Below are 56,331 nucleotides of genomic sequence, written 5' to 3'. Positions count from 1 at the left end.
CATACTGTGCATGTTCCGGCGCGCTCATCTCGCTCCGCAGCGCTGCGACCAGACCTGGAACCGGCACGCCGTTCTGCCCAGCCGCGGCAGCCAGTGCCCCAGGATCAAGAGCGACCTCCATCACGGCGCGTCCGATCGCGGCGGCGCTGTCTTCGGGGATAATGCCGACTTTGCCCTGCGCCTTCGCTAGCGCACCTTCGACCAGCAGCATGGCACGGATTTCAGCACTGTCTGAAAATAGCCGGGAGACATCTCCGGCAGGAAAAAGCGCGGCATAGAGCTGACTGTCAAAAAGAGAAGCGGCCATCAGAGATCTTTCACTATGGTTGCCATCACCGTTGCCAGTTGATCGGGCGCGGCAAAGAACGGCGAATGTGACGTGTCGAGATTTTTTATCCGATCAGTGGGCCAATCCGCCACCATTTCTGCCTGATATTCTGGCGGGATGACGCGATCTTGGGTGCATCGAATATAGGCTTTTGGTGTCGCGGCCCATTGTGGACCCAGTTTCACGGGCGTGTCTTGCGGCCTGATCGGCTGCGGTGCCAGTCGCGACAGCGCATAGTCCACCACTGACCTCGGGCAATCGTGGTATAGCAGATCCGGTGCGGCTTCGGGGTCGAAACAGTAGCTTTGCCCGTCCGCGGTTTTCAAAACCTTGCCGATGAGCGGTTGGCTTGGGCCGCGTTTGCGCATGTCGATCATCGACAGGCCATTCTGGGGGACATAGGCGCAAAGGTAAATCAATCCACGCAGCGGTGGGCCGATATCGGCTGCGGCTGAAATCGGGTAGCCGGCCCAGGAATGGCCCACAACGATAGTCTCTGATCGCGCGGCGTCGCGGACAGCGGCTACGGTTTCCTCCAAAGTGACAGCGACTGGATCGCACCACCGCGCGTTGCCGCCTATACGAGGGCCGGGAAGGTCGATGGTTCGTGCGTTGATCCCGCGTGCTTCCAGTTGAGGCAGGACGTCGCGCCAGCACCACGAACCGTGGCAGGAGCCGTGGACCAGCAGCAGATCAGTCAATATGCCCGAGCTCCCTCAGGAAGGTCACCAAACGGTCGGCAAAGATATCGGGCTGTTCGACACAGGGAAGATGTCCGGCGCGGCGGATCAGCTCGAACCTTGATCCGGGGATTAAATCCACCGTTTCGCGAACCAGATCTGCCGGCGTTGCACCATCATCCGATCCCGCGATGCCCAAGGTTGGCAGGCGCAGGCCGCTGGTTGGGGTGTAAAAATCAGTTCCGGCGATGGCCGCGCAGCAGCCGATATAGCCTTCGACCGATTGCCCAAGCAGCTGGGCGCGCCAATGGGCCAGCTCAGGGGACCTGTAGAAGGCCGGAGCAAACCAGTTCTGCATGATCGTGTCGGCGACCGCATCAAGCCCATCCTGCTTGATCGCATCAATGCGCTGTTGCCATTTGGCGGGGGTGCCAATCTTGGCCGCCGTATTCGAGAGCACCAGTCCGCGTATCAGATCCAGCCGCTTGACGGCCAGCCCCTGCGCGATCATCCCGCCGATCGATAAGCCAACAAAAATACAGTCCCTCACCCCAAGATGATCCAGCAGGCGCTCGGCATCGCGCACCAGAGCGCCCATCGAATAGGGAGCGGGCGTGGCCGACGTGCCGCCATGGCCGCGCAGGTCATAGCGAATGATGCGCAGCGACGGCGGCAATCGCGTCACCACGTCGTCCCAGACATGCAGATCGGTGCCGAGTGAATTGGCGAACACCAGCGTCGGGCCGTCAGGCGTTCCATCCAATTGATAGTTCACCCGGATGTCACCCAGATCTGCAAGCGGCATGGAACTCCTCCTGAGCTTATTCGATGCGCTTCCCTAGCCTGCGTGTTTCAGGACGTAAACCCGATCCGAGCACCGCCATGCGGCTGGATCGCGGCTCTATTCGGCAGTCTCGAGCCGCATATGGGCCATGATTTGCCCATGGTCGGAGGCCAGCTTGTTATAAGGCGCTTCGGGGTGGCTGCCATCAGTAAGGTGGTCGTTGAAGACGCTGAAATATTGCATTTCGCCGATGGCCCCTGTCCATTCGGGATCAAAATGGCGGGACATATAGATCTGATCGATGCTCTGGTGCACGCCTCCGAATGTGGTGGTGTATACCACGTCACGGAGAGATTTCTTGAGAAACAGCTTTTCCGCCGAACGCAGGCGAACGCGGTCGATCATCTCCCGGATCTGACGGTCTTCGTCCGGGTTGTAGCGATCTCCCGAGTGGCGAGCGTCATGCCGCAGCATCCAGGAGTAGTTGCGAAACGGTGTCTCGCCGCTGATGATTTCAGAGCTGACAGCATCCTCGCCATCATTGAAGTCTCCCAGGACCATGACCGGCCGGTCCTGTTCCAGCTCGTCCAGGATGGCGCGGCGCAGAACCCAGGCCTCGGCCATACGCCGCAGAGCTGCCCGCAACGCGCCCATGGCCCGCCCACTGGCATCATAAGCCGTGAGCACGGTTTCGGGCGCATAAGGCGCCCCAAGTGGTGTTATGAACTCGCCCAGTTTCGATTTCAGGTGGCAGTTGAATACGCTGATGATCTGGTTCGCGACGGGAATGCGGGCCTTCATGATCGGTCGAGACAGCCGTCGCAGCGTGTAGTAGCCCGCGTCATCCTCGCCGCCCAGGCAGGCCATCGGGATATCCAGCGGCAGCGGCAGGTCCTGAATAATCTCGACCGGTTCCACAAAACCTGTACGTGACAGAATCGCGAGACCGGGGCGACGCTTGCCCGGAGTGTCGTGGTCATTCGTATTGGCAGCATAGGCCAGCTTGGCATCGGTATAGGGCGTGTAGACGAGTTTGCGGAATATGGCCTTGCGGTGATAGCGTTTGGAGCGATCGGGCAGGGTCGCGGCGTTTACCTGTTTTCCACGCCGATCGGTTTCGGCGACCACCTCGCGCAGCGTCGCCTCATCGAAGATTTCCTGAAACCCCACGATATCGGCATCGAGCGTCAGCAGCTGATCGGCCAACCAATCGGATTTCCAAGCATATTCCTCGGGAGTGTAGCTTTGAAACCTGTAGTATTCTTGATCGGGACCGATCAGGTTCTTCACATTGAAGGAGGCGATAGTGAACTCGGTCATAGGGGCACTCCAGGGGCGAAGAGCACCGGATCGACCGGCGCGAGTGTGAAGCCTATCCGAACTTTTGTAGCGCTTCGGCAAAAATGGCGGGGTCGACATTACCACCGGTCGCAATGGCAATCGCGCTCGATCCGTTGAGGTGGTCTGCGTGAAACAATGCTGCCGCCAGCGAGACAGCACCGCCAGGCTCCAGCACGATTTTGAGCCTCGAATAGGCCAGCGCCATGGCGTGCATGGCCTCGTCTTCGCTGACAGCAATTCCGGAACCGCAGAGCCGTGACAGGATCGGGAAGGTGATTTCGCCGGGTGCAGGCGTGAGAATAGCGTCACAGAGTGAGCCGGCCGTGGTGTCATTGCGACAGATCCGCCCGGCGGCCAGTGACCTGGCAACGTCATCGAACCCCTGCGGTTCACAGGGGCGAACCCGCATTTTTGGCGCAGCGTGTTCCAGCGCCAAGGCAACCCCCGAAGTCAAACCACCACCGCCGCAGCAGACCAGAACATCCGCCTCGGTCACGTCTTGTTCAGCAGCCTGTCGGGCGATTTCCAGACCAACTGTGCCCTGACCGGCGATGACCTCGTCGTCGTCGTAGGGCTTGATCAGGGTGAGGCCGCGAGTCTCTGCCAGCTCTGCCCCAATGGCATCACGATTATCGGTGGCGCGGTTGAACAGCACCACCTCTGCGCCGAGCGCACGGGTGTTGGCGATCTTAATTCTTGGGGCGTCCTGCGGCATCAGGATCACGGCGGGTGTGCCATGGGCGGCCGCCGCTGCGGCCACACCCTGCGCATGATTGCCACTTGAATAAGCAAGCACGCCTTTCTTGCGCTGATCCTGGCTGAGCGCAGACAGCGCGGCCCAGCCCCCCCGGAACTTGAACGATCCGGTATGTTGCAGGCACTCGGCCTTGACCAGTACCCGGCGACCCGCGATGTCGTCCAGAAAGGGGGAGGAGAGCAACGGCGTTTCGCGGGCGTGGCCCCGCAGGCGCTCCGCAGCGGCACTGATTGCGGCAAAGGATGTCATTGGGCGACCTCGAGAATTCGGTGGATAAGGGCAAGCGCCTTGGGTTCGTCCAGAAACGGGACATGGCCGCGATCCGGCACTTCCATGGCGATCAGGTCCGGCAGACGGCGCTGCATGTTCTCGTAGGTCTCAGCCGTCAGAATGTCGGAGTTCGCGCCGCGGATCACGCCGCAGGGCAGACCTTCAAGTGATTGAAACAATGGCCAGAGATCCGGCGCTGGCCCCGCTGCAGCCTGCGCCAAGAGAGCTTCACGCAACCGGGCGTCATAGCGCAGCGCCAAACCCGTCCGGGTCTGCGTGTAAAAAACCTCGGCTTCTTCGCGCCAGCGTGTCATCGGCACATCGGGAAACGCTGGCGCCATATGGGTCGCAAGCGCCGAGGCGGCTTCTTCGTGGGTTTTGGCTGCCGGACGATATCCGACATAGGCCATAATCCGGGTGATCCCATCTGCCGGAATTTCTGGCCCGACATCGTTCAGGATCACACCGGCCAATCGCTCCTTGTGCAGAGCGGCCAGTGCCATCGCCACCAACCCGCCGCGCGAGGTGCCGAGCAGCGTCACGCGATCAATGCCCAGATGGTCCAGCAGCTCGATCACATCCTGCGCCTCGCGCGGGACCGAATAGCTATGGATATCGTCTGCATATTGAGACCGGCCCCGACCCCGGGCGTCCAGGGTGATCAGGCGATGGCCATGAATATGCGGCCGCAGGTAGCGAAAGTCCTGCCCGTCGCGTGTGAGCCCTGCCAGGCACAATAGGGGTGGGCGGGAAATGGCTGTTGTCTGGGGGCCGAAGTCTGGATCGTCATAGGCCAGCTCCAGCCCGTCAGAGCTGGTAAAATATGAGAGTGCGCGTGGCGTGTTCAGCACGGGTTTATCCCCCCGCCAGGTCAGGGATACTGGCCAGATTCCTCAGCACGTGATGCGGCCTCCACGGCAGGCGATCCATAGGTTCACCACTTCGGTTCACCCAAGCCGTGGTAAACCCGTATCCCGCCGCACCGGCAGCGTCCCAGCCGTTGGAGGACACGAAAAGCACTTCATCGCGCTGGCAGCCAAAGCGTTTGCCGACAAGGTCATAGACCTTCGGGTCCGGTTTAAAGACACCAACGCTTTCGACAGAGAGCACATCGTCCAGCAGGTCGCCGACCCCTGCGGATTGAACGGCTCCGTCCAGCATCTCGGGTGATCCGTTGGAGAGGATTGCGGTCTGCAGGCCCGCAGTCTTGAGGGCGCGCAGCATCTGCGGAACCTCATCATAGGCCTGAAGCTGCCAGTAGAGATCCAGCAGGCGCTTTCGCAGCTGCGGGTCACCGCTCAGGCCGGTGGCCTCCATGGCCCAATCCAACCCGTCCTGGGTGACCTGCCAGAAATCGGCATGTGAGTTTGTGATTACACGCAGCCAAGTGTATTGTAGCTGCTTCAGCCGCCAGTGGTTGGCCAGCTCTGCCCAATGGTCGATCAGATGCGGAAACTCCGGCTCACCTGCAGCTTGCCGTGCGGCCGCTGTCACATCGAACAATGTGCCATAGGCATCAAAGATACAGGTGCTGATTGCCATGGGGCCTCCGGTTCGATGTCCTGCGGTTGTCCCAGCCTAGGCGCAAACGGGGCGCAAATTCCAGCCACAATCATCTCCCGCCGCTCTGCTGACGCCCGGGCACGGTGCGACCGGGGCTGCTTCGGATCATCGGGTTTACATCACGGTGTTGTCCTATACTGTGCGCGCCTTTGTAACGTGAAAGCAACTGGAGGTCCCATGACCGAGGTAAAAAGCGGCGATACCGTACGCATCCACTACACAGGCAAGCTGACAGACGGCAGTGTCTTTGACAGCTCTGAAGGGCGCGAGCCGCTTGAGTTCACCGTCGGCTCTGGTCAGGTTATCGAGGGTATGGATGCCGGGCTGGTCGGCATGGCCGCAGGCGAGACGAAAACGCTCAACATTCCCGCGGATCAGGCCTATGGCCCCAGCCACGACGAGGCGCGGCAGAGCATTCCGCGTGAAGGGATCCCTGATGACATCCCGCTTGAGGTTGGAACACAATTGCAGATGCAGGCTCCAACGGGCGAAGTGCTGCCGGTGACCGTGGTTGAGGTGAGCGAGGCGACTGTGACCCTTGACGCCAATCATCCCCTGGCAGGCAAAGACTTGATCTTTGATATCGAGCTGGTCTCGATCAACTGATCGCATCTGAGGCGGTGCCTCTTGCGCCGCCTCGTCAAACCGGCTCTTTTGCAGCGGGATATGCCGTGGTGAAAGAGGACGGAATGACTGATATTTCTACGTCAGCCGCATTGATGGAACTCCTGGGTATATCCGTGCCGATTCTCCAGTCTCCCATGGCCGGCGTCAGCACGCCCCAGATGGCGGCGGCTGTCAGCAATGCCGGTGGGCTGGGCGCCCTGGGTATCGGAGCGGCAAGCATCGACCAGGCTGAGGAGATGCTGCGTCAAACGGTGGCACTGACTGGCCGACCCTTTAACGTCAATGTGTTCTGCCACCGGCCAGCGCTTGAGGATCCCTCCCGCGAGGCGGCCTGGCTCAGCGCCTTGGCACCGGTGTTTCACAGCTACAATACGGCGCCGCCGGAGGCGCTGCGCGAAATCTACACCAGCTTCTGCGTTGATACCGATATGCAGGAGATGCTGATTGCGCAGCGCCCGGCAGTTGTCAGCTTCCACTTCGGTTTGCCGCCGCAGGGGGTGATCTCGGCTCTGAAGTCAGCCGGCATCATCTTGCTGGCCACAGCAACCTCACTTGCCGAGGCTGCTGTGTTGGCGAGCGCCGGGATCGACGCCATTGTTGCACAGGGGTGGGAGGCCGGAGGCCATCGGGGTATCTTTGATCCGCGCGGCGCGGATCCCAGGCTTGGAACTCTTGAACTGGTCCGCGAACTGGTCACCAACCTGAACCTGCCGGTGATCGCCGCAGGCGGGTTGATGACCGGTGCCGATATTGCAAAGGCGCTGGTAGCAGGTGCCGCTGCTGCGCAGTTGGGCACCGCGTTCATCGCCTGCCCCGAGAGCAGTGCCGATGCGGGCTATCGGGCCGCCTTGCTGGCCGCGGATCCGAAAACAGAGATGACAACGGTAATTTCAGGGCGCCCGGCCCGCTGCCTGAGAAACCGTTTCACCGACCTTGCGCAGAAGCTCGATCCGACGATCATTCCTGATTACCCCATTGCCTATGATGCCGGGAAAGCCCTGAATACTGCGGCGAAGCAGGCTGGCGAGCCCGGATATGGGGCGCAATGGGCCGGGCAGGGCGCTGCCGGAGTTCGTGCTATGCCCGCGGCTGATCTCATGCAGCAGCTTCTTTCAGAACTGGCTGCGGAACAGTGATTTCAAGCGGAGACAGCAACAAGAAAGGGCATCCGCTGGGTGCCCTTGGTTCTTGTGACAGGGATTGGCAGCAGGTCAGAGATTGTCCTGCTGCGGCATGCCAAGGACATGAAAACCACCGTCGACGCGGATGATCTCGCCCGTCGTGCAGGCCCCTGCGTCGGAGGCGAGATAGACGGCTGTACCACCAACCGCTTCCAACGTGGCGTTATCGCGCAATGGGGCGTTCTGCGCCGTATGTTTAAACGTCTTGCGGGCACCACCGATGGCGGCCCCTGCCAGGGTTTTCATCGGGCCAGGGGAGATGGCGTTCACACGGATGCCTTCGGGGCCGAGATCATTGGCCAGGTAACGCGTGGCGCTTTCCAATGCCGCCTTTGCGACACCCATCACGTTGTAGTTGGGCACCACTCGGTTCGATCCCTGGTAGGTCAGGGTCAGCAACGTGCCGCCATTGGCCTTCATCAGCGGGTAGGCGCGGCGCGCCACCTCGACAAAGGAATAGGCGGAGATATCCATCGAATTCTTGAAGTTCTCGCGGCTGGTGTCGAGGAAGCGTCCGGTCAGCTCGGTCTTGTCCGAATAGGCGATGGCGTGCACCACGAAGTCGACACTGTCCCAGCGTGCCGCCAATTGCTCGAACGCGGTGTCGAGCGACGCATCATCGGTGACGTCCACATCGACCATAAAGTCGCTGCCAACGCTCTGGGCCAGCGGTTCCAACCGTTTACCAAAGGCTTCACCCTGATAGGTGAATGCCAGTTCGGCCCCCGCATCGGCCATGGCCTTGGCGATGCCCCAAGCGATCGAACGGTCGTTTGCGACCCCCATGATCAGGCCACGTTTGCCCGTCAATACTCCTGACATCCGCCGTTATCCTTTGTATTTGCTCAATACCATTGAGCCATTGGTGCCGCCAAAGCCGAAGCTGTTGGTCATTACGCTGTCAAGGCCCGCGTTTTCCACCAGCTGGGTTGCGACCTCTCCCGGCTCGATGCCCTCGGCCAGCGTGTCGACGTTGATCGACGGCGTGATGAAGTCATTGTCCAGCATCAGAAGGCAGAAGATCGCCTCCAGTGCGCCCGCCGCGCCCTGCGCATGACCGGTCATTGATTTGGTCGAAGAAATCGGCGGCACGTTGCCCGCGCCGAAAACCCGGCGGGCCGCTTCGATCTCGCCGACGTCGCCGACCGGGGTCGAGGTGCCGTGGGCGTTGATATAGTCCACCTTGCGGCCGTCCGGCAGGGATTGCAGGGCCAGACGCATGGCGCGCTCGCCGCCTTCGCCGGAGGGGGCGACCATATCGTGGCCATCGGAGGTGGCGGCAAAGCCGGTCACTTCGGCGTAGATCTTGGCACCGCGCGCCAGGGCGTGATCCAGATCCTCCAGCACGACGATACCGCCGCCACCAGAGATCACGAAACCGTCACGGTCCTGATCAAACGCGCGGGAGGCTTTCTCCGGCGTGTCGTTGTATTTGGACGACATCGCGCCCATCGCATCGAACAGGCACGACAGGGTCCAGTCCAGTTCCTCGCCACCACCGGCGAACATCACATCCTGCTTACCCATCATGATCTGCTCAGCGGCATTGCCGATACAGTGCAGCGAGGTCGAGCAGGCCGAGGTGATCGAGTAGTTGATACCTTTGATTTTGAAGGCTGTGGCCAGATTTGCCGAGATCGTGGAAGACATGCACTTGGGAACAGCAAACGGCCCGATCCGCTTCGTGGCTCCGGTTTTCAGCACGGTCTGATGGGCTGCCAGCATGGCCGATGTGGACGGCCCGCCCGAACCGGCCACCAGACCGGTCCGCTCATTCACCACTTGATCTTCGGAGAGGCCGGCATCGGCAATTGCCTGGCTCATCGCTATATGGGCATAGGCCGCGCCAGCCCCCATAAAACGCAGGGTACGCTTGTCGACATGGTCAGCAACATTCAGCTTGAGCGTTCCCGCAATTTGGCTGCGAAAGCCATGCTCGACCATTTCGGGGCTGGCCTCGATGCCAGATTTTCCTGCTTTGAGAGAGGCGAGAACCTCTTCGGCATTGTTCCCGATGGACGAGACGATGCCCAGACCGGTGACGACGACGCGACGCATGATGCGTACTCCTATTTCTTGTTCAAGGGGCGGGGAGAGCTGCGGATCAGCTCTCGGAGAGGGCCACCTTCATGTCCTTGACCTGGTAGATAACTTCACCATCGGCTTCCACGATGCCGTCGGCAACCCCCATGGTCAGGCGACGGGTCTGGATCGCTTTGGTGAAATCGATCTTATAGGTCAGCATCTTGCGGTCGGGGCGCACCATCCCAGTCAGTTTCACCTCGCCTACACCCAGCGCATAGCCGCGACCCTGCCAGCCACGCCAGCCCAGGTTGAAGCCAGTGAGCTGCCAGAGGCCGTCAAGACCCAGACATCCGGGCATGATCGGGTTGCCGGGGAAATGACAGTCAAAGAACCACAGGTCAGGCGTGATATCGAACTCGGCCGTAATGTGACCCTTGCCGTGGGCGCCGCCATCGGCCGACACATCGGTGATGCGATCCATCATCAACATGGGAGGGGCGGGCAGCTGTGCGTTGCCAGGGCCGAACAGCTCGCCTCTGGCGCATTTCAGCAAATCGTCTTTGTCAAAGCTGCTGGGGTAATCGGCCATGCTGGCGCTTCTCCTGCCTATGTTATGATCGTGTATCTGGCTCCCTGTAGCACCCGTTTCGACTCTCCTGCAAGGGTTCCGGGTGCCGAGGGCACACCAGCATTCAGCCTGTGGCCTTCAGGTTTTTCAACTGTGACAGTCTACAGATACAGATCGGAGCTACGCAAATTGAATTGAATGCAAGGACCCTTTCGGCCTATAAATGGGGCCAGCAACGCTATGCAGGACCGCTACATGACGCCAACACCAGCAGATATCGCTACCAACTGGCTGGAAACAGCCGGATTGCGCCCGACCCGTCAGCGGGTGGCGCTGGCAGAGTTGTTGGTGGGCGACGGCAAGCATCGCCATGTGACCGCCGAGAGCCTGTTTGACGCGGCAAAGGACAAGGGTGCAGCTGTTTCACTTGCGACGGTCTACAACACGTTGCGCGCCTTTTGCGATGCTGGCGTCTTGCAGGAAATCACAGTCGATGGGTCCAAAAGCTATTTTGACACCAATACGCACGACCACCCCCATTTTTACTGGGAAGACGAGGGGCGTCTGTCGGATGCGCCATCCGATCAGCTGGTGATCAAGAGCCTGCCCGCGGCGCCGCAGGGCGTTGAAATCGCGTCCGTCGACGTTGTGATCCGACTGCGCAAGGTCTGATCGTTGGAACGCCGGGCGCTGCGCTCATGTGCGTGCTAGAGTATTTCCGTAACCGTTTTCGCCAGAATCTGCTGCGCGGTCTCTATCACGCTGCCTTTTGACGGCGGGCTGTGGCTGATCAGGACCAAGGGCTCCTCTGCCGATGTGTCGCTGATGGGTATCGCGACCAGTGGCTTGCCATCGTAGGAGCGTAAATCGGGGGGCCTGCTGTAGGTGATGCCGATCCCTTCGCCATGGGCGGCCAGGCTGCGCAGCAGCTCGACCGATGCCGCCCGGTGGGCAATTCGGGGCAGCGCGCCAATGGATTTGAACAGGCCAAGCATGTGGCGCACGGACAATCCTTCTTCGGACAGAATCAGGGGCTGTTCGGCCAGATCGGCCAAGGACAGGCGGTCACGATCTGCAAGTGGGTGACCATTGGGCATCAGCGCTACGGGGCCGCGCCGCAACACCTCCTGCCGGACGAAGCTTGCATCCACGCCCAGGTCATAGCTGATCGCCAAGTCGATATTCCCGGCGGTCATCGAGGCCAGCAGCGGTTCAAAGTGATCCGTCCTGTAGCGGATGGCCACACCGGGCAAGCCGATCCGAAGGCGCTGCAGCGCTGGGGCCAACAGAAAGGGAGCCAGATCGGTAAAACATCCCAGGGTCAGCTGCTGGCCGTCGGTTTGATCTGTGCCCCGACGTTCCAGCCGCGCGGCCTGATCTAGGAGCGCTTGCGCACGGTCTGCGAAACTGCGGCCTTGTGGAGTCAGGATCATGCCGGCCCCGCGACGCCTCAGGAACAGGGGCTCCCCCAGCTGCGCCTCGATCCGGGCAAGCGCTGTGGACAACGCGGGCTGGCTGACATGCACAGCGGCAGCCGCCGCCGACAGGCTGCCGTGCTGAGCGATCGCGCAGACATATTCGTAGTGGCGTAGAGTTAGGTATAACATCAGTTTATTTTCTGCATACTAAGATATTATTTGAGCACGCCGCCCCGCCGGGTGCAACATCGGCCCGAAACGGGTGACTGCAACCAGATGCTGTCACCCGTACTCCCGATACCAAGGATTGATCGATGCCCCATCCCCTCATCACCCGAGACCATATTGACGATTTCCAACGCGATGGCGTTGTGTTGATCCGCGGTCTCTTCGTCGATCAGGTCGATATTCTGCGCGACGGCGTCGAGGCGAATATGGCGCAGCCCGGTCCCTATGCTTCCAACAATGAAAAACCCGGGCAGACCGGGCGGTTCTTTGATGACTATTGCAATTGGACCCGGATCCCTCAGTTTCAGCAGGCAATCGAACAATCGCCCGTGGCGGAGGTGGCCGCAGATCTGATGCAGTCCAAACGGGTGCAGATGTTCCACGACCACGTGCTGGTGAAAGAGCCGGGCACCTCCATGGCGACCCCCTGGCATCAGGATGGGCCTTATTATTTCGTCGAAGGGCAGCAGACCATCAGCTTCTGGTCGCCGCTCGATCCTGTCACGAACGCCTCGCTGCGATGCGTTGCAGGCTCGCACCGCTGGGAGAAGGAGGTGTTGCCAACGCGCTGGGTCTCTGAGGAGGGCTTCTTTGCTGATGAGGGGCAGTACATGCCGGTGCCGGATCCCGATGCCGAAGGCATGACAATCCTGGAGTGGGAGATGCAGCCAGGTGACGCCGTCGCCTTTAATTACCGGACGCTGCACGGCGCCCGCGCCAATACCAGCGAAACCCGTCGCCGCGCCTTTTCGTTGCGTCTGGTCGGGGAGGACGCACGCTATATTGAACGCCCTGGCCCAACCTCGCCGCCCTATCCGGGCCATGACATGGTGTCGGGTCAGACCCTCCGCGAGGATTGGTTTCCCGTTCTATTGCAGCGCTAAGCTATGACAGGGTCGCGCTGCATTGGCGCTCGGAGCCTAGAACCACTGTCCCGGCTCCATCAGGCCCAGATCAAGCAGCTGACGAGAATGCCAGTCAAAGGGCGCCGAGTTGTGCCATCGAAAACTGTCGATCTCAAAGGAGGATCCCGGGTTGCGTTTCAACGCCTTTGCGGTGCGAAAAGAGCAAATCGCGGCGGTCAGATTGTGGTGCCAGGGGCAGGCGTAGGTGTTGTACTCCGGTTCGTTGAACCGGTGATCCTCAAACAGCCGTAGTTCCGGTTTTGCACGGAACAGCGAAATCCGGTCGATCTTTCGGCTTGCTGCGGGGATATGTTCTTCATAGCGCCAGCGTATGCCGCCGTAGAAATCCAGCTGGCGATCAAGCGGATGGCCGGTCTGTGGATCAATGCGGGCCTGTGCATAGTAGCCGGATTTATCCAGATGCGCGGTTTCCAGCGATACGCCGTTTGGTGCTGCGTCCAGATCGGCGGCATAAAGATCAATGACATAGGTCAGCATGGCCGAGCGCCGCTCTTCGCCATGAAACCCCAAGAGTTCGACAACATTACGGCTCTCACAGAAGGGGTAGAACAGGTACTCTGCATTATAGCAGTAATAGAGCCAGCAACCCGGTGCGGCTCTCGCGATCACCTTGTTGATGGCCTCAATCACCGCTTCACGCGCGCTACAGTCAAAGGGCACACGGTGGATGCGCGTCTCCAGATCGTAGGGGATGTCAAAAGCGTCCGGTATAAAGGCCACAACGGTTGTAAAGCCGAGATCAAGATGGTGGCGCAGGGTGGTCGCAATCTCCACCTTATCCTCGACAAAGATCAGAGCGACGGGCCCTGCTGTCAGGATCTTGTCCCCGGCGCCAAGAAACCCTTCGAGTGATGAGTGCATCATATCTGATTGCCTGCTGTTCTCTGCCGACTTCCCTGTCTGGCGATTGCTGCTAAAGTCGGGTAATCCGCGCGCCATTGCAAGCAGAGCCGTTTCCGGCTATGCCACGCCGCTGTTGCGACCCTCCGGTGAAAAGGTTGTCCCCATGAGCGCCCCGAAGAAGCTGTTTATCAAGACCTATGGCTGTCAGATGAATGTCTATGACAGTGAACGCATGGCCGAGGCGCTGGGCGGCGAAGGTTACGTTGAAACCAAATCGCCGGATGACGCCGACATGATCCTGCTGAACACCTGCCACATCCGGGAAAAGGCGGCGGAGAAGGTCTATTCCGAACTGGGGCGCTTCAAGGGGCTGAAAGCGCAGAAGCCGGACCTGAAGATTGGCGTCGCGGGCTGCGTCGCCCAGGCCGAGGGCGAGGAGATCATGCGCCGTCAGCCGCTGGTCGATCTGGTGGTCGGCCCGCAGAGTTATCACCGGCTGCCGGAGATGGAAGCGAAGGCCCGCAAGGGGGAGAAGGTGCTGGACACCGATTTCCCCGAGGAAGACAAATTCGAGAAGCTGAAGAACCGCCCCAAAGCCAAGCGCGGCCCGACGGCGTTTCTGACCGTGCAGGAGGGCTGCGACAAGTTCTGCGCCTTCTGCGTGGTGCCCTACACCCGCGGCGCCGAAGTGTCGCGCCCGGCGGACCGCATTCTGCGCGAGGCTCAGGAATTGGTGGAGCGTGGCGTGCGCGAAATCACGCTCCTCGGCCAGAACGTGAACGCTTATCACGGTGCTGGCGCCAACGGCGACCTGACCCTGGCCCAGCTGATCTGGGAGCTGGACAAGATCGACGGGCTGGAGCGCATTCGCTTCACCACCTCGCACCCCAATGACATGCAGGACGACCTGATCGAGGCGCATGGCACCTGTGCCAAGCTGATGCCCTATCTGCACCTGCCGGTACAGGCGGGTTCCGACAAGATCCTCAAGCGGATGAACCGCGCACATACCGCCGAGAGCTATATCCGCCTTATCGAGCGGATCCGCGCCGCGCGCCCAGACATCCTGATCTCAGGCGACTTCATTGTTGGCTTCCCGGAAGAAACCGAAGAAGATTTCCAGGCCACCATGGACCTGGTGGAAGAGGTGAAATACGGCACCGCCTATTCCTTCAAATACTCCACCCGCCCCGGCACCCCGGCGGCAGAGCGTCCTCAGGTTGACCCGGCTGCGGCTGACGACCGGCTTCAGCGCCTGCAGGCCCTGCTGACCAAGCAACAGCGCGAGGTTCAGGACAGCATGGTTGGCCGCGAGGTTGGTGTTCTGTTTGAAAAGGCGGGCCGCTTCGCGGGCCAGATGGTTGGCAAATCCGATTACCTGCATGCGGTGCATGTTGCGGATTGTGATCGCGCCATCGGTGATCTTGCCCGCGTGCGGATCCTGTCCTCTGGGGCCAACTCACTGGCCGGCGCTCTGATCGATTGATCATGGGCGAGGGGCGGTCGCGCAGCCGATTGCGCCCCCAGCGCGACATGGCGTCGTGAAACTTCTGATTTCCTTAAGCAAATGATTGCAATTTGCGTTCTATACCTGCGAATATCACGGTAACGGCCCGCACAAAGCCTGCGTGGCCGCAAGAATGACGCCTGCGAATGACTGGTGTAAGGGGGATATTGGGTGTGTTGAAACCAATGAGGAAACAACTCTGCGGACTCGTGGCCACCGTTGTCGCGACTGTCGGCTTGAATGTGGGCGCTTTGCTGGCGCAGGACGCCGGTGTGATCGGTCAGAGCTATATTCCAACCATCTGGGTTGATCCCGACGGTTGCGAGCATTGGGTGATGGACGATGGCGCCGAAGGTTTCATGACACCCCATGTCACGCGAGACGGGAAACCGGTTTGCCGTCGGGGCAATATCTGCGGCGTGATGCCCAGCGATCAGTTTTTTGCCACCAACAGGCATCACATCAGCGCCGCCGGGCAACAGCGCCTGCGCGAGTTTTTCCAGTCCGCGAATGCCCGATCCTTCATCATCACGGGCCATACCGACAGTCGCGCATCAGATGAATATAACATGCGGCTGTCTCAGCGCCGTGCCGATGCGGTCGCAAAAGTCGGCCAATCGGTTGGCGCCCGCATCCTTGAGGCGCGGGGCTATGGCGAGCGTGATCCGCGCGTGCCGAACGACTCGGCCGTGAATATGGCGCAGAACCGTCGCGTCGAAATTATCTGCCTGCGCTGAGGAGCATCGTTATGTCATTCACCAGAACAGCGCTTCTTGCGTCCTTGGCGATCGGTCTGTCTGCCTGTGGCGACAAGGTCGACAAAACCGTGGATCGTGGTTTTGACAGCAAGGATCTGTCTCAGCTGAAGGCGGGGATTTGGGTTGATCCGACCGGCTGCGATCATTGGATCATTGACGACGGGGTAGAAGGTTACCTGTCGCAACGGCTGGCGCCGGATGGCCGCCCGGTCTGTTCCGGCGTCGCTCCTCCGAATACGGCGGTTGGTCCGTTCAAATCCGGGTCCAGCATCGAGGACCCGATTTGACGGAATTTCGTTACCACTGCAAACAACTGCCTATTGGCCGTCCTTTTCGGGCGGCCATTTTGTTTCAATCGCGTGAAATTGCCGACGCGTAGCTTGCGCAGGGGCGACCGGAGAGGCACACTGAAAGAGCAACGTCAAAGACAGGAGACCGGATTGGCCATTGGCACTTTGACCCCATCGCATGAGCAGGATTCCTCACATGAGGCGCTGCTCGAATTTCCTGATAACCGACTGCTGATTGATCTGTGCGGTGAATACGACCGCAATCTCGCGACGCTCGAGCAGACGCTTGGTGTTCAGATTGTCCGGCGCGGCAATCAACTCTCAGTACTGGGAGAAGAAGCCGCCCGCGATCAGGCCGCGGCGGTTCTGGCAGCGCTATATGACCGGTTGGAAACCGGCCGCAGTGTTGAGGCCGGCGATATTGATCGTGAATTGCGGATGGGACAGGAGCAGGTGGAAAATCCCGGCAGCCAGCTGGAGATGTTCCGGGGCGGCAAGGTTGAGATCAAGACGCGTAAGAAACTCGTCGAGCCACGTACCGACGCTCAGAAAGCCTATGTCCAGTCGCTGTTCGAACATGAGCTTGCCTTTGGGATCGGTCCGGCTGGCACCGGCAAAACCTATCTTGCTGTTGCTGTTGGCGTGAGCATGTTCATTACCGGGCATGTCGACAAGATCATCCTCAGCCGCCCTGCGGTGGAGGCGGGCGAGAAGCTCGGCTATCTGCCCGGCGACATGAAAGATAAGGTCGATCCTTATATGCAGCCGCTCTATGACGCGCTGAATGATTTCCTACCCGGCAAACAGTTGGCGAAGCTGCTGGAAGAAAAACAGATCGAGATCGCGCCGCTGGCCTTTATGCGGGGGCGTACGCTATCCAATGCTTTTGTTGTTCTGGATGAGGCGCAGAATGCCACCACCATGCAGATGAAGATGTTCCTGACACGTTTGGGTGAGGGATCGCGCATGGTCATCACCGGCGACCGCAGCCAAGTTGACCTGCCGCGCGGCGTGGCGTCGGGGCTGGCGGATGCGGAACGTCTGCTAAGCAAAATCCCCAAGGTGAGCTTTAACTACTTCACATCTCGTGACGTGGTGCGACATCCGCTTGTGGCGGCCATCATCGAGGCCTATGAGGCGGATGAGAAATCCGTCTGAACCAGCATTCGGTCGCTGAACGAGGGGGATGCAAATTCATATTGGGTTGGGGCCTTCATGGAAAACCACCCAAGAAACGCTCTCCCGGACCTGTCGGAACGGGCTGCCTTGGCATTGAGACTGGACTATGACTCTCGACATCTCCATTGAAGACGCTCGCTGGCAGGACATCGGCTTGTCAGCGCATGCCGAGCAGGCCGTTGATGCGGCGCTGTCGCATTTCAATCTCGATCCGGACGACTGCGAACTATCCCTGCTGGCCTGCAATGATGCGCGGATCATGGAATTGAACACTGAGTTCCGTCAGAAGGCCAAGCCGACAAATGTGCTCAGCTGGCCAGCTGAGGAACTTGCCGCCGAGGAACCGGGGGGTGACCCGCTGCGACCCGAGGCGGATTTTACCGGCGAAATACCGCTCGGCGACATTGCGATTGCCTATGAGACCTGCGCAGGCGAGGCCGAGGCCGCTGGCAAGCCATTGGCCGACCATTTGCGTCATCTGATCGTTCACGGAGTGTTGCATCTTTTGGGTTACGATCACATTCGTGACCCGGACGCCACTTTGATGGAAGGTCTTGAGGTGGAGATACTTGGCAAAATGGGTATCGATGACCCATATACATTGGATGACAGCCCCAATCACGGGCGTATCGGATAGGAACGATGGACGATATAGACGGAAGTTCTAACGCAGCGCAGGGCGCGCTGGAGAACAAGGACAGCGCTGGCGACACCGCAGCGGCTGGACAATCGACGGGGTTTCTGGGGCGTATTTTCAGCTCCTTTACTCCGACCGAAAGCGAGGAAGACGTGGATTCCGGACCGGAAACACGCCTGGCGAACCAGCCGCACGGGATGATCAATCTGCGGCGTTTGCGGGTCGAGGACGTTGCCATTCCCGCAGCGGAAATCGTGGCAATCCCGGCCTCGACTCCGAAAGATGAACTTGTTCAGGTCTTCCGCGAAAGCGGTTTTACCCGCATCCCCGTCTACGAGGGCACGCTGGATACACCCATCGGCTTTGTCCACCTCAAGGACTTTGCCCTGATGCACGGTTTTAACGGCACCGATGCCGATTTCGCGCTGGACGCTATGGTGCGTCCTTTGCTGTTTGTCCCGCCGTCCATGACGATTGGCGTTCTGCTGACAAAAATGCAGGCAGAGCGTCGCCACATGGCGTTGGTGATTGATGAATATGGCGGTGTTGATGGTTTGCTGACCATCGAAGACCTGATCGAGCAGGTTGTCGGCGAAATTGAGGACGAACATGACGCGGGCGAAGATCAGACCTGGTTCCGTGAGAAACAGGGCTGTTATGTCGCGCAGGCACGTACCCCGCTGGATGAGTTCGAGAATGAAATCGGTCGGTCGCTGACCAGTCACGATGACGTCGACGGCGAGGAGATCGATTCCCTTGGCGGTCTGGTCTTCATGCTGTCAGGACGCGTCCCTGCACGGGGTGAGGTCATCCAGCATCCCGACGGGCCTGAGTTCGAGGTTATGGACGCCGACCCGCGCCGGATCAAACGCCTGCGGGTGCGGTTGCCCGATTGTTCGGGATGATTGCTGCGGTCCGGCGGTATGTCGGGCTGCGGCCGGTCATTCTACCATTGGTCACGGCGGTTGCTGCGGGTGGTCTTCTGGCCTTCGCGCTTGCACCGTTCCATATGCTCTGGCTGGCTCCGTCCTGCCTGGGCGCAGTGGGATATCAACTGCTTCAGCTTTCGACCTCCCGGCAGGGCGCACTTTTCGGCTGGCTTCTGGGGACGGCCTATTTTTCCGTCGGCATGATCTGGATCTACGAGCCGTTTCAAATTGATGCAGAACGCTACGCCTGGATGGCGCCCTTTGCCGTCGTCGGTCTTGCCGCCGGATTGGCGCTGTTTTGGGCGCTGGCGTTCGGTCTGGCTGTTCGGCTCAGGCGCGGTGGCAACCGGATCGTCCTGCTGATTGCCGCGCTGTCGCTTGCCGAGTTTGCGCGGGCCTATGTCCTCACCGGGCTGCCCTGGGCAGCGTTCGGGCAATTCTGGATTGATACGCCTGCCGCAGGGCTGCTGCCCTGGATCGGGCCACATGGTCTAGCCTTCTTCACCCTCGTTGCGACTGTACCGCTAGGGCTGATATCGCGTCGTCCGGTCGTTGCGCTGCTGCCCATGCTGCTTGTCGGTGGGGCTATCCTGCTGATGCCGCAGCAGCCCTCTGCCATGCTGACGGGTAAGATTATTCGTCTCGTTCAGCCCAATGCGCCCCAAGACGAGAAATGGCACCCGGATCTGCGCTGGTCGTTTGTTGATCGCCAGCTGGACTATTCGCGCGCGCCAGCTCGCAGCGGACAGCCCGTCGATCTGATTGTCTGGCCTGAAACAGCCGTTCCGTTGATGCTGAATTATGCGGATGACGTGTTGAGCGAGATTGCTGATGCGGCTGGAACTACCCCAGTTCTGCTGGGCATCCAGCGCCGGGAAGAGGGCCGCTATTACAATTCAGCAATCCTACTGGATGGCGCTGGTAACGTTGGCCAGATCTACGACAAGGCGCATCTGGTTCCCTTTGGCGAGTATATTCCAGCTGGCAATCTGATGGCGCGTATTGGCGTCCATGGGTTCGCCTCTCAGGCCGGGGCAGGTTACGCATCGGGGCCGGGACCGCGGCTGTTGGATCTGCCGGTCGGCAAAGCGCTGCCACTGATCTGCTACGAAGCGGTTTTCCCACAGGATGTGAACGGGGCACCGGACCGGGCTGATCTGCTGATTCAGATCACCAATGATGCCTGGTTTGGCACCTATTCCGGTCCGTATCAGCATCTGGTCCAGGCGCGGATGCGTGCTATTGAGCAGGGGCTGCCCATGGTGCGGGTTGCCAATACCGGCATCTCGGCAATGATTGATCCACATGGCCGCGTCCTGGATGCGCTGCCTTTGGGGGAGGCCGGCTATCTGGACGCAGCGCTGCCTGCGCCGCTGCCCCCTACGCTCTATTCGCGGACCGGTGACCTGCCAGTGTTTCTCGGCTGCATCCTCCTCGGCGGGTTGGCGCTGCGACGCAGAACCACAGTTGCGCGCGGGTCATAGCTGCTTAACCTCTCGGCTTTATAGATTGACGACACACGTCTCCCCGCGTACTGCGGATCGATTACTGCCACAACGGCTTCCTGGCGTGGCAGGCTAAACCCAACGGAGCACCTTTCATGACCCGCACGAATTATACCTTCACCTCGGAATCGGTTTCCGAGGGCCATCCGGATAAGGTCTGTGACCGTATCTCGGACGCTGTTCTTGACGCCTTTCTGAGCGAAGAGCCTGAGGCCCGCGTTGCGGCCGAAACCTTTGCTACCACCAATCGCGTGGTGATCGGGGGGGAAGTGGGTTTGTCGGATCAGGACAAACTGCACGACTACATGGGCCGGATCGACGAAATCGCCCGCGCCTGTATCAAAGACATCGGCTACGAGCAGGACAAGTTTCACCACGAAACCGTCGAAATCACCAATCTGCTGCACGAGCAGTCTGCCCATATCGCACAGGGTGTTGATGCGGCCGCCGACAAGGAAGAGGGTGCCGGCGATCAAGGCATCATGTTTGGCTTTGCCACGAATGAGACCCCAGCGCTGATGCCGGCCCCGATCCAGTACAGCCATGCGATCCTGCGCCGGCTTGCGGAAGTGCGCAAGAATGGCTCCGAGCCGACGCTTGGCCCGGACGCAAAATCGCAGCTGTCGGTGGTCTATGAAAACGGCAAACCCACACGCGTCAGCTCATTGGTTCTGTCGACACAGCATCTCGATGAAACGCTGACCTCCAACGATATCCGTGCCATCGTCGAGCCTTATATCCGCGAAACCCTGCCGGATGGCTGGCTGACGGATGAGACGGTATGGCACGTCAACCCGACGGGAAAATTCGTCATCGGCGGACCGGATGGGGATGCGGGGCTGACCGGTCGCAAGATTATCGTGGACACCTACGGTGGTGCGGCGCCTCATGGCGGCGGCGCGTTTTCCGGCAAGGATCCGACCAAGGTCGACCGTTCGGCCGCCTATGCCGCGCGCTATCTGGCCAAGAACGTCGTCGCTGCGGGCCTCGCCGATAAATGTACAATCCAGTTGTCCTATGCGATCGGCGTGGCCAAGCCGCTGTCGATCTATGCGGATACCCACGGCACCGGCGATGTTGATGCGGCCCGGATCGAGGCGGCCATTGATCAGATCATGGACCTCACGCCTCGTGGCATTCGTCATCACCTCGGCTTGAACAAACCGATCTACGAGCGAACAGCGGCTTATGGGCATTTTGGCCGTGAGCCTGACACAGACGGCGGGTTCAGCTGGGAGCGCACCGATCTGGTCGACGCGCTGACAAAAGCGATCTGACGCCATTAGGCGATGAGACAAATACGACCAAGGCGGGGAAGTCCCCGCCTTTTTTTCATCCGGCCGTAGCCGCTCATAACGGCCTTGGCAAAAGACGTGGAAGATCGGGCGCTTTGCTGGCAATATAGCTGCGAACCCGGATCTACATGGAATTGCGTTTGCCCTGTCTTCGTCATGTTCTGTTATTTTCTCAACGCGCCCCTGCCAGGGCTGCGCGATGCGGCTTGCTTGGACTTGTCGCTCTGATGTCTGTCGGCCTCACCGGGCTTGGCCCCGCCATGGCCCGCGAGACGCTGCCCGCGAAGTTCAAGATAGACGGCAATACGCTGATCTATGACACCGACGCCCAGTTTGCTGACAACGGGGATGGCATATCTCAGGAGACAGCCGGTGAGATTACGGATGATGATATCGAACCCTTCCGTGAAATCCTTGATGCGAACCCGGCCATAACACGGCTGCAGCTCAATAGCGGCGGCGGCAGCGTCTACGCAGGTGAGACGATTGCCGACATCGTTCAGGGCCACGCGCTTGATACCTGGGTGGTCGGCGAATGTATCAGCGCCTGCGTCGATATCTTTCTGGCCGGTGATCGTCGCCAGATGACGCTGGGATCAAAGATCGGCTTTCATCAGCGTGATTGGGCGCCCAAAGCGGTGCAGAGCTATTATCGCCTGTGGCGCAAGGATGAGAACTGGGCGACGCCCTTTGAGTTCGGCACCTGGATCTATCGCGACACGCAGTCGGAGGTCTTTCGGCATCTGAAGTATATGATGCAGCGCGGTGTTGATCCGGCCTTTGCGATCGAAACGTTGAAGACCGAGCCCGAGGACGTCTGGTACCCGACCCGGTTGCGGCTGATGGCGGCCGGGGTGCTGCGCGAGAAGCCTTGATAGGGCCTGCCCCGAACAGCATCTATTGCCGGCTGACTTGACCCAGACGCAAGCATGGGGCAGAGGGGCGGCCAGGTTTTGAACGCGCGATAGGAAAGTCTCCCGATGTCTGATGACAGCAAACCCACCCCGGCGCCTACTGGCGACAGCCGGCCCAATGCGGTTGACAAACATCAGAGCGGTGCGCCCTGGCGGAACTTTTACGGGCGGCTCAAAGGCAAGCAGCTGAAAGACAGCCAGCAGCGCTACATCGACGAAGATCTCGCCTCACTCAGCCCGGGCGCTGTTGGCTGGGACGTGAACCCCGATCGCTCCGATCTTGATCTGGCGGCGATGTTCGGAGGGCGCGATGTCTGGCTGGAAGTTGGTTTCGGCGGCGGCGAACATCTGGTGCATCAGGCGAAGTCGAACCCGGATGTCGGGATCATCGGCGCAGAACCCTATATCAACGGTGTCGCTATGCTCTTGGGCAAGATCCGCCGCGCGGGGGTGGACAATATAAAGGTCCATCACGGCGATGCACGCGACCTGATGGATGTTCTGCCGGAACAGTCGATCTCCCGTGCCTTTTTGCTCTACCCCGACCCCTGGCCTAAGGCCCGCCATCACCGTCGCCGTTTCGTGACCCAAGAGCATCTCGAGCCGCTGGCAAAATGCCTGAAACCGGGCGCGATCTTCCGGGTGGCAACCGATATCCCCGATTATGTCCGCCAAACCATGGAAGAGGTGCCGCAGGCCGGATTCGAGTGGCTGGCAGAGGGGCCGGATGACTGGCGCGTGGCCTGGGATGACTGGATCTCGACCCGCTATGAGCAAAAGGCCCTGCGCGAAGGCCGTACGCCCCACTATATGATCTTCCGTCGCCTCTGATCTCATTCGCGCCCGCCCGACGAACACGATATTCTGCCGGGAATGGCGGCAGCGGGAAAACACGCTGGACCGAAACCGAGCGATTGGGTAGGTCCAATTGTGAACGCTAGCATTTCGAAAGGTTCCTCATGTCCGGACACGGTACGCCCATCCCGATGACCTCGCACCGCGCCGATCCGCTGACCGGCATGGCTGAGGTTCCAGGCGACAAGTCGATTTCGCATCGCTCGCTGATCCTTGGGGCGCTGGCCGTTGGCGAGACCAAGATTTCGGGCTTGCTGGAAGGTGAGGATGTCCTGGATACAGCCAAGGCGATGCAGGCGATGGGGGCGGAGGTCATCAACCATGGTGGCGGAAACTGGTCGGTGCATGGCGTCGGCGTCGGTGGTCTGGCTGAGCCGGATCAGGTGATCGACTGCGGCAACTCCGGTACGGGCGTACGCCTGATCATGGGGGTTATGGCGACCTCTCCCATCACAGTAACATTTACCGGCGATGCCAGCCTCAACAAGCGGCCTATGGCGCGGGTGACCGATCCGCTGGCCCTGTTTGGTGCGCAGTCTGTTGGCCGCTCGGGCGGACGTCTGCCGATGACGATTGTCGGTGCCGCGGATCCAACCCCCGTGCGCTACACCGTTCCGGTGCCCTCGGCGCAGGTGAAATCCGCAGTCTTGCTGGCCGGTCTGAACGCACCCGGAAAGACGGTGGTGATCGAGAAAGAGGCGACCCGCGACCACTCTGAGCGAATGCTGGCAGGCTTCGGCGCCGAAATCACTGTCGAGGATACCGATGAGGGGCGCGTTATCACGCTGACAGGACAGCCCGAATTGAAGCCGCAGGTCATTGCGGTGCCGCGTGATCCTTCCAGCGCGGCCTTCCCGGTATGTGCTGCGTTGATCACTCCCGGATCTGATGTGCTGGTCCCCGGTATCGGCCTGAACCCGACGCGGGCGGGGCTGTTCTACACGCTTCAGGATATGGGCGCGGATCTCACCTTTGAAAACATGCGCGAAGAGGGTGGGGAGCCGGTGGCCGACCTGCGCGCACGCTATTCGCCTGAAATGAAGGGGATTGATGTTCCGCCAGAACGCGCCGCCTCGATGATCGACGAATATCCGGTTCTGTCTGTGGTGGCGTCTTTTGCCACCGGCAAAACGATGATGACCGGTGTGAAGGAGCTGCGCGTTAAGGAAAGCGACAGGATCGACGCGATGGCCCGTGGCCTGCGGGCCAACGGCGTGATGGTCGAGGAGGGCGACGACTGGTGGGCGGTCTCTGGTCTCGGTCCGGAAGGTGTGCCCGGTGGCGGCACCTGCGAGAGTTTTCTCGATCACCGCATTGCAATGTCCTTCATGGTCATGGGCATGGGCGCGCAGAAACCGGTGACGGTTGACGATGGCACGCCAATTGCCACCTCCTTTCCGATTTTCACGTCCCTGATGACCGGTTTGGGGGCACGGCTAGAGACCCCGTCATGAGCTTCACGGTCGCAGTTGATGGCCCCGCTGCTGCGGGTAAGGGCACGATATCGCGGGCGGTTGCGGCTCATTTCGGCTTTGGTCACCTGGACACCGGGCTGCTCTATCGTGCCGTTGGCGCGCGGATGCTCGCAGGTGATAAGCCGATTGAGGCCGCGCTTGCGCTGCTGCCTGAGGATCTTGAGCGCCCTGAACTGCGTACGGCACAGGTGGCCCAGGCCGCCTCAAAGGTTGCTGTGATCCCTGAAGTGCGCGCGGCCCTGGTCGATTTTCAACGCGCCTTTGCCCGTCGGGCTGGGGGCGCGGTGCTGGACGGGCGGGACATCGGCACCGTGATCTGCCCGCGTGCGCAGGCAAAGCTTTTCGTGACGGCAGGCGCCGAAGTGCGCGCGCAGCGACGTTTGCAGGAGCTGATGGCTGCTGGAAACCCCACCAGCTTTGCCGAGGTGCTGGAAGATGTGAAGGCCCGCGATGCACGCGACACAAACCGTTCCGAGTCGCCTCTGAAACCTGCCAGCGATGCGGTGATCCTGGACACCAGCGCGTTGAGCATTGAGGAAGCTGTGGCGATGGCCATTGCAGCCATTGAGGCACGCCGCTAGCGGCCGTCGGCAATCCCTAATCCGCAGTTTGTAGGGCAGATCAGATAGCCATGTCACGGCGATAAGCCGCTGTTGCGTCCCATGGCAGAGCGAAACCTCGCGTGTTTTTGCTCGTTCCAGCGGTTATTGTCGGTGTGCCGGCCCGTCCTTTGCGGAGATTTATGACGGTTTCCCTTGCGCCGAAGGGGGAATCCGCATACTAAGCGCGCTGTCACTATAGAGGCGGTTAACGCACGGGCGGCATTCTGAGCAGGGTCGGGGCATACCTCGGCCCTTTGTGTTTGTCTGATCAGACCGGCATGTGCTGCGCCTCATACGGACCAATCTTCAAGACCGGCGGAGACAACCGCCCGGCCAGATAAAACCGATTTGTAAAGGAAACCTGAGACCACATGGCTCAAGACACATCGATGGAGGAATTCGAAGCCCTCCTGAACGAAAGCTTCGAAATGGACACACCCGAAGAAGGGTCTGTCGTAAAAGGCAAGGTCATCGCAATCGAAGCGGGCCAGGCCATCATCGACGTCGGCTACAAAATGGAAGGCCGCGTTGAGCTTAAAGAATTCGCAAACCCTGGCGAAGCTCCCGAAATCTCTGTTGGCGACGAAGTAGAAGTCTTCCTGCGCGCTGCTGAGAACGCCCGTGGCGAAGCAGTTATCTCCCGCGAGATGGCCCGCCGCGAAGAAGCATGGGATCGCCTGGAAAAAGCATACGCAGACGACCAGCGCGTCGAAGGTGCGATCTTCGGTCGTGTCAAAGGCGGCTTCACCGTCGATCTGGGCGGCGCAGTTGCCTTCCTGCCCGGTTCGCAGGTTGACGTGCGCCCCGTGCGCGACGCTGGCCCGCTGATGGGTCTGAAGCAGCCGTTCCAGATCCTGAAGATGGACCGTCGTCGTGGCAACATCGTTGTGTCCCGCCGTGCGATCCTCGAAGAGTCCCGCGCCGAGCAGCGCGCCGAAGTTATCGGCAACCTGTCCGAAGGCCAGGCAGTGGACGGTGTCGTCAAGAACATCACCGAATACGGTGCGTTTGTTGACCTGGGCGGCGTTGACGGCCTGCTGCACGTCACCGACATGGCATGGCGCCGTGTGAACCACCCCTCCGAGATCCTGTCGATCGGCGAAACCGTCAAGGTTCAGGTCATCAAGATCAACAAAGACACCCACCGCATCAGCCTCGGCATGAAGCAGCTGCAGGAAGATCCGTGGGATCTGGTTGGCGCCAAATACCCGCTGTCCTCCGTGCACAAGGGTCGCGTCACCAACATCACCGATTACGGTGCATTTGTTGAGCTGGAGCCGGGCGTCGAAGGTCTGGTTCACGTCTCCGAGATGTCCTGGACCAAGAAGAACGTCCACCCGGGCAAGATCGTCTCCACTTCTCAGGAAGTCGACGTCATGGTTCTGGAAATCGACGGTGCCAAGCGCCGCGTTTCCCTGGGCCTCAAGCAGACCATGCGCAACCCGTGGGAAGTCTTTGCTGAGACTCACCCCGAGGGCACCCAGGTCGAAGGCGAAGTCAAGAACATCACCGAATTCGGTCTGTTCATTGGCCTCGACGGCGACATCGACGGCATGGTTCACCTCTCCGACCTCAGCTGGGACGAGCGCGGCGAAGACGCGATTCAGAACTACCGCAAAGGCGACATGGTTTCGGCCGTTGTTTCCGAAGTGGATGTCGAGAAAGAGCGTATCTCGCTGTCGATCAAAGCCCTGGGCGGCGACAAGTTCGCAGAAGCCGTGGGCGGCGTGAAGCGCGGCTCCATCGTGACCGTGAACGTCACCGCCATCGAAGAAGGCGGCATCGAAGTGGAATACGAAGGCATGAAGTCCTTCATCCGCCGCTCCGATCTGTCGCGTGACCGTGCCGAACAGCGCCCTGAGCGCTTCTCGGTTGGTGACAAGGTTGATGTGCGCGTGACCAACGTGGACAGCAAGACCCGCCGTCTGGGCCTGTCGATCAAAGCACGCGAAATCGCGGAAGAAAAAGAAGCTGTCGAACAGTACGGCTCCTCGGATTCCGGCGCATCGCTGGGCGATATCCTCGGCGCAGCGCTGAAAACAGGCGACTGATTTCAGCAGCCAGCCTAGGCTGACGAGTATGAACGGTCCTGCCCTGTTGGGTGGGGCCGTTTCTTTTTGTCGCAGGCCAATCCTCCCTCCCGTGGCGGCAGGCGGGGGGAAAACACCGCCGGGCCTGACTGCGAATCACAAAATCTGTCCCGACCCTTGCAGATGAATCCGGCGTGCCCCATCTCTGCTTTGTGGGTGAAAGCCGCCTGAACGAGCCTAATGATAGGCAAACGCTGACTTATTTGCGGGGCAGGCCCGTATCCACTGTTCCCGGTTTGAGGTTTTGTACCTATAGTCGGTGGATAGAAACTGTGCCTAGCTTGGCTTGGGAGGGCCGAGAGATGATCCGCTCGGAATTGATCCAGAAGATTGCAGACGAAAACCCGCACCTGTATCAGCGTGATGTGGAGCGGATCGTGAATACCGTGTTCGAAGAGGTGACCGACGCAATGGCGCGCGGTGATCGTGTGGAGCTGCGGGGCTTTGGCGCCTTTTCGGTGAAACAGCGGGATGCGCGGGTTGGTCGCAATCCCCGTACCGGCGAAACGGTCCATGTTGAGGAAAAACACGTGCCGTTCTTCAAGACAGGTAAACTCTTGAGGGATCGCCTGAACGGAAAAGCCTGATGCGCTATATTCGCTATGCCTATCTTGGGGTGATTGCTATCGCCCTTATCTCTGTTTCTTTGGCGAACCGGGGGCTGGTTGAACTCAAACTGATGCCCACGGCTTTTGCCGAACTTCTGGGATATAATTTTCAGATCACGTTGCCGCTGTTTGTGGTGGTTCTGGGTGGCATTGCGGTTGGTTTGATCATCGGCTTCATCATCGAATGGCTGCGTGAACACAAACATCGCCGCGAAGCAGATCTGAAGGCTCGCGAGGCGAAGAAGCTCTCGCGCGAGGTCAATCGCCTGAAGAAGCAGAAACACGAGGGCAAGGACGAGGTCCTCGCTATTCTCGACGAAGCGAGCTGACGCCCCATGGACATTCGGGTCAAGATTTGTGGGCTGAAAACGCCGGGCGACATCGCGGCTGCGGCTGAGGCGGGCGCCGCCTATATTGGTTTCAACTTCTTTCCGAAATCCCCTCGGTCTGTTACCCCGCAGGAGGCTGCGGTACTTGCTGTTGAGGCGCCGATGGGCTTGTGCAAGGTCGCGTTGGTGGTCAATCCGGATGACGCCCTGCTGGATGAAATCACCAGTGTTGTACCATTGGACATGATTCAGTTGCACGGGCAGGAAACGCCAGAGCGGGTTGCGCAGGTCAAAGCACGCTACGGCCTGCCGGTGATGAAGGTTCTAGGAGTCTCGAATGCTGAGGATATCCAGGGGATCGAAGCCTACGAATCCGTTGCGGACCAGATTCTCGTCGATGCCAAGGCGCCGAAGGGGGCCGTTCTTCCCGGCGGCAATGGGGTCATCTTTGACTGGGGTCTGCTGGCGCGCAAGAAATACTGGCGGCGGCCCTGGATGCTGGCAGGCGGCTTGACGCCTGAGAATGTCGCCGAGGCGATCCGGGTCACCGGCGCGCGTCAGGTCGATGTGGCCTCCGGTGCAGAGAGCACGGTTGGCGTGAAGGATCCGGCCCGCATTCGTGCATTCTGTGAAGCCGCCGGTGCGCCACGCCGCTGAGCGGCACCTTGGCTCCGGCGATCCAACACCAGCGCCGCGACATTGCGCATCAGCCTCGATAATCCGCTGCACCTCTCTTTACCCGGGGCAGGCTGCGCTATACTCATATCGAGCGCCGCGAAGAAGGAAAGAACCATGGCCGAAGATCTATTCAACAGCTTCATGAACGGTCCCGACGAACAGGGACGGTTTGGTATTTTCGGGGGACGGTTTGTCAGCGAGACCCTGATGCCGCTGATCCTCAGCCTGGAAGAGGAGTATGATCGCGCCAAGGATGATCCAAGCTTCTGGGCGGAGATGGATGACCTTTGGAAGAACTATGTGGGTCGCCCCAGCCCGCTCTATTTCGCCGAGCGGCTGACGGACCATCTCGGCGGTGCTAAGGTTTATCTGAAGCGTGATGAGCTGAACCACACTGGCGCGCATAAGATCAACAATGTTCTGGGGCAGATCCTGCTCGCCCGCCGCATGGGCAAGAACCGGATCATCGCCGAGACGGGCGCCGGGCAGCATGGTGTTGCAACAGCAACGGTCTGCGCCAAGTTCGGCCTGAAATGCGTGGTCTATATGGGCGCTCATGATGTGCAGCGTCAGGCGCCCAATGTCTTCCGTATGCGGCTTCTGGGTGCTGAGGTGATCCCGGTCACCTCGGGGCGTGGAACGCTGAAAGATGCCATGAATGACGCGCTGCGCGACTGGGTGACCAACGTCCACGACACCTTTTACTGCATCGGGACGGTGGCTGGCCCACACCCCTATCCGGCGATGGTGCGCGACTTCCAGGCCGTGATCGGCAAAGAGGTCCGCTGGCAGCTCGCGGAGCAGGAGGGGGAGGGTCGCCTGCCTGACACTGTGATTGCGGCCATCGGTGGCGGATCGAACGCCATGGGCCTGTTCTACCCCTTCCTTGATGACAAATCGGTCAACATCATCGGGGTTGAGGCCGGCGGCAAGGGTGTTGACGAGAAGATGCAGCATTGCGCATCTCTAACTGGCGGTCGCCCGGGGGTGCTTCACGGCAACCGAACCTACCTGTTGCAGGACGACGACGGGCAGATCCTTGAGGGCTTTTCGATCTCTGCCGGACTGGACTACCCGGGGATCGGGCCGGAACACGCCTGGCTGAATGATATCGGCCGCGCCAACTACGTCTCCATCACCGATAAGGAGGCGCTGGAAGCGTTTCAGCTGTCCTGTGCGCTGGAGGGAATCATCCCGGCGCTTGAGCCAAGCCATGCACTGGCGCATGTGATGAAGATCGCACCGGATCTGCCAAAAGACCATATCATCGTGATGAATATGTGTGGTCGTGGCGACAAGGATATCTTTACCGTCGCCCGTCACCTCGGCTTTGACATGTCTGACACCGAAGGCCGCGACAGCGACTGAACCTGCCACAATGCGCGAATAATCAAGAAAAAGGCGCCTCGCATCGCGGGCGCCTTTATTCGTGGCTCTAGGCTCGCAGGCGGTCAGCTGCGCCTAATAGGTTTCCCCTGATGCAGCATGGTTTTTCAGCACGCTGAGCGGAACGATCTCCAAAGCACGCTTATGTGTCGCCGCAAGGTTGACCTGTGGTGCGCAACCTTCGTCAGCCGCCTGAAGGAAACGCGCGGCACAAAGGCACCAGCTGTCCCCGGCCTTCAGCCCGGCAAAGCCGAATTCGGGGCGCGGTGTGGAGAGGTCATTGCCGACGTATTTGGAATAGGCCAGAAACTCATCCGTCATCACCGCGCAGACCGTATGGCTGCCCTGATCCTGCGCGCAGGTGTTGCAATGGCCGTCACGAAAGAACCCGGTCATCGGAGCGGTGGAACAGGAGGCCAGGGCTCTCCCGAATACGTTTATGCTGTCGTCTTGGTCCATGGTCGGATCCTACAGAGATTTGGCAAGGGCCCGCAGTATTCTGACGTTTTCATCAGCGACACCGGGATCACGGAACCGCCGATCAGCGCTGGTTACCACAATCACCACCTCGCGGGCCTGATTGATATAGATATACTGCCCGTAGACCCCTCTGGCCAGAAATTCGCCCGGTACGGCATTCTTGGGGATCCACCATTGAAACCCATACCCGATACGACCGGCCTTTGTCGGCGCCGATGGCCGGGTGGAGGCGGTGATCCAGGCCTGCGGAACCACCTGCATGCCGTTGTAGCGGCCGTTCTGGGCAATCATCTGACCAAAGCGTGCATAGTCGCGCGTGGTCTGGTTGATCCCTCCCAGCACAAAGGCAACGCCCTCGCCATCTGTCAGATAATAGCCCGCCTGTTCCAGGCCGAGATGCCGCAGTATTTTCTCTGACAGAAGGTCCGGGACGGTGCGGCCCGTTGCCCCGCGGATGACCATTCCCAGCACATGGGTGTCGATGGAGACATACTGCCAGGCCTCGCCCGGGGCTCCGATTGTTTCGGTCAGGCCGGCGGCGAACTCATCCAGCGTGCCGCCAAGCGCCAGCGTGCGCCCCATACGGTTGATGTCGGAGTTATAGTCCAGATAATCCTCGTTGAACTTAACTCCGCTGGCCATATTCAACACATTGCGGATGCTGGCCCGCTCATAGGCACTGCCCTTCAGCTCGGGCGCATACTCGATGACAAGATCATCGAGCGAGCGGATCTTATCCTCCTGCAACAGAATGCCCAGCAGCGCCGAGAGGTAGCTCTTGGCCATCGACCAGGAAATCCGCAGATCACCCGGCTTGGTCCCCTGATAATAGCTTTCGTGACGAAGCTGACCGCCCTTCAGTACCAAGAGAGACGTAACCGTCCGCTCATTGATCCAGTCTTGGGCGCCGGCTGGCAGCGTCATTTCAACGCCGCGCGGCAGGGGGCTGACCGCAGTGGCGCCACGATCAAGGGGGACCGTCAGGAATGCCGCCTCCATATTTGAGAAATTAGAAACAATACGATCTGCATCAAACAGCCTGTTCACGGCCATCAGACGGCTCAGCGACTCTCGCTGCCAATAGGCAAGGGCGGCCGCGCAGATCAGTAAGGTTATGAGAAAATAGGAAAATAGCTTTAAATATCGACGCATAAAAATCCTCCTCGGGCGCGGCTGAGCCTAGCCAGCCGGAGCCTGCCCGCGCAAACAGGACGCAACGGAAACTTTGATTACTTGAACTTGTTCAGCAGCCGCTCCATGGCGGATGGCTGGGGTTGATTGCCGGTGTCAGTTCTATCGGCTTGTGAAGGCTGGGAGGGCTGCGACTTGGCCGTGTCTCCGGATTTTGCCGCTTTTCCCGAAGGTACGGCAGCTTTCTGCCCCTTTGGCGCTGGCCCGGCGCTCGAGCTGCGCGGTGGAGCCACGCGCAGGGCAACAGCATTCATGAATTTTCCGCCATCTCCCGCCGCCAAATGGGCAGCGCCGTCGGAGATACCGCGCATTAGATCATCGAGCCAGACCTCATCTGCCTTCGCGAAATCGCGTAGCACATATCCTGCAACGGCGTCCTTGTGACCCGGGTGACCGATACCGAGCCGCACGCGACCGTAATCTGCACCGATATGAGAATGGATCGAGCGCAGCCCATTATGGCCTGCATGGCCGCCGCCCTGTTTCACCCGCGCCTTCCCCGGTGCAAGGTCCAGCTCATCGTGCAGGACAATCACATCGATGGGGGCGAGTTTATAGAACCGCATAGCTTCGCCGACGGACTGACCGGAAAGGTTCATAAAGGTCTGCGGTTTCAGCAGCAGGACCTTGGTTCCGCCAAGCACACCTTCACTGATTTGGGCCTGGAACTTTGATTTCCAAGGCGAAAACCCGTGGTCGCTAGCAATCTGATCCAGCGCCATAAAGCCGATATTGTGCCGGTTGCCTGCATATTTCGCGCCGGGGTTTCCGAGGCCAACAAAAAGTTTCATGGACAATTCTACGATGTGTTTGGTGTGGGGCTCTATCTCATCAGGCTACATGGCGCGTTTGCGAACAAAAATCCAGCCCCTGACGCGATTCGACATCCGTTTGAAAGGTGGCGACCTGCCAAGACTGCCGCCCATAATCTACAAAAAAAGCGAGGCCAAAGATGGCCTCGCTTCGTCGTTCCGGACCTTTCGGTCGGAGCTTATTCTTCTGCGGCCACTTCGGCTTCGTCTTCAGACGCTTCGTTGTCAGCGGACTTCAGGCCCGACGGAGCGGAGATGTTGGCTACAACGAAATCGCGGTCGATGGTCGGCTTTGCGCCTTCCGGCAGTTTGATTGAGGAGATGGTGACGGTGTCGCCAACATTCAGACCGTCAAGATCAACAACCAGCTTCTCGGGGATGTCGCCAGCGGTCACAACCAGCTCAACCTCGGGACGGACGGCGGTCAGAACGCCGCCACGCTTGATGCCGGGGGCTTTGTCTTCGTTGATGAACTCTACGGGAACGAAGAGATTCACCTTCGAGGTGCGACGCAGACGCATCAGGTCGAAGTGTGTCGGCAGGTCCTTGACAACGTCACGCTGAACGTCGCGGCAGATCACGCGCACGTCTTCCTGGCCTTCCACTTTCAGGTTCCACAGGGTGGACTTGAAGCGGCCGGCTTTCAGTTTTTTCAGCAGTTCGTTGAAGGGGATCTGGATCGACATCGGTTCGGCATCGCCACCGAAAACAACACCAGGAACCATGCCAGCACGACGTGCTGCACGAGCGGCGCCCTTGCCCGACCCCGTACGTTCTTGGCAAACAAGATCAGGAATCTGACCAGCCATGATAATTCTCCAATTTGATAATGGGGGTGCCTCCAAGGCTGTCACCCCGCGTGAAGCCGTGCGCATAGACCGGATTGGCTGATATTGCAAGTCGCAAACCGGAAATACGGCTGTCGCCGCGCCGTATGTTACTGCCAGCGTCCGCCGAAATCTTCGGGGATCAGCAGGTTGTGACGACCCAGATTGGCGACAGATTTCTCACCGCATAGCGCCATTGTTGTATCCAGCTCCTTGTGCAGCACCTCCAGTGCCCGGGTGACGCCGGCCTGTCCCATAGCGCCGAGCCCGTAAACAAAGGCGCGCCCGATCATGGTTCCCGTCGCGCCAAGGGCAAGTGCCTTCAGGATATCCTGACCGGAGCGGATGCCGCTGTCCAAATGAACCTCGATCTGATCGCCGACAGCCTCCATGATTGCCGGAAGCATCTGAATGGAGCTCAGTGCGCCATCCAGCTGGCGGCCACCATGATTGGAGACCACGATTGCGTCGGCACCAACTTTTGCTGCCATCCTGGCATCTTCTACATCTAGAATTCCCTTCAGGATGACCTTGCCATCCCAAAGCTCGATCAGCTTGGCAATCTTGCCCCAGTCGAGCGAGGGGTCGAACTGTTCCGCTGTCCAGGCACCCAGTGACGAGGCGTCCGAAATCCCGTCCACATGGCCGACGATATTGCCGAAGTTACGCCGCTTGGCGCCCAGCATCTGCAGGCCCCAGGTCCATTTGGTCATCAGGTTGGCGATGGTCTTCGGGGTCAGCTTCGGCGGTGCGGAGAGGCCGTTTTTCAGATCCTTGTGCCGCTGGCCAAGAATTTGGAGGTCCAGCGTGATTACCAGGGCGGAGCATTTGGCGTCTTTTGCACGCCGGATCAGACGACGGACATAATCCTCATCCTTCATCGTATAAAGCTGAAACCAAAAGGGTTTTGTCGTAGCCTCGGCCACGTCCTCGATCGAGTTGATGGACATTGTCGACAGCGTGAACGGCACGCCGAAAGCCTCGGCGGCGCGGGCTGCTTTTATCTCGCCATCGGCATGTTGCATACCGGTCAGACCAACCGGCGCGAGGGCAACAGGCATCGACACTTCCTGCCCGATCATCCGGCTTGCGGTGCTGCGGCCAGCCATATCGACTGCCACCCGTTGGCGCAGTCGAATCTTTTCAAAATCGCTGGTGTTGTCGCGAAAGGTCTGCTCGGTCCAGCTGCCACTTTCTGCATAGTCATAGAACATGCGCGGGACACGCCGTTCATAGATGCATTTCAGATCGTCGATATTGGTAATGACTGGCACGGTGTCATCCTCGCCCTTGTTTGGTAATAATTTATTACCAATCCATTGGGTGAGATGCAATGCAGGATGCTCGCGCGCGGATGTGAACGGCAAAAAAGCCGCACCCGATGGGATGCGGCCTGATGATTGTTGGCGGCGATCAGCTGATTGCGATCAGGCAGCGTGTGCCCCGTCAGAGAGAGACTTTACGAAACTGAGGACCTCGGCGACGGATTTGCCTGCGCCAATCTGGCCGACGATGGCAGAGCCGACCACCGCGCCATCGGCGACGGAGGCGATGGCCTTTGATTTTTCAGGCGTATTGATGCCAAAGCCGACGATAACAGGCAGATCGGTATTGGCTTTGATCCGCGCCACTTCCGGTCCGACATTGGTCGCTTCGGCTTCGGCTGCACCTGTGATCCCGGTGATCGAGACGTAATAGACGAAACCGGAGGTGTTTTGCAGGACGCGGGGCAGGCGCTTGTCGTCGGTGGTAGGAGTGGCCAGTCGAATGAAATTCAGCCCTGCCTCCTGCGCGGGGAGGCACAATTCGCTGTCTTCTTCCGGCGGCAGGTCAACCACGATCAACCCGTCGATGCCAGCTGCCTTGGCGTCTTTGAGGAACTTATCAACGCCCCGGCTATAGATAGGGTTGTAGTATCCCATCATCACGATGGGTGTGGTGTCGTCTTCGGCGCGGAACGCACGCGCCAGCTCAAGTGTGCGCTCAAGGGTCATACCGGCTTCCAGCGCGCGCTGTCCGGCCAGCTGAATGGTCGGGCCATCGGCCATCGGATCGGTAAAGGGTAGGCCCAGTTCGATCACATCGACGCCCGCCGCGGGCAGCCCCTTTACCAGTTCAAGCGAGGTGTCGAAGTCAGGGTCACCCGCCATGACATAGGCGACAAAGGCCTTTTTGCTGGCAGCTTTCAGTTCGGCGAATTTGGCATCAATGCGGGTCATGATCGGGCCTTTTGAATGTGTCCGCTTCGGTGTGCCGAATGTTGCGGCGGAAATCAATCCCGCTCGCCTTATTGCCACGCTGCTCCTCCGCCAGGCGGGCGCCTGCCTCTAGCCCTTGAAGGGGACGTGCCAGCGTAGCAGCAGCGAATTTACCCCGGGGTTGATATCGGCTGTGGATGCGTTTGATTTATGGGTCAGCGCCAGCGACAGCGATTTGCCATTTGCGAATTCCTTGCCAAGGGCGATTGCGCTGCGAATTTCAAATGTTGAGCCCAGATCGTTGAGCCGGACACTCTCGGCGTAGGCACCGGGCATTACGCTGGTTTCAATGAACCAGCCGCGCTGGAGATGCCACGTGCCGACCGCACCTGCGCCGATGAACAGATCGCCAGTGGTTTGCACATCAAGTGCGGCACCAAAGGCTGCGTCGAAATTGCCACGCTGCCAGAACGCATCATGCTGGTATTCCACCGAGATCAATGCGCTATCCTCTGCGCCTTCACGGGAAAAGCTTGAATATCCTGCACCAAAGATCCAGTCGGCGGCAGCCGAAGGGAGGGCGCTGGCAAGCGTCAGGGCGCAGGCGAGGGGCGTCGCGGTAACGAAGGTGCGTAATGTCATTGTCAATAGTCTCGTTTTGGTCAGCCTAGCTGGAACTCAGCCGTTAAATCATAAGAATGTCCACCTTCTGGCGGGGCAAAGGGATCACATTCCGATCAAAGGAACGCGAGTGTCACCAATTGGTTGCACCTTGTTTTGAAATTTTCCATGCTCAGAACCTCCGCATCGGGACTGGGTCTTCACGGCTCTTTGCAGCAGCCTCGACCGGGGCGCTTGGCGGAGGGGGCGGGAGATGCGCGCTTGCGTCACTTCGAAATGCTGCCTAGAAGCACCTCCCAAGTGGCATCAGGAGGCCGAAATGGGCTTTAAAATGGGAATCGTGGGTCTGCCGAACGTCGGCAAGTCGACCCTGTTCAACGCATTGACGAAAACCGCATCGGCGCAGGCGGCGAACTTTCCGTTTTGCACGATCGAACCGAATGTCGGTGAAGTCGGCGTGCCCGATGCTCGGCTGGACAAGCTGGCGGCCATTGCGGGCTCTAAACAGATCATCCCGACGCGGATGACATTTGTTGATATCGCAGGCTTGGTCAAAGGCGCTTCGCAGGGCGAGGGTCTGGGCAACCAGTTTCTCGCCAACATCCGCGAAACCGATGCCATCGCCCATGTGCTGCGCTGCTTTGAAGATGGCGATGTGACCCATGTTGAAGGGCGCGTTGACCCGGTTGCCGATGCCGAGGTGATCGAGACTGAACTGATGCTGGCCGACCTAGAAAGCATTGAAAAACGCCGCGCCAATCTGGTGCGTAAGCTGAAGGGCAACGACAAGGAAGCTCAGCAGCAGGACCGCCTTCTGGCGGCGGCACAGGCGATGTTGGAAGATGGCAAACCCGCGCGCCTGGTCGAGGTCGATGCAGAGGATGCCAAGGCCTGGAAAATGCTGCAACTGCTGACAACCAAGCCAGTGCTTTATGTCTGCAACGTCGGCGAGTCGGAATCGGTCGAGGGCAACGAGCATTCGGCCAAAGTGGCGGACATGGCTGCGGCTCAGGGCAACAGCCATGTGATCATCTCGGCCCAGATCGAAGAAGAAATCAGCCAGCTGGAGCCGGAGGAAGCAGAGATGTTCCTCTCCGAAATGGGGCTTGCCGAGGCTGGTCTCGACCGGCTGATCCGTGCAGGCTACCAGCTGTTGCACCTGGAGACCTATTTCACCGTTGGCCCCAAGGAAGCACGCGCCTGGACGATCCGGTCCGGTACTGCGGCACCGCAGGCGGCGGGCGTCATCCACGGCGATTTCGAGAAAGGTTTCATCCGCGCTGAAACCATCGCCTATGACGATTTCATCGCCCATAACGGCGAACAGGGTGCCAAGGAAGCGGGCAAGATGCGCGCCGAGGGCAAAAGCTACATCGTCAAGGATGGCGATGTGCTGCACTTCCTGTTCAACACCTGATCTTTCTGCTCTCCGCGACAATATTGGTGCCCGTCTTCCAGTGAAGGCGGGCATTTTCTTGATACAGCTGTTGTCTATTCCTGAAAGTGGCAGGCTTGAGTTGCCGCTAACGGAAATGCTAAACCCGCACGATTAATTAGTCGGAAGGATAAAGATGACAAAGCTGATCATCGACACGGATCCCGGTATCGACGATGCCATGGCGATTTTCTACGCGGCCGCGGCCCCGGATATCGAGCTACTCGGGCTGACGACAATCTTTGGCAATGTGACCACCAAAACGGCCACCCGTAACGCGTTGCGTTTGCTGGAAGCTGCGGGTCTGGACCTGCCTGTCGCCCATGGCGCCGAGACCCCGCTGGTGCTGCCGCCCTTTACGCCCTCTGCCCATGTGCATGGCGCCGAAGGGTTTGGCGACATTCCGGCCAAGACGCCGAAAGGGCAGGCTCTGGAGGAGGATGCAGCTGACTTCCTGATCCGCATGGCGCGCGAGCACAAGGGTGAGCTGGTGATCTGTCCGATTGGTCCGCTGACCAATATCGCCCATGCGATTCAGCGCGACGCCGAGTTTGCAAAAAATGTGAAACGGATCGTGATCATGGGTGGCTCGCTGGAAGAGGGCGGCAATATCACCCCCCACGCCGAAGCCAACATCTATCATGACCCCCACGCGGCCGACGTCGTCTTCGGTTCCGGCGCGCAGGTCGAGATGGTCGGTCTGGATGTCACGCATCGCATTCTGTGCACCGCCGAGGATTTCTCCGCCATTGCCGCGCAATCCCCGGAGCTGGGTGGGATGTTGCAGGAAATGTCGGTCTTCTACCTGCATTTCTATGAAACCGTCGGCAAGTTTGACGGCTGCTCGCTTCATGATCCGGCCGCAGTCATTGCCTGCACGCATCCTGAGTTTTTCACGGCGCGCTCGGTTGCAATGGAGGTGTCCTGCGACGGTGAAACGTCAGGCGAAACCCGCCTCGCCACAGACAGCGACCGCAAGCCGATCGACGTCTACATGGCAGTTGACGCCGATGCGGTGAAAACTCTGTTCCTGAAGCGGCTTGCCATCCTGCCCTGAAGCGGTGCGCGACGATGGTTTCCTTCGTCCGAACAGCGTCTCACATCGCCCCGCTGCAGCACGCCTGCGGCGGGGCGATTGCTGTTTTTGTCCCCCTGGTCAAGGGCTGCAATTTTTTTGCCGAAAACAGCATTTCGCCCTTGTTCTTGGCTTGGTTGCGCTGATAGACGGGTCAGCGGAGACGTGGCCGAGTGGTCGAAGGCGCTCCCCTGCTAAGGGAGTAGGCCCGGAAGGGTCTCGTGGGTTCGAATCCCATCGTCTCCGCCATCTTCCTCAATATTGTCGTATTCTGTTTCTCTTAATGTTGGGGTGGAATAGGGTGCTCACGATGGATTTCCATCCGGCTGATGAGCCGCACATATTGGGGATCGCTCTGCCCTGAGGGCCGTGAATGTGGTCCTCTTGACCACCTTCGCTTTCGCGTCGGGCGCCGGTATCGCAGGTGCGGGCCGCGCGAAACGGTCTGGATCAGCCTGTGTCTTGGATCGAGCAGCGGGCTGCCACTATCTCGACCAAGGCGCCATGCTCCAAGCGGACAACGTCGGCAATCGCGCCGGAATCCTCTCTGTGTCCGTGAAGCAATCCGCTTACCGGTCGCGCCTCGGCTGTAAGCACATGGCCATGGATGAAAATAGTCGTTCACCGAAGCCTTCGCCAACCGACTTGGCGGCCGGTCGCCCGATATGGTTTTGCGGCGATAAGCAGGCCGAGTAACTTCATTATGGTCACCGCGCCACGCTGAGATCGGCCTCCGCTCTGCCGCCGTGTATCGGGCTCTGTCATCTAGAGGTGCTTCCGGCCTATCAAATGACGCTCGTCAACCGCCTGTATTCCCACACAAGTGTCATATTGCGACCGTGCCGATGATACTGCGGATTCTTTAGCAGGGGCCGGTAGGGGAACCGATGTCGGAAAGCAGGTCAAATACCGGGATGAGCTTTTGAAACGTCGCAGTGGTACGTTCGACGAGATCTGGCTCCGTGACAAAGGCTGTGTCGGTGATGTCGATCCATGCGGCAAACCCCTTGCGTCGCAGTGCAACCTCGTTCGGATGATCCTTATCAAAACCTTTGGGGACCCGTTTCAGGTCCGGCTCACCGATGCGGATACCTGAGGCACGCAGTTCGTCCGTCAATGCGATCAACTCGGCCCCTTTAGGACCCGCCATCGCCCTGCGGAAATTGGCGAGTGCTTCGTTGTCGTATTGAAACACGCCACAGCCCAGCGTCAGCTTCTCAGGCGAGAGACCGAAGAACCACATGGGCGGCTGCGCAGTTGTTCTTTCTGGTCTCAAGGTGACGTGGATATGAGCGTTGTAGGGCGTCTTGTCCTTGGAGAAGCGGACGTCGCGATGGATACGGAAGATCTTGCTGCTATGCGGTTGACCGGTCAGCGCACCAAGTGCGCTCTCCATGTGAGCCGCAAAGACCTTGGTGGGATCTTTGATGCAGTGTTCATATGTCGTTTTATGTGCCGTGAACCAGTCTTTGGTGTTGTTCGCCTTCAGATCGCGCAGGAATTGCAGCGCATCGGGGCTGTAGCTGTCGAATGTATTCATGATTGTCCCTCACTTTTTGGCGGGCAGGGCTGCTGCATGTGCCAGGCATTGCTGCAGCCAGCGCTTCATTGCGGGGTCCGGGCAATCGGCCTCATCTACCAGGATGAAGCCACCCAGCTTGCGCTTGCCGTGGATGACGACGCGGGCGGTCGGGTCTGCAAGGGCGGCCGCTTCGTTCTCCTTGCCGATACGGAACATAAACCGCCCGACACCATCTTTGTGCCGTCGCGCACCGCAAAGCATATTGCCGTTCAGGAAAAAACACACACCGCCCATCATCCGCTTTTCAGTGATCCCCACATGCGCGGCGAGTGCGCCGCGCATGTGTTGGCTAAGGCCTTCGTCATAAGGCATCAGGCAGCCCCAAATAGTTGCCACAGGATGGCGATGGCGAGCATGAACATCGCCAAGGTTGTCAGCGCGGCACCGACGGCGCGCCCTTTGCTATCCGCCGATGCAAGCAGGCCAAAGTAGTGGATGAGCCGCGCCAGGATGAGCACGGCACCGCATAGGGCCACCAGCCAGGCTGCGGTTCCGGCGATTTCAGCACCGGCGAGGGCCAGAAGCGCAAGCGGCACATATTCGACAAAGTTGCCATGGGCCCGGATCCGGCGCAGCAGCACATCATCGTCACCATGCAGCAGCAGGATGCCGGTTTTGGCCCGGCGCACCCCGACCGAGATCGCCATCGGGATGCTGAGAAGGACGAAAATCGCCGTTACGGCCAGCGCGATCTGTGGTGTTTGTTCCATCTGAGCGCGTCCTTAGGCCGGGTTCTGGGCATAGGTGATCACTGCAAAGCGGGCGCCCTGCGGATCTGTGAGCGTTGCCATGCGACCGACACCGGGCATATCCATGGGGGCTTGCAGGACGGTTGCGCCTTTGGCCTTTGCGGTGGTCACGCAGCTGTCCACATCGGCAACGGTAAAGAAAATCGTCCAGGTTCCGCTCTCCTCGGGCATGGGAGAAAAACCGCCAATCGCCGTTTCGCCCACCGCAATCGCCGAGTAGCTGGACCCGTCCTGCATCGGCATATTGTTGATGGTCCAGCCTAGCACCTCCTGATAAAAGGTTTTGGCCTTCTCCTGATCCGGCCCGGAGTGCCCGATCCAGCCGGCGTTTCCAATTGCTGTCATCTCAAGAATGCTCATATGTCTTCTCCCTGTTTGCCTGCCCGAATGCAGGTCTGACCCAAGGACGCATGACCACTCCCAATCCCTACACGTCGGGCAGTTCTTTTTTGCTGAGCGCGATTTTTCCTTGAACGGCGGCGCGTTCCGGTGCTGTCGGGTTGAGTGAAAGCGCTGCTTCAAACGCCTTGATGGCCGCTGGATGATTGCCGGTGTCCTGCAACAGCCGGCCTCTCATGGCATGAAACCAGCGGTATTGCGACAGATCGTCAGCCAGCGGCTCCAACGCGGCCAACGCGTAGGCTGGGCCTTCAATCCGTGCCTCCGCTGCGATGAGGTTGAGACGCACAACGGGCGAAGGCTGCAGGGCATAGAGCGCGGCGTAATGCGCAGCGATCAGTGACCAATCGGTCTCTTCTGCGGAGGGCGCGCGGGCATGGACCGCAGCAATCGCGGCCTGAATGATGTAAACCCCCCGATGATTGATCCTCTGGGCCTTTTGTAGCAGCGCCGTCGCCTCGGCGATTTGGGAGAGATCCCATCGGCTGCGGTTCTGATCCTCCAACGGGACGAGCTGGCCATCAGCATCCATGCGCGCGTCACGTCGCGAATGTTGAAACAGCAGGAGCGACAGAAGCGCCGCCTGCTCGCCCATGGCCGGGAACAGGTTTGCCAGCAGACGAGCGAGGCGGATTGCCTCTTCGCAGACTGTGAGCTTGATCTGGGTCTCACCACCAGAAGCCGACCAGCCCTCGTTGAACATCAGGTAGACCATCAGCGAGACCTCACCCAGCCGCGCGCCCCGCTCCTGCGGGCTGGGTGTTTCAAAGGCGACGGTGCCACTGGCGATTTTCTTCTTCGCGCGGGTGATCCGTTGTTCCATGGCCTTCGGTTTGATCAGGAAGCCGCGTGCAATTTCCGCAACGCTGAGCCCGGCGACGATCCGCAGCGCGATGGCAATCTGATCGCGCCGTTCCAGCTCCGGGTGGCAACAGATGAACAACAGGCGCAGGACGTCATCGCGCAGTTCATCGGGATCAGGGGGTGCCTCTGTCATGGGTTGAAACTCTGCACAGTGCCGCGCCAGGATGGCATGGTGCCGCTGGGACTTGCGCAGCGTGTCGAGCCCCGCGTTGCGGGCGGTGGCCAGCAGCCAGGCCAAAGGATCACGGGGTGCGCCGATGTCCGTCCAGACCTTGAGGGCTTTGAGACAGGCATCTGCAAAGGCGTCCTCCGCGATGTCTATATCGCGGAAGTAGCGGGTCAGCGCGGCCAGCGCCTGCGGACGCTGTCTGGTGATTGTTGCTTCTAGCCAGTCCGACACATGCCTATTCCGACGAAATCGCACCTCCAGCCCAGGCCACGGGCCGCACTTCTAGCCGAACCACCGGGGATGAGATCATCTTGGCGTGGGTTAGAGCATCGTCCAGGTTTTCAAAGTCGGCGGCGTAAAATCCCAGGAAACTCTCTTTTGTCTCGGCATAGGGCCCATCCACAATCAACGGGGGCTGATCGACCGCCGGTGCAGGGTCAAGCATCACTGCCGAGGTTGGCGGCATCAGCTTGATCGAGATGAACTCCCCTCGTTTCTTCAGCGCCTCCTGCAACGCGCCATGTCCGGCCAGCACTTCGTCCTGCCGTTCTTTGGGGAGTGTTTCAAAAAGCCCGGCTTCTCCGTAGATTGTAATTGCATAGATCATGGTTTTCTCCAGTGCACTGATCACATGCTGCAAGAACGCGCGGGCCAATGCAAATCCGACAATACCTGCGTGGATTTCTGAAAAAAGATGATTGCTGGTCGCGCGGCTGGATCGCGAACCCTTGTAATCGCCCATGACGCTGCGCTTGCGCGGCGGGTATTCTAGCAGGTCTGCGTCCTATTGGTTCTTTGCAACGCTTGAGCGTGGCATCCCCTCCCAATGCAACAGCGCAATGGAGATGAGGCATGTTGCGGGCGCACACGCATACGAGATTGGGTAATTGCCAAATGCAAAGCTGCTGCAATCTGTGTCCTCGGCTATGGTCTCTCTGAATAGGTTGTGAAGCGATCAAAAATGAACCCGTCACGACCACAGTCACACAGACCTCGTCGGAGGGTCAGTCTCCCGACACCATTTTGCCCGCTCGAATTGTCGCCGTCACTTTCAAATCCAGAAGGTTCTCTGAGGCCGCAATCGGATTGCCTGAGAGAACTGCAAGATCGGCGCATTTTCCCGGCTCTATTGATCCACGAATATCTTCCTGGAAGACCTGCCAGGCCGCGTCTATCGTTTGTGCCCGCAGGGCCGAGAGGACGCTGATTTTCTGGCTTTCCCCGAGCAGCCGCCCGCTTGATGTGGTGCGGTTGACGGCGCAATGGGCCAGATGCAGCGGCCTGGTTGGCGTTACGGAGGCGTCATTGTGCAGGGTGTAGCGGACCCCAAATCGCTCGGCCGACGCGGCGGGGGACAGGCGGCTGGCGCGCTCGGGGCCGAGAAACGTACTGTAATGGCGATCGCCCCAGAAATGGATATGGGCCGAGAAGAAGCTGACCGTGATGCCAAGCTCAGCCATACGGCCAAGCTGGTCGTCGCGCAGGGTCTGGCCGTGAATGATCGTGTGGCGGTGATCCGCGCGCGGGGTGTCGGCCAAGGCGGCGGCCACGGCATCGATGAACATGTCGGCCCCGGCATCACCGTTGCAGTGGCAATGGATCTGGTGGCCGAGGTCATGGAGTTTCCTGACTTCGCGGCGGTGTTCCTCAGCGGCCACATAGGGCATCCCGCAGGAATGTTTCGGGTCAATTGGCCGGTGATAGGGCGCAGAGAGATAGGCGGTCTGAAGCTGGAATGCCCCATCGGTAAATAGCTTGCGGGGGCCAAGGGTGAAATGCCGATTGCCGGGCCAGTCGAGAGTGTCCCAAAGCCCCGGTTCAAGCTCTCCAATGGGCAGCAGCATCAGGTCGATACCGGGATCTTTGTCTGGTCCGAGCGAGGCAAAATGCTCCAGCATTACCCGCGAGGTCCAGGCGTTCTGCGCATAGGTCACGCCATGGGCGAGGTAATCGTCGCGGCAGACCGCGAAACCCTGCCAGAATCTTTCGCGATTGATCAGGAAATCGGTATCGCCCATTTCGCCCATGGCGGACAGGCCTTCGATGAGACCTGTCAGCGCGCCGTCATCCCGGCGGCCATAGCGGCCGCCCAGTGGGTCCGGCGTATCCCGTGAGATGCCGCGCATTTCAAGGGCGGCGGAGTTCGCGACGCCATTGTGGCCCGAGGCATGAAGCACCCAGATGGGATGATCTGTGGACACGTCGTCCAGTTCAGCCCGGGTCGGCATCCGACCCTCGGCGATTGCGGTGTTGTCAAAAAGAACCCCCATGACCCATTCGCCTTTTGGGGTGTCGGCTGCCTTGGCACGCAGGCGGTGCAGCGCCGTTGCCATATCGATGCAGTCGCCACGTGGCGGTGACGCAAGATCGACACGGAAAAGCGCAATGAACCCCGGATCGGGAAAGTGCCCATGCGGGTCGATAAAGGCCGGGATAAGCGTCTGGCCCTGCAGGTCATGGAGCCGCGTGCCGTCGGGCATCTGGGCGCGCAGGACGGTTTCGTCGCCGACGGCTCGGATCAATCCGCCTTCGGTCAGCACCGCCTCGGGCTGAGAGTTTTCGGCGTCCATCGTCAGGATGGTGCCGTTGGAATAAAGCGTGGCTGTCATTGCGGGCTCGCTACGAGAGTGGCGCGAGGCAGCGCAGGCCGTGGCCTGCGGTCACCTCCCATCTGGGTGTTTGGGTGCAAATGTCCTGGGCAAAGGGGCAGCGCTCGCGGAACTCGCATCCCTTTGGCCGGTTCAGCAGACTCGGCGGTTCGCCCTTCAGCGCGATGCGTTCCAGCCGGGCGTCAGGGTCAGGTTCCGGGTTCGCGCTGAGAAGGCAGCGGGTGTAGGGATGGCGCGGGCTTTCGAATATTGCTTCGGTGGTGCCTTCTTCCACCAGCCGCCCCAGATACATGATCCCCATACGGTCGGCCACATGGCGCACGACGCTGAGGTTATGGGTGATAATCACCATGGCCAGACCCAGCCGTTCGCGCAGTTCATTGAGCAGGTTCAGCAACTCGCCCTGCACGGAGACGTCCAATCCCGCTGTCGGTTCGTCGGCCAGAATCAACCTGGGTTCCAGCGCCAGTGCGCGGGCCACCCCGACACGCCGTGCCTGACCGCCGGACAATTGATAGGGATAGCGGTCGGCAAAATGCGCAGGCAGGTTGACCATCTCCAGCAGGCGCTTCGCCTCGGCGTGCTGATCGCGGCTCTTCATGCCCTGAATCCTGTAGGGTTCCGTGATCAGACTGCCGATGGTCAGTCGCGGAGACAGGCTTCCGACCGGATCCTGAAACATCATGGCGATGTCCTTGCGCAGGGGGCGCAGCTGCCGTTCGGGCAGGCCGCGGATTTCCCTGCCGTCGAATTTGACCGAACCGGCCTGCGCCGGGGCCAGCCCGGCAATTGCGCGAATGACGGTTGTCTTGCCCGATCCGCTTTCGCCGACAAGCGCGTAGGTTTCGCCCGGGGCCACGTCAAAGCTGACGCCAGCCAGCACATTGACCTGACCGTAGCTGGTTTGAAGGTTATCAACAGACAGAAGGCTCACGCCGTCATCTCCTCATGGTTCAGCCAACAGGCAGCCAGCTGACCGTCGTCTCCCAGTCGCTCAAGTGGCGGCACGTCTGCCGCGCAGCGGGCGATTGCCTGATCGCACCGGTCGCGAAAAATGCAGCCGCCGGGCAGGTTCGCCAGATCGGGAACTTCGCCCGGAATGGTCGGCAGGACACGGGCGCGGCTCTTGATGTGGCCCGGATCACATTCGATCAGGCGGCGGGTGTAGGGATGTTTCGGGTTGTGAAAGATCTCGCGCACATCGCCGCTTTCGACGACTGCGCCCGCATACATCACCACCACCCTGTCACAGAGTTCCGCAATCACGCCCAGATGATGCGAGATGAATAGGATCGCGCAGTTCATTTCGCGCTGAAGCTCCTGCAAGCGTTCGATAATCTGTACTTCAAGAGTGGCATCCAGTGCCGTTGTGGGTTCATCGGCGATCAGCAGGTCAGGCTCGGACATCAGCGCCATGGCAATGGCGATCCGCTGGCGCATCCCGCCGGAGAATTCATGCGGGAACTGGTTCAGCCGCGCGTCGGGATCGGGAATGCCTACAGCCCCAAGCATTTTCGCGGCGGTTGCGCGTTTTGCGGCCTTGGACGCGGAGGACCGGTGCTGGATATCGACCATCTGCTGACCGACGGTCAGCACCGGGTTGTGGGTCTGCATCGGGTCCTGGAAGACGATTGAGATATCGTCGCCGCGCAGGGCGCGCATCTGACGCTCGTTGGCCTGCAACAGGTCCTGCCCCTTGAACCGCACCGCGCCCTGACGGAACCGCGTGTTCGGTGCCGTCAACCGCAGGATCGACGAGATCAGCGTCGACTTTCCGCAGCCGCTTTCGCCGACGATCCCGACGATTTCCCCTTTGCGGACGTCAAAGGTGATATCGCGCAAGGCTTTCAGGTCGCCGCGTTCGGTTTTATAATCGACGCTGAGATGGTCGATCTCCAACAAGGTTTCGGTCATCGGTTCTTTCTCAATTTCGGGTCAACCACGTCGCGCAGGGATTCGCCGAGGAAGGTGAAGCCCAGCGTTGCGATGATGATCGGCAGGCCGCCTCCGACCACCAACCACGGCGTTTGCCGGATCAGGGCATAGCCATCTTTCAACAATGCACCCCAGCTGGGTGTCGGCGGTTTTACCCCGAGACCGAGGAACGACAGACCGGCCTCAAGCGCGATCACCGTGGGGATGTCCATGGCAGCCAGAACCGCCAGGACGCCAATGATATTGGGCAGCAAATGGACACCCAGAATACGGGCCATGCTGGCCCCCATGGAGCGTTCGGCCAGTATGAACTCCGAGTTGCGCAATGTGAGCGTCTGCGTGCGCGCCACACGGCCATAGGTCGGGATCGAGGTCGCCATGACCACGAAAACCACAGTTTGCAGGCTGGGACCCACCAGCGCGACGACGGCCAGCGCGAACATCACGGTTGGGAATGACCGGATGGTGTCAAACAGAAGCATCAGCAGATTGTCGAGCCATTTTGGCCCGTAGCCCGCGATCATTCCCAGTGTCAGACCGATCGCCATGGCCCCAAAGACCGCAGGCAAGGCGACCTTCAGCGCCACCTGTCCGCCCATGATCACGCGGCTGAAGGTATCTCGGCCCAGCTGGTCGGTGCCCAGCCAATGGCTGGCCGATGGGCCTTGCATACGGTCCTGAATATTCATGGCAATCGGATCGTAGGGCACAATCCATGGCGCGAAGATGGCGCTGAACACGATGGCCCCGACGATGATCAGCCCCATCAGGCCCAGCGGGTTCCCGGCGACGCCTTTGAGAATAATGCCGAGTTCGGAGCGCGGTTTACCCATGGTCGAGGCCGTCATGTCGAGGTCCTCGCGCGCGGGTCCAGCCAGGCGTTGACAAGGTCCGCAACGGCGGTCGAGATAACGAACAGCCCCGTTGAGATGAGCACCGAGCCCATGACGATCGGGTAGTTGCGGGTGGTGATGCTATCGATCACCAATTTGCCCAGACCGGGCCGGGCAAAGACGATCTCGGCAAAAACGGCAGCACTGAGCAGAAAGCCCATCCCGACGCCGATCACGGTGACGACCGGCAGAACGGCGATCCGCAACGCGTAGACCATGACGATCCGTCGCTCGGAGAGACCAAAGGCGCGGGCGGTCCGGATGTGGTGTTCACCAAGCACTTCCAGCATCGAAGCACGTACAAGCCGCGCGATATACCCGACCCAACTCAGCCCGATTGCAAACGCGGGCAAAACCAGATGATCCAGCCGGTCCCAGAACCCGTCACCGACACCAATCGCCGGGAACCACTGGAGCTGCACGGCAAACAGCAAAAGCGACAAAAGCGCCACGACAAATGCGGGGGCCGCGACGAAACTCACCGACAGCACCGCGACGCTTCGGTCGATCAGGGTGTTGGGATGGGCCGCGGCATAGGCGCCAAGCCCGATGCCGAGGGCGGCAGACCAGAGGATCGACGCAAAGATCAGCTCAAGCGTGAAGGGAAGCTGTTGAAAGACAATCTGGGTGACCGAGCGGCCCGAAAACACGTCGGTGCCCAGATCGCCCTGCATCATGTTGCTGTAAAAGATCACCAGTTGCCGCCAAATCGGCTGATCCAGCGCCAGTTCGGCGGTGAGCCGGGCCTGAAGCTCCGGGGTCGCTCGCGGACCAAGCATGATCTGCACCGGATCGCCGGGGACTGCACGGATCATCAGGAACATGAGTGTTACCGCAACAAAGAGGATCAGCGCCGCAAGCGCAAACCGCCTCAGAGCAAAGTTGAACATCGATCGGGCCTTTCTGGGCGGGGTAATCACGTGCGGCCGCCCGAGGGCAGCCACACGCAGAGACGTAGGGAGGTTACGCCTTGCCGAAGTATCTGAGCAGCGAAAGCCCATCCGGGCGCAGGGCCGGAACAACACGCGAGGAATGCACGACCGGCGTTGCTTCATGGGTGATAAAGCGATAGGCGCCGCTTTCTTCCATCAGGTCCTGCGCTCGCTGATACATTGCAGCGCGTTCTGCATTGTCGGTTTCCGCAGATGCGGCGGCGTGGAGTTTGTCGAATTCGTCATTGCGGAAACGTTCCCAGTTCCAGATGCCTGCCTGTTCAGTGGTGAACCAGGCCGTTGCATAGGAGGGATCAGGCGCCATCGAGAAGCGGTTCAGCACCAGTTGCAGATCTTCGTTTTCGCCGCTCGCCCAGAACGCACCGGATTCCAGAACGTTGATTTCCAGCGTGATCCCGATTTGCGCCAGCATCGCCTGAATGACCTGAGCCATCGTTGTGTAGGTCGTCTTGTTCAGGATATCGAGCGTGAGGGAGACATTTGTCTCGCCGGATTCCGCAAGCAGTTCCATTGCCTTTTCAATGTTGGCCTGCGGCGCCACAAGACCCTGAGCACGGTTTCCTGCCAGACCCGGTGCGATGATGCCTGTCGACGGGTCCGCCGCGCCAAAGTAGGAGGCCTCAAGGATTGTCGGCACGTCGATCGCATGCTGGATCGCCTGCCGCAGTTTCTGGTTCTGTAGTTTCGGATGATCCAGATTCATCCCCAGCCAGACATAGAACAGCGAGGGGTTTTCGACGAGGGTCCCGCCGTTTGGAACGCCGCCACGGTAGCGCGCGACCGATCCTAGCGACACGCGGGTCAGGTCCAGCTCGCCTGCCTCGAATGCGATCTCGGCGGTGTTTTCATCGTCGATCGGGTAGACTTCAATCGTATCCCAGGCCGGTGCGTCCCCTTTCCAGTTGGGGTTTCGCTGCAACACTGTCTTCTCCTTGGGGCTCCAGCTCGCGCGCAGATAGGGGCCGCTTTCGGCGACCGGGTCGGAGCCGATCCGCCCGCCAGTGGCCTCAACCGCGGCCTTGGACACGATGTTGCCGGTGATATAGGGCAAGGCAATAGACCAGAGCGGCGCGAAGGGCTCGTTCAGCACGATGGTGCCTTCGCGCTCGCCAGTGACCTCAACATGGCTGAGCGGTCCCATATCCGGCTTGTTCGGGCTTTCGGTGGCCTCGGCCACGATCCGTTCGAAGCTGAATTTGACATCCTCGGCTGTCATCGCGCCATGGCCGTTGGTAAAGCCGATGTCATCGCGCAGGGCGAATTTGATATGGGTCGGGTCCACCTGTTCGATCATCGACGCCGCATCAAGTTGCCAGCCCCATTCGGAGCCGGGCTTGTACTGGATCAGCTTGTTGTAAATTGCGGCGTGGATCTCCTCTTCCACAACGCCGACACTATGCGCGGGATCCATGTTCGGAGCGTCGCCATAGGCGCGGACTCGCAGGACGCCATCATCCTGGGCAAAAGCGGTCCCCGCCCAGCCCATAGGCATTGCGGCGGCCGCACCAAGCGCTGTCGCGCCTTTTAGGAAGTTTCGGCGTCCTGTTGGTGCCTTCATCCATTCGATCTTCATTGTGATCTCCCCGTTGGGTTGTTCAGAGAAGCCCGCGCGGAATGGTCCGCGACCATTCTTTTGACAGGACTTCGGTTTCATCGGGCCCTTCCGTGGCCCGCAAACTGCGGTGCAGGTAGAAATGCGTCTCGTCGCAGGACATGCGCGAATGCGTGTCGATCCGAACCTGCCAGTGGTCGCGGCGGAACTCGAACCGCCAGTCGGCCACCATCTTGGCGCTGGCGGGATCATCGGGATGGATGGAATAATGCGTCGCTACATGGCTGCCGCTGATAAGGCCGTGATAGGGATCGCGCGACATGCCGAAATCGTCAAATGCGTCGAGTGTTGTCCGTCCTTCATCGTCGGTTCCATGCCGTGACGTGCTCGACGGATCACGCAGGACATCCGCAGCCAATGTCGGAAATTTGTCTGGCGGTCCGGGGTTGGCAGGCTCCGGTTCACCAGCCACGCGGCGCTGAGGCAGTGTCAACTGGCTGCCCGCGCAGTCCAGCGTGATCGTCACAGGTTTGGGCGAGGGCCAGACGATCGGCCAGTAGGATGTCGACAGCGCCAGACGGAGGCGATGCCCCGCGCGCAGCCGATGGGCACAGGCGTTCAGTTCGAACTCAACCTCGTAGCGTTCGCCCGGCACCAAAGCGTCCGGGGTTTCGTGGCTTTTGTGATGGGTCAGGTTGAAGGGCCGATAGGTGATGCGTTGCGACACGCCATCCGGCGCGACATCACAGAGCCGGGCCACCACCTGGGCAACCGGTTGATCAACACGAAACGCCAGCTTCAGACGCGGGCGTCCAACGATCTCAAGCGGCGCGTCCAGCGAAATGTCAAAGCAGGTGGAGTGCCTGTCGTCCTCGACCTGATCGCCCGGCAGCTCGTTGTCGATCCGCATCCCCGGGCAGAAATAGCCGCTGGCGGACCCGACGCTGGCAGGATTGGCAATATCGACCTCCCCGGCTTTGGCTGCTGGGCACAGCGCACCATCGCCGAGAAAATAAATGCGCTCCTGAATGGTGTTCGATGGCCAGCTTTCCTCTGACACCCACCGACCCCTGCGCGGCTTGTTCTTGCCGGACGGGTTGTCATGTTCCTGCACGAATGTTCGCAAGGCAGGCAGTGTTTCAGCCCCGTTCAACTCGCCTTTCAGCCACCGGTCGAACCATCCGATGATCTCCGAGTGGGCGTCTGCGGCCTCGATCTTTGAGATATGCGGATAGCGGTGCTCCCAGGGGCCGATCAGCGCCTTGGTCGGCGAAGTCAGGTTCTCAACCAGGGTAAGGGGCGTGTTGACATAAGCGTCCGCCCAGCCTGTGATTGCCAGAACCGGCACCTCGATCCGTGACCAGTCTTCGCAAACCGATCCGTGTTTCCAGAACTCATCGCGTGTGGGATGCGCCAGCCAGTCGGCGGCAAGATCAGGCAGCAGCTCCATCCGCGCGATCCAGTCATCGCGCCAGTCGGGCCGCAGGTCGGGGTCAGCAGGGCGAGACAGATAGGCAAACATCTGTGCTGCCCAATTGGCGTTATCGCTGAGCAGGCAGCCGCCCATGTAGTGAATGTCATCGGCATAGCGGTCAGCCGTCGAGGCCATGGTGACAACCGCCTTCAATTCCGGCGGTCGGCGATACGCAAGCTGCAAGCCGTTGAAGCCACCCCAGCTGATCCCGATCATTCCGACGTGGCCATCACACCAGTCCTGGCCTGCGATCCATTTCAGAACCTCTTCGCCATCGCAGAGCTCCTGTTCGGAATATTCATCGTCAAAACGGCCCTGGCTGTCGCCGGTCCCGGCAATGTCGACCCGCACACAGGCATAGCCATGGGCGGCAAACACCCGATGTGTGGTTTCATCACGCGCTGCGGTTCCGTCCCGCTTGCGATAGGGGAGATACTCCAGGATCGCCGGCGCAGCCCCCGGCAGAGCGGGAAGCCAGACCCGTGCCGCCAGTTTTCGCCCGTCCGGAAGAGGGATCCACTCATTCTCTAGTGTTCTGATTTCGTTTTGCACGCCGATCACCGTTTGCGACTCACAAGCGAAAATTGGAACGAAAATCAAAAACCACCTAGTAAGCGACTGTACGCAGGTTTAAGCTTTTGTAAGCATCAATGCGTCTATGTGCGAAGGACTTGTCGCATGTCGGAAAACTTTTCGCGGAACCTGCGATCCCTCTGCGCTGACTACGGCAGCATTGCGCAGGTCTGCCGCGATATCGGCTTGAACCGTCAGCAATTCAATCGATACCTCAATGGCGGTGGAATGCCCTCGGCGCACAACCTTCGGCGCATCGCCCGGCATTTCAATATCAGCGAACAGGACCTCGACTTGGATCACCCGGCCTTCTTGGGCAGGATGAACAGATTGACGGCGCCCTCCCGCAAAAGCCCGGCGCGCGTGCTGTCCAGAATTTTCGAGAACCAGGCCGGTCCGCTGCGTCGGTATCTGGGGTTCTATCACGGCCATTTCACAACGCCGACCTGGGAAGGCAAGATCATGCGCACGCTGATCTGGCTGCGTGAACAGGACGGCTATATCGTTTCGCATACCTTCGAACGTGCCTTGAGCGATGATCAAAGCATCGTTCAACGGACGAAATATACCGGGCTTGCAGCCTATAAGGGCAATCGCATCTACCTGTTGGAAAGCGCAAACAGCGAGGATGGGTTCTTGTCGGAGTCCATTCTGTTTCCTGCGCATCGCCAACAGGTCAGATATCTGAACGGGATGACAATGGGCGTCGCCACCAAACCGCGTATGGCCCCATACTCGTCGCCGACCGTCTGGAAACGGCTATCTGAAAGCACCTCGGTCCGGGACGCTCTGAAGCAAACAGGTATCTTTCGCTTCAACGACACAAGGATCGACGTAATCGTGCGCAACCAGCTGGCGGACGCGCAGGACTGAATAGGACTGCGATTTCACCGTGTCTCTTCCGGGTGAGGACCAACTGGCAGAGAGCCGCTAACCGGCTGTCACCTGTCGACGTTTTCGACACAAAAACTGCGGTTGGTTATCGGGTGAAACCTTAGTTGGCTGCCAGTTTCGCGCCCCCTGTGGCTGTGAGTCCAATCGGGTGGGGTGCCCGCCAGCCGCCTGCCTTGAAGAAGTCCAAGGCGCCCGTTGAGTTTTTGCAGTTCATTGCGTGACAGAACGGTTGCGGCTCGCGCCCCGTAGGCTTGTTCGACAGGCATCTGATCCAATTCAGGGAGTAGGGCGTATAGTTCTAGGCGAGTTACGGCCGACATCATCTTCATAGCCATCGGCCCAGGATAGAAGCTTTCGCTCGGGATATCATTGGAAATCAGCGTCGCATGTTTGTCGAGCATAAGATGGATATACGTGACGCTCTGACGACCCCGCGCAAAAGAAGCCAATGTAGTTTCTTCAGCCAGATGCTTGGCTCGCACATAGTAGGACGCATTCGTGAGCTGATCTGTCAGCAGGACGCAGTGCTGCGGCGACACCACCAGCGCACGTGCATTGCCCAGCACGCCCGGCCTGATCCGGACCGGCGTGAGGTTCTGCGGTAGAGACGCAGTTTTAACTGCGACTTCCGACAGGGCCAGCCAGCGTATCGGCATCGGGCCGTATTCAAGAGTTGTGACCAGATCGCCGGGCTTCAGCGTTTCTATCTTGGTTTCGCCGCTTGGGGTTGCGATCATCGTACCGGGCGTGAAACACGGGATGCCCATCGAATTGAGTTTCTGGGCGTTGTCCACCTGCGAACGCTGAACGCCAACCAGCGTCACCGACTCGCCGTTGACAAAGGTCAGCACCGCATCACCTGTCCCGTCGCCATTGGTGTCGCTGACGACAACATCCCAGGCATTGACCGGATTGCCATCTGCATCGACCAGATTCGAGACATCGAATTGGTCTACCGTGGTGCCATCGCCGCTGTCGGTCATGTCGAAATTCGTCACGATATCCGACCCGGCAAGATCGGACACTCCCAGGGTATCCCTGTCGCTATCGGCACCAAGGTCAATAACGTCGTCCCCGGTGCCACCCTCAATCGTGTCGGCACCGGTGCCGCCGGTGATTGTATCGGCACCCGCGCCGCCGTCGATCACGTCATTATTGTTGCCGCCGTCGAGGGAATCCGCGCCATCTCCGCCTTGAAGGGTATCCTAACCATCACCACCGGCGATATTATCGTTTCCATCGCCGCCGGTGAGGCTGTCTTTGCCCAGACCGCCGTCGATGGTGTCATCGCCCAAGCCACCGTCTATTGTGTCATCCGATAGGTTCAGGCCTGAGTCGATGATCACGTCGTTGCCGTCACCGCCCAGAATCAGATCGCTTTGGTTGCCGCCGTCAATCGTGTCCGCCCCGGCACCACCCGAGATAGTGTCGGCACCGAGTCCACCAAGAAGGCTGTCATTGCCCGCGCCACCGTCGATGGTATCCTCGCCATCGCCACCGTCGATTGTATCGTTCCCGGATCCGCCGGTCACGGTGTCGTTGCCGCCGCCTGCGATAATCTCGATCCCGCCTGCGTCGTTGGTGGCGTCCACCACATCGGCTGAATCGCCCAGGATTACGCGCTCGATTTCGGAGAAGGTGAGCGTGCTGGTGCCGTCGCTGATCGTGCCCGCGCCGGTACCGGTGAAGGTTACCGTGACCGGAACGGTGACGGCCGACAGATCAAGTGTGTCGTAATCCGTGCCGGTGGTGACCCCTTCGCCGCCGATGATCGTGTCCGCGCCAAAGTTGTCCTCGATGACAAACGTGTCAGCATCGTCGCCACCCGACAGGCTGGTCGGCGCCAGTGCCGCCGACCAGCCTGTCATTGTCAGCACCGCCTTCAAGCGTATCGTCGCCGTCGTTGCCTTCGAGCGTGTCATTGCCGCCGGTGGCAACGATGCTGTCATTGCCCGCACCGCCGACCAGGCTGTCATCGCCGTCGGAGTTCATCAACGTGTCATTGCCGGAGCCACCGATCAGGGTATCGTTGCCAAGGCCGGTTGTGAGGAAGTCGTCGCCATCACCGCCGTCGATCAGATCATCCCCGTCGCCGCCCGCAATCGTGTCGTTGCCGGAGCCGCCGGTCACGGTGTCATTGCCGGCCCCGGCGATAATCTCCATTCCGCCTGTGTCGCTGGTAATATCCACCACATCGGCTGAGGCGCCCAGGATCAGCCGCTCGATCTGCGAGAAGCTGAGCGTGCTTGTCCCGTCGCTGATCGTGCCCGCGCCGGAGCCGGTGAAGGTCACGGTGACCGGGTTGGTCACGGCGGAAAGGTCGATGGTGTCGTAATCCGTGCCGGTGGTGACCCCTTCGCCGCCGATGATCGTGTCCGCGCCAAAGCCGTCCTCGACCACAAATGTGTCGGCATCGTCCCCGCCCGACAGGCTATCAGCGCCCGTACCGCCCGAAATCGTGTCAGCGCCC

Annotated in this window: 59 protein-coding genes, 1 tRNA gene, 1 pseudogene and 1 riboswitch (1 of these 62 only partly in view); of the genes and pseudogenes, 25 read left to right on the top strand and 36 right to left on the bottom strand. The window is 59.9% G+C overall.

Going from position 1 to position 56,331, the window contains the following annotated elements:
- The 7 genes from VWY34_RS12495 to VWY34_RS12465 all read right to left on the bottom strand — a co-directional run.
- A protein-coding gene (locus VWY34_RS12495; protein WP_416545486.1) for a class-II fumarase/aspartase family protein crosses the window boundary here: on the bottom strand, positions 1–307 show its 5' end (the start). 1,043 nt of this gene lie to the left of the window's left edge; 307 of the gene's 1,350 nt are visible here — the first part of the coding sequence; its start codon is at positions 305–307; the stop codon falls past the left edge of the window.
- Positions 307–1,029, bottom strand: a complete 723-nt coding sequence (locus VWY34_RS12490; protein ID WP_416545485.1) for an alpha/beta fold hydrolase — start codon at positions 1,027–1,029, stop codon at positions 307–309. Before VWY34_RS12490 ends, VWY34_RS12495 begins: the two co-directional genes overlap by 1 nt.
- Positions 1,022–1,813, bottom strand: a complete 792-nt coding sequence (gene pcaD, locus VWY34_RS12485; protein ID WP_416545483.1) for a 3-oxoadipate enol-lactonase — start codon at positions 1,811–1,813, stop codon at positions 1,022–1,024. Before pcaD ends, VWY34_RS12490 begins: the two co-directional genes overlap by 8 nt.
- Before the next feature lie 96 nt (positions 1,814–1,909).
- On the bottom strand, positions 1,910–3,112 hold the full coding sequence (locus VWY34_RS12480) for an endonuclease/exonuclease/phosphatase family protein (RefSeq protein WP_416545481.1): 1,203 nt from the start codon (positions 3,110–3,112) through the stop codon (positions 1,910–1,912).
- A gap of 52 nt (positions 3,113–3,164) precedes the next feature.
- Positions 3,165–4,139 (bottom strand): threonine ammonia-lyase, encoded by a 975-nt coding sequence (locus VWY34_RS12475; protein ID WP_416545479.1) that lies wholly within the window; start codon positions 4,137–4,139, stop codon positions 3,165–3,167.
- Positions 4,136–5,008, bottom strand: a complete 873-nt coding sequence (locus VWY34_RS12470) for an alpha/beta fold hydrolase (protein ID WP_416545646.1) — start codon at positions 5,006–5,008, stop codon at positions 4,136–4,138. The genes VWY34_RS12475 and VWY34_RS12470 overlap by 4 nt, the downstream gene beginning before the upstream one ends.
- A gap of 7 nt (positions 5,009–5,015) precedes the next feature.
- Positions 5,016–5,702 carry a haloacid dehalogenase type II gene (locus VWY34_RS12465; RefSeq protein ID WP_416545477.1) on the bottom strand — a complete coding sequence of 229 codons (687 nt, stop codon included), beginning with the start codon at positions 5,700–5,702 and terminating at the stop codon, positions 5,016–5,018.
- Positions 5,703–5,900: 198 nt separating this feature from the next.
- Between VWY34_RS12465 and VWY34_RS12460 the strand changes: the two genes are divergently transcribed.
- Complete coding sequence (locus tag VWY34_RS12460) at positions 5,901–6,329, top strand: FKBP-type peptidyl-prolyl cis-trans isomerase (RefSeq protein WP_416545475.1); 429 nt, start codon at positions 5,901–5,903, stop codon at positions 6,327–6,329.
- Between the two features lie 83 nt (positions 6,330–6,412).
- Positions 6,413–7,486 carry an NAD(P)H-dependent flavin oxidoreductase gene (locus VWY34_RS12455; protein WP_416545473.1) on the top strand — a complete coding sequence of 358 codons (1,074 nt, stop codon included), beginning with the start codon at positions 6,413–6,415 and terminating at the stop codon, positions 7,484–7,486.
- 75 nt (positions 7,487–7,561) lie between these two features.
- Here VWY34_RS12455 and VWY34_RS12450 read toward each other — a convergent pair whose 3' ends face one another.
- Genes VWY34_RS12450 through fabA form a run of 3 tightly spaced genes read right to left on the bottom strand, consistent with a single transcriptional unit; the run spans position 7,562 to position 10,145 of the window.
- Positions 7,562–8,353: an enoyl-ACP reductase FabI gene (locus VWY34_RS12450; RefSeq protein WP_340544415.1), complete on the bottom strand. Its 792-nt coding sequence runs from the start codon at positions 8,351–8,353 to the stop codon at positions 7,562–7,564.
- 6 nt (positions 8,354–8,359) lie between these two features.
- Positions 8,360–9,589 carry a beta-ketoacyl-ACP synthase I gene (gene fabB / locus VWY34_RS12445; protein ID WP_340544416.1) on the bottom strand — a complete coding sequence of 410 codons (1,230 nt, stop codon included), beginning with the start codon at positions 9,587–9,589 and terminating at the stop codon, positions 8,360–8,362.
- A 46-nt stretch (positions 9,590–9,635) separates the two neighbouring features.
- A complete protein-coding gene (gene fabA, locus VWY34_RS12440) occupies positions 9,636–10,145 on the bottom strand; it encodes a bifunctional 3-hydroxydecanoyl-ACP dehydratase/trans-2-decenoyl-ACP isomerase (protein WP_340544418.1) in 510 nt (169 codons plus the stop codon).
- Positions 10,146–10,379: 234 nt separating this feature from the next.
- Between fabA and irrA the strand changes: the two genes are divergently transcribed.
- Positions 10,380–10,796, top strand: coding sequence for an iron response transcriptional regulator IrrA (gene irrA, locus VWY34_RS12435; protein WP_260099685.1), 417 nt, complete (start codon positions 10,380–10,382; stop codon positions 10,794–10,796).
- A gap of 35 nt (positions 10,797–10,831) precedes the next feature.
- Here irrA and VWY34_RS12430 read toward each other — a convergent pair whose 3' ends face one another.
- Positions 10,832–11,731, bottom strand: a complete 900-nt coding sequence (locus tag VWY34_RS12430; RefSeq protein ID WP_340544419.1) for a LysR family transcriptional regulator — start codon at positions 11,729–11,731, stop codon at positions 10,832–10,834.
- A 125-nt stretch (positions 11,732–11,856) separates the two neighbouring features.
- Between VWY34_RS12430 and VWY34_RS12425 the strand changes: the two genes are divergently transcribed.
- Positions 11,857–12,654 (top strand): phytanoyl-CoA dioxygenase family protein, encoded by a 798-nt coding sequence (locus tag VWY34_RS12425; RefSeq protein ID WP_340544421.1) that lies wholly within the window; start codon positions 11,857–11,859, stop codon positions 12,652–12,654.
- Positions 12,655–12,690: 36 nt separating this feature from the next.
- Here the strand turns inward: VWY34_RS12425 and VWY34_RS12420 are convergent, their stop codons facing one another.
- Positions 12,691–13,560 (bottom strand): glycosyltransferase family 2 protein, encoded by an 870-nt coding sequence (locus VWY34_RS12420; RefSeq protein ID WP_416536517.1) that lies wholly within the window; start codon positions 13,558–13,560, stop codon positions 12,691–12,693.
- Positions 13,561–13,702: 142 nt separating this feature from the next.
- Here VWY34_RS12420 and miaB point away from each other — a divergent pair, with 142 nt between their 5' ends.
- The 17 genes from miaB (at position 13,703) to trpB (ending at position 30,558) form a co-directional block, all read left to right on the top strand.
- Positions 13,703–15,025: a tRNA (N6-isopentenyl adenosine(37)-C2)-methylthiotransferase MiaB gene (gene miaB, locus VWY34_RS12415; protein WP_416536518.1), complete on the top strand. Its 1,323-nt coding sequence runs from the start codon at positions 13,703–13,705 to the stop codon at positions 15,023–15,025.
- 206 nt (positions 15,026–15,231) lie between these two features.
- On the top strand, positions 15,232–15,783 hold the full coding sequence (locus tag VWY34_RS12410) for an OmpA family protein (RefSeq protein ID WP_340544425.1): 552 nt from the start codon (positions 15,232–15,234) through the stop codon (positions 15,781–15,783).
- Positions 15,784–15,794: 11 nt separating this feature from the next.
- Entirely contained in the window at positions 15,795–16,091 is a 297-nt protein-coding gene (locus VWY34_RS12405; RefSeq protein ID WP_340544426.1) for a hypothetical protein, read from the top strand.
- Between the two features lie 153 nt (positions 16,092–16,244).
- A complete protein-coding gene (locus VWY34_RS12400; protein ID WP_416536521.1) occupies positions 16,245–17,252 on the top strand; it encodes a PhoH family protein in 1,008 nt (335 codons plus the stop codon).
- A 127-nt stretch (positions 17,253–17,379) separates the two neighbouring features.
- Entirely contained in the window at positions 17,380–17,910 is a 531-nt protein-coding gene (gene ybeY / locus VWY34_RS12395; RefSeq protein ID WP_416537249.1) for an rRNA maturation RNase YbeY, read from the top strand.
- A 5-nt stretch (positions 17,911–17,915) separates the two neighbouring features.
- Complete coding sequence (locus tag VWY34_RS12390) at positions 17,916–18,815, top strand: hemolysin family protein (RefSeq protein ID WP_340544429.1); 900 nt, start codon at positions 17,916–17,918, stop codon at positions 18,813–18,815.
- Positions 18,812–20,323 carry an apolipoprotein N-acyltransferase gene (gene lnt, locus VWY34_RS12385; RefSeq protein WP_416545471.1) on the top strand — a complete coding sequence of 504 codons (1,512 nt, stop codon included), beginning with the start codon at positions 18,812–18,814 and terminating at the stop codon, positions 20,321–20,323. Before VWY34_RS12390 ends, lnt begins: the two co-directional genes overlap by 4 nt.
- Before the next feature lie 61 nt (positions 20,324–20,384).
- A riboswitch (SAM-SAH riboswitch) is annotated at positions 20,385–20,433 on the top strand.
- 6 nt (positions 20,434–20,439) lie between these two features.
- Positions 20,440–21,621: a methionine adenosyltransferase gene (metK, locus tag VWY34_RS12380; RefSeq protein WP_340544431.1), complete on the top strand. Its 1,182-nt coding sequence runs from the start codon at positions 20,440–20,442 to the stop codon at positions 21,619–21,621.
- A 245-nt stretch (positions 21,622–21,866) separates the two neighbouring features.
- The gene (locus VWY34_RS12375; RefSeq protein WP_416545469.1) at positions 21,867–22,514 is read left to right on the top strand and encodes an ATP-dependent Clp protease proteolytic subunit; all 648 of its coding nucleotides are present in this window, start codon (positions 21,867–21,869) and stop codon (positions 22,512–22,514) included.
- A gap of 105 nt (positions 22,515–22,619) precedes the next feature.
- The gene (trmB, locus tag VWY34_RS12370) at positions 22,620–23,384 is read left to right on the top strand and encodes a tRNA (guanine(46)-N(7))-methyltransferase TrmB (protein WP_416545467.1); all 765 of its coding nucleotides are present in this window, start codon (positions 22,620–22,622) and stop codon (positions 23,382–23,384) included.
- Positions 23,385–23,512: 128 nt separating this feature from the next.
- Positions 23,513–24,862, top strand: a complete 1,350-nt coding sequence (gene aroA / locus VWY34_RS12365; protein ID WP_416545465.1) for a 3-phosphoshikimate 1-carboxyvinyltransferase — start codon at positions 23,513–23,515, stop codon at positions 24,860–24,862.
- Entirely contained in the window at positions 24,859–25,464 is a 606-nt protein-coding gene (gene cmk / locus VWY34_RS12360) for a (d)CMP kinase (protein WP_416545463.1), read from the top strand. Before aroA ends, cmk begins: the two co-directional genes overlap by 4 nt.
- A 392-nt stretch (positions 25,465–25,856) precedes the next feature.
- Positions 25,857–27,536, top strand: a complete 1,680-nt coding sequence (gene rpsA, locus VWY34_RS12355) for a 30S ribosomal protein S1 (RefSeq protein WP_340544437.1) — start codon at positions 25,857–25,859, stop codon at positions 27,534–27,536.
- A 341-nt stretch (positions 27,537–27,877) separates the two neighbouring features.
- Complete coding sequence (gene ihfB, locus VWY34_RS12350) at positions 27,878–28,162, top strand: integration host factor subunit beta (protein ID WP_008560927.1); 285 nt, start codon at positions 27,878–27,880, stop codon at positions 28,160–28,162.
- Positions 28,162–28,512, top strand: a complete 351-nt coding sequence (locus VWY34_RS12345; protein WP_340544448.1) for a LapA family protein — start codon at positions 28,162–28,164, stop codon at positions 28,510–28,512. Before ihfB ends, VWY34_RS12345 begins: the two co-directional genes overlap by 1 nt.
- A gap of 6 nt (positions 28,513–28,518) precedes the next feature.
- On the top strand, positions 28,519–29,169 hold the full coding sequence (locus VWY34_RS12340) for a phosphoribosylanthranilate isomerase (protein WP_416536528.1): 651 nt from the start codon (positions 28,519–28,521) through the stop codon (positions 29,167–29,169).
- 135 nt (positions 29,170–29,304) lie between these two features.
- Positions 29,305–30,558, top strand: a complete 1,254-nt coding sequence (gene trpB / locus VWY34_RS12335; RefSeq protein ID WP_416543303.1) for a tryptophan synthase subunit beta — start codon at positions 29,305–29,307, stop codon at positions 30,556–30,558.
- 93 nt (positions 30,559–30,651) lie between these two features.
- Here the strand turns inward: trpB and VWY34_RS12330 are convergent, their stop codons facing one another.
- From VWY34_RS12330 to VWY34_RS12300, 7 genes are all read right to left on the bottom strand, one after another.
- A complete protein-coding gene (locus VWY34_RS12330; protein ID WP_416545461.1) occupies positions 30,652–31,035 on the bottom strand; it encodes a DUF2237 family protein in 384 nt (127 codons plus the stop codon).
- Between the two features lie 9 nt (positions 31,036–31,044).
- The gene (locus tag VWY34_RS12325; RefSeq protein ID WP_416545459.1) at positions 31,045–32,208 is read right to left on the bottom strand and encodes a serine hydrolase domain-containing protein; all 1,164 of its coding nucleotides are present in this window, start codon (positions 32,206–32,208) and stop codon (positions 31,045–31,047) included.
- Positions 32,209–32,285: 77 nt separating this feature from the next.
- The gene (gene pth / locus VWY34_RS12320; protein WP_416545457.1) at positions 32,286–33,038 is read right to left on the bottom strand and encodes an aminoacyl-tRNA hydrolase; all 753 of its coding nucleotides are present in this window, start codon (positions 33,036–33,038) and stop codon (positions 32,286–32,288) included.
- 200 nt (positions 33,039–33,238) lie between these two features.
- A complete protein-coding gene (locus tag VWY34_RS12315) occupies positions 33,239–33,868 on the bottom strand; it encodes a 50S ribosomal protein L25/general stress protein Ctc (RefSeq protein ID WP_340544454.1) in 630 nt (209 codons plus the stop codon).
- A gap of 128 nt (positions 33,869–33,996) precedes the next feature.
- Entirely contained in the window at positions 33,997–35,160 is a 1,164-nt protein-coding gene (locus VWY34_RS12310) for an alpha-hydroxy acid oxidase (protein WP_416545455.1), read from the bottom strand.
- Positions 35,161–35,313: 153 nt separating this feature from the next.
- Positions 35,314–36,105 (bottom strand): tryptophan synthase subunit alpha, encoded by a 792-nt coding sequence (gene trpA, locus VWY34_RS12305; protein WP_340544456.1) that lies wholly within the window; start codon positions 36,103–36,105, stop codon positions 35,314–35,316.
- 108 nt (positions 36,106–36,213) lie between these two features.
- Positions 36,214–36,726, bottom strand: a complete 513-nt coding sequence (locus tag VWY34_RS12300) for an acyloxyacyl hydrolase (protein ID WP_416536534.1) — start codon at positions 36,724–36,726, stop codon at positions 36,214–36,216.
- A 298-nt stretch (positions 36,727–37,024) separates the two neighbouring features.
- On the opposite strand from VWY34_RS12300, the gene ychF reads away from it, so the two are divergent.
- The 3 genes from ychF to VWY34_RS12285 all read left to right on the top strand — a co-directional run bounded on the left by ychF (position 37,025) and on the right by VWY34_RS12285 (position 39,464).
- Positions 37,025–38,122 carry a redox-regulated ATPase YchF gene (gene ychF / locus VWY34_RS12295; RefSeq protein ID WP_416537256.1) on the top strand — a complete coding sequence of 366 codons (1,098 nt, stop codon included), beginning with the start codon at positions 37,025–37,027 and terminating at the stop codon, positions 38,120–38,122.
- A 154-nt stretch (positions 38,123–38,276) separates the two neighbouring features.
- Positions 38,277–39,197, top strand: coding sequence for a nucleoside hydrolase (locus VWY34_RS12290; RefSeq protein WP_416545453.1), 921 nt, complete (start codon positions 38,277–38,279; stop codon positions 39,195–39,197).
- Between the two features lie 177 nt (positions 39,198–39,374).
- Positions 39,375–39,464 (top strand) — tRNA-Ser (locus VWY34_RS12285).
- Between the two features lie 613 nt (positions 39,465–40,077).
- Here the strand turns inward: VWY34_RS12285 and VWY34_RS12280 are convergent.
- From VWY34_RS12280 to VWY34_RS12220, 13 genes are all read right to left on the bottom strand, one after another.
- Positions 40,078–40,755: a DUF2461 domain-containing protein gene (locus tag VWY34_RS12280; RefSeq protein ID WP_416545451.1), complete on the bottom strand. Its 678-nt coding sequence runs from the start codon at positions 40,753–40,755 to the stop codon at positions 40,078–40,080.
- A 9-nt stretch (positions 40,756–40,764) separates the two neighbouring features.
- Complete coding sequence (locus tag VWY34_RS12275; RefSeq protein WP_416558547.1) at positions 40,765–41,079, bottom strand: TfoX/Sxy family protein; 315 nt, start codon at positions 41,077–41,079, stop codon at positions 40,765–40,767.
- A gap of 29 nt (positions 41,080–41,108) precedes the next feature.
- Complete coding sequence (locus tag VWY34_RS12270; protein ID WP_340544464.1) at positions 41,109–41,507, bottom strand: MAPEG family protein; 399 nt, start codon at positions 41,505–41,507, stop codon at positions 41,109–41,111.
- A 12-nt stretch (positions 41,508–41,519) separates the two neighbouring features.
- Complete coding sequence (locus VWY34_RS12265; RefSeq protein WP_416545449.1) at positions 41,520–41,906, bottom strand: VOC family protein; 387 nt, start codon at positions 41,904–41,906, stop codon at positions 41,520–41,522.
- Positions 41,907–41,973: 67 nt separating this feature from the next.
- On the bottom strand, positions 41,974–43,209 hold the full coding sequence (locus VWY34_RS12260; protein ID WP_416545447.1) for an RNA polymerase sigma factor: 1,236 nt from the start codon (positions 43,207–43,209) through the stop codon (positions 41,974–41,976).
- A 4-nt stretch (positions 43,210–43,213) separates the two neighbouring features.
- Positions 43,214–43,720, bottom strand: a complete 507-nt coding sequence (locus VWY34_RS12255; RefSeq protein WP_416536539.1) for a YciI family protein — start codon at positions 43,718–43,720, stop codon at positions 43,214–43,216.
- A gap of 262 nt (positions 43,721–43,982) precedes the next feature.
- On the bottom strand, positions 43,983–45,587 hold the full coding sequence (locus VWY34_RS12250; RefSeq protein WP_416545445.1) for an amidohydrolase: 1,605 nt from the start codon (positions 45,585–45,587) through the stop codon (positions 43,983–43,985).
- Between the two features lie 10 nt (positions 45,588–45,597).
- Positions 45,598–46,521 carry an oligopeptide/dipeptide ABC transporter ATP-binding protein gene (locus VWY34_RS12245; protein ID WP_416545443.1) on the bottom strand — a complete coding sequence of 308 codons (924 nt, stop codon included), beginning with the start codon at positions 46,519–46,521 and terminating at the stop codon, positions 45,598–45,600.
- Complete coding sequence (locus tag VWY34_RS12240) at positions 46,518–47,501, bottom strand: ABC transporter ATP-binding protein (protein WP_416545441.1); 984 nt, start codon at positions 47,499–47,501, stop codon at positions 46,518–46,520. Before VWY34_RS12240 ends, VWY34_RS12245 begins: the two co-directional genes overlap by 4 nt.
- Positions 47,498–48,355, bottom strand: coding sequence for an ABC transporter permease (locus VWY34_RS12235; protein ID WP_416545644.1), 858 nt, complete (start codon positions 48,353–48,355; stop codon positions 47,498–47,500). The genes VWY34_RS12240 and VWY34_RS12235 overlap by 4 nt, the downstream gene beginning before the upstream one ends.
- Positions 48,356–48,366: 11 nt before the next feature.
- On the bottom strand, positions 48,367–49,305 hold the full coding sequence (locus VWY34_RS12230; RefSeq protein ID WP_416536542.1) for an ABC transporter permease: 939 nt from the start codon (positions 49,303–49,305) through the stop codon (positions 48,367–48,369).
- Between the two features lie 73 nt (positions 49,306–49,378).
- Positions 49,379–50,941, bottom strand: coding sequence for an ABC transporter substrate-binding protein (locus VWY34_RS12225; RefSeq protein WP_416545439.1), 1,563 nt, complete (start codon positions 50,939–50,941; stop codon positions 49,379–49,381).
- A 22-nt stretch (positions 50,942–50,963) separates the two neighbouring features.
- Complete coding sequence (locus VWY34_RS12220) at positions 50,964–52,946, bottom strand: CocE/NonD family hydrolase (RefSeq protein WP_416545437.1); 1,983 nt, start codon at positions 52,944–52,946, stop codon at positions 50,964–50,966.
- 126 nt (positions 52,947–53,072) lie between these two features.
- On the opposite strand from VWY34_RS12220, the gene VWY34_RS12215 reads away from it, so the two are divergent.
- The gene (locus tag VWY34_RS12215; RefSeq protein ID WP_340544476.1) at positions 53,073–53,840 is read left to right on the top strand and encodes a helix-turn-helix transcriptional regulator; all 768 of its coding nucleotides are present in this window, start codon (positions 53,073–53,075) and stop codon (positions 53,838–53,840) included.
- A 68-nt stretch (positions 53,841–53,908) separates the two neighbouring features.
- On the opposite strand, the gene VWY34_RS12210 is transcribed toward VWY34_RS12215, so the two are convergent.
- From VWY34_RS12210 to VWY34_RS12195, 4 genes and pseudogenes are all read right to left on the bottom strand, one after another.
- Positions 53,909–54,886: a Hint domain-containing protein gene (locus VWY34_RS12210; protein WP_416549023.1), complete on the bottom strand. Its 978-nt coding sequence runs from the start codon at positions 54,884–54,886 to the stop codon at positions 53,909–53,911.
- 27 nt (positions 54,887–54,913) lie between these two features.
- Positions 54,914–55,054: pseudogene (locus VWY34_RS12205) on the bottom strand (calcium-binding protein); the annotation flags it as partial.
- Between the two features lie 12 nt (positions 55,055–55,066).
- A complete protein-coding gene (locus VWY34_RS12200; protein ID WP_416549022.1) occupies positions 55,067–55,729 on the bottom strand; it encodes a calcium-binding protein in 663 nt (220 codons plus the stop codon).
- Positions 55,671–56,331, bottom strand: a 661-nt coding sequence (locus VWY34_RS12195) for a calcium-binding protein (protein WP_416549021.1), incomplete at its 5' end; no start/stop codon positions are given. The genes VWY34_RS12200 and VWY34_RS12195, both read right to left, overlap by 59 nt.

The organism is Phaeobacter sp. JH20_02, from assembly GCF_048056915.1.
GTDB lineage: Bacteria > Pseudomonadota > Alphaproteobacteria > Rhodobacterales > Rhodobacteraceae > Phaeobacter > Phaeobacter bryozoorum.
The sequence above is the reverse complement of the archived record's forward strand: the minus strand, read 5'-3'. Positions and strand labels throughout refer to the sequence as shown.

Coding starts and splice junctions, on each gene's coding strand:
- pcaD (WP_416545483.1), bottom strand. CDS start 1,813: ATGCCGCTTGCAGATCTGGGTGACATCCGGGTGAACTATCAATTGGAT.
- VWY34_RS12480 (WP_416545481.1), bottom strand. CDS start 3,112: ATGACCGAGTTCACTATCGCCTCCTTCAATGTGAAGAACCTGATCGGT.
- VWY34_RS12475 (WP_416545479.1), bottom strand. CDS start 4,139: ATGACATCCTTTGCCGCAATCAGTGCCGCTGCGGAGCGCCTGCGGGGC.
- VWY34_RS12465 (WP_416545477.1), bottom strand. CDS start 5,702: ATGGCAATCAGCACCTGTATCTTTGATGCCTATGGCACATTGTTCGAT.
- VWY34_RS12460 (WP_416545475.1), top strand. CDS start 5,901: ATGACCGAGGTAAAAAGCGGCGATACCGTACGCATCCACTACACAGGC.
- VWY34_RS12455 (WP_416545473.1), top strand. CDS start 6,413: ATGACTGATATTTCTACGTCAGCCGCATTGATGGAACTCCTGGGTATA.
- VWY34_RS12450 (WP_340544415.1), bottom strand. CDS start 8,353: ATGTCAGGAGTATTGACGGGCAAACGTGGCCTGATCATGGGGGTCGCA.
- fabB (WP_340544416.1), bottom strand. CDS start 9,589: ATGCGTCGCGTCGTCGTCACCGGTCTGGGCATCGTCTCGTCCATCGGG.
- fabA (WP_340544418.1), bottom strand. CDS start 10,145: ATGGCCGATTACCCCAGCAGCTTTGACAAAGACGATTTGCTGAAATGC.
- irrA (WP_260099685.1), top strand. CDS start 10,380: ATGACGCCAACACCAGCAGATATCGCTACCAACTGGCTGGAAACAGCC.
- VWY34_RS12430 (WP_340544419.1), bottom strand. CDS start 11,731: ATGTTATACCTAACTCTACGCCACTACGAATATGTCTGCGCGATCGCT.
- VWY34_RS12425 (WP_340544421.1), top strand. CDS start 11,857: ATGCCCCATCCCCTCATCACCCGAGACCATATTGACGATTTCCAACGC.
- VWY34_RS12420 (WP_416536517.1), bottom strand. CDS start 13,560: ATGATGCACTCATCACTCGAAGGGTTTCTTGGCGCCGGGGACAAGATC.
- miaB (WP_416536518.1), top strand. CDS start 13,703: ATGAGCGCCCCGAAGAAGCTGTTTATCAAGACCTATGGCTGTCAGATG.
- VWY34_RS12410 (WP_340544425.1), top strand. CDS start 15,232: ATGAGGAAACAACTCTGCGGACTCGTGGCCACCGTTGTCGCGACTGTC.
- VWY34_RS12405 (WP_340544426.1), top strand. CDS start 15,795: ATGTCATTCACCAGAACAGCGCTTCTTGCGTCCTTGGCGATCGGTCTG.
- ybeY (WP_416537249.1), top strand. CDS start 17,380: ATGACTCTCGACATCTCCATTGAAGACGCTCGCTGGCAGGACATCGGC.
- VWY34_RS12390 (WP_340544429.1), top strand. CDS start 17,916: ATGGACGATATAGACGGAAGTTCTAACGCAGCGCAGGGCGCGCTGGAG.
- lnt (WP_416545471.1), top strand. CDS start 18,812: ATGATTGCTGCGGTCCGGCGGTATGTCGGGCTGCGGCCGGTCATTCTA.
- metK (WP_340544431.1), top strand. CDS start 20,440: ATGACCCGCACGAATTATACCTTCACCTCGGAATCGGTTTCCGAGGGC.
- VWY34_RS12375 (WP_416545469.1), top strand. CDS start 21,867: ATGTCTGTCGGCCTCACCGGGCTTGGCCCCGCCATGGCCCGCGAGACG.
- trmB (WP_416545467.1), top strand. CDS start 22,620: ATGTCTGATGACAGCAAACCCACCCCGGCGCCTACTGGCGACAGCCGG.
- aroA (WP_416545465.1), top strand. CDS start 23,513: ATGTCCGGACACGGTACGCCCATCCCGATGACCTCGCACCGCGCCGAT.
- cmk (WP_416545463.1), top strand. CDS start 24,859: ATGAGCTTCACGGTCGCAGTTGATGGCCCCGCTGCTGCGGGTAAGGGC.
- rpsA (WP_340544437.1), top strand. CDS start 25,857: ATGGCTCAAGACACATCGATGGAGGAATTCGAAGCCCTCCTGAACGAA.
- ihfB (WP_008560927.1), top strand. CDS start 27,878: ATGATCCGCTCGGAATTGATCCAGAAGATTGCAGACGAAAACCCGCAC.
- VWY34_RS12345 (WP_340544448.1), top strand. CDS start 28,162: ATGCGCTATATTCGCTATGCCTATCTTGGGGTGATTGCTATCGCCCTT.
- VWY34_RS12340 (WP_416536528.1), top strand. CDS start 28,519: ATGGACATTCGGGTCAAGATTTGTGGGCTGAAAACGCCGGGCGACATC.
- trpB (WP_416543303.1), top strand. CDS start 29,305: ATGGCCGAAGATCTATTCAACAGCTTCATGAACGGTCCCGACGAACAG.
- VWY34_RS12330 (WP_416545461.1), bottom strand. CDS start 31,035: ATGGACCAAGACGACAGCATAAACGTATTCGGGAGAGCCCTGGCCTCC.
- VWY34_RS12325 (WP_416545459.1), bottom strand. CDS start 32,208: ATGCGTCGATATTTAAAGCTATTTTCCTATTTTCTCATAACCTTACTG.
- pth (WP_416545457.1), bottom strand. CDS start 33,038: ATGAAACTTTTTGTTGGCCTCGGAAACCCCGGCGCGAAATATGCAGGC.
- VWY34_RS12315 (WP_340544454.1), bottom strand. CDS start 33,868: ATGGCTGGTCAGATTCCTGATCTTGTTTGCCAAGAACGTACGGGGTCG.
- trpA (WP_340544456.1), bottom strand. CDS start 36,105: ATGACCCGCATTGATGCCAAATTCGCCGAACTGAAAGCTGCCAGCAAA.
- VWY34_RS12300 (WP_416536534.1), bottom strand. CDS start 36,726: ATGACATTACGCACCTTCGTTACCGCGACGCCCCTCGCCTGCGCCCTG.
- ychF (WP_416537256.1), top strand. CDS start 37,025: ATGGGCTTTAAAATGGGAATCGTGGGTCTGCCGAACGTCGGCAAGTCG.
- VWY34_RS12290 (WP_416545453.1), top strand. CDS start 38,277: ATGACAAAGCTGATCATCGACACGGATCCCGGTATCGACGATGCCATG.
- VWY34_RS12280 (WP_416545451.1), bottom strand. CDS start 40,755: ATGAATACATTCGACAGCTACAGCCCCGATGCGCTGCAATTCCTGCGC.
- VWY34_RS12275 (WP_416558547.1), bottom strand. CDS start 41,079: ATGCGCGGCGCACTCGCCGCGCATGTGGGGATCACTGAAAAGCGGATG.
- VWY34_RS12270 (WP_340544464.1), bottom strand. CDS start 41,507: ATGGAACAAACACCACAGATCGCGCTGGCCGTAACGGCGATTTTCGTC.
- VWY34_RS12265 (WP_416545449.1), bottom strand. CDS start 41,906: ATGAGCATTCTTGAGATGACAGCAATTGGAAACGCCGGCTGGATCGGG.
- VWY34_RS12255 (WP_416536539.1), bottom strand. CDS start 43,720: ATGGGCGATTACAAGGGTTCGCGATCCAGCCGCGCGACCAGCAATCAT.
- VWY34_RS12250 (WP_416545445.1), bottom strand. CDS start 45,587: ATGACAGCCACGCTTTATTCCAACGGCACCATCCTGACGATGGACGCC.
- VWY34_RS12240 (WP_416545441.1), bottom strand. CDS start 47,501: ATGACCGAAACCTTGTTGGAGATCGACCATCTCAGCGTCGATTATAAA.
- VWY34_RS12235 (WP_416545644.1), bottom strand. CDS start 48,355: ATGGGTAAACCGCGCTCCGAACTCGGCATTATTCTCAAAGGCGTCGCC.
- VWY34_RS12230 (WP_416536542.1), bottom strand. CDS start 49,305: ATGTTCAACTTTGCTCTGAGGCGGTTTGCGCTTGCGGCGCTGATCCTC.
- VWY34_RS12225 (WP_416545439.1), bottom strand. CDS start 50,941: ATGAAGATCGAATGGATGAAGGCACCAACAGGACGCCGAAACTTCCTA.
- VWY34_RS12215 (WP_340544476.1), top strand. CDS start 53,073: ATGTCGGAAAACTTTTCGCGGAACCTGCGATCCCTCTGCGCTGACTAC.
- VWY34_RS12200 (WP_416549022.1), bottom strand. CDS start 55,729: ATGACAGGCTGGTCGGCGGCACTGGCGCCGACCAGCCTGTCGGGTGGC.